Source organism: Sporocytophaga sp. (assembly GCF_017745095.1).
In the GTDB taxonomy this organism is placed as follows: Bacteria; Bacteroidota; Bacteroidia; order Cytophagales; family Cytophagaceae; genus Sporocytophaga.
Genome location: NZ_JAGHZZ010000018.1, coordinates 115,343 through 158,274 on the forward strand (window position 1 = coordinate 115,343; position 42,932 = coordinate 158,274).

A 42,932-nucleotide genomic window follows, 5' to 3' on the forward strand; every position below is an offset into this window, starting at 1 on the left:
AAGCCTTTATTAGGCGGATGGATCCAGAATGGAAAATTAGACCCTGAATTCTACCTGGCACTTGTTACAATGCACGGAACTATCATGGTTTTCTTTGTATTGACTGCTGGTTTGAGTGGTACTTTCAGTAACTTCCTTATTCCTTTACAAATTGGAGCAAGAGATATGGCTTCAGGATTCCTGAACATGTTATCCTACTGGTTCTTCTTTGTATCTGGTGTTATAATGTTGTGTAGTTTATTTATAGAAACGGGTCCTGCTGGTGGGGGATGGACTGTATATCCACCTTTGAGTGCATTACCTCAGGCAATTTCTGGTTCTGGACTTGGTATGACATTGTGGTTGATCAGTATGGCATTGTTTATAGTTTCAACTTTACTAGGTGGTTTGAACTATATTACAACTGTCATCAACTTAAGAACTAATGGTATGTCATTTTTAAGAATGCCACTTACAATCTGGGCATTTTTCATTACTGCGATCATTGGTCTATTGTCATTCCCTGTATTATTTTCTGCAGCTTTATTATTAATTTTTGATAGAACTTTCGGTACCAGCTTCTTCCTTTCTGATATTTATATTGCTGGTCAGGCTTTATCATTTGAAGGTGGTAGCCCTGTATTGTTCCAGCATTTATTTTGGTTTTTAGGACACCCTGAAGTTTATATCGTATTGCTTCCTGCACTTGGTATCACTTCTGAAATCGTAGCTACAAATTCTAGAAAACCGATTTTCGGATATAAAGCTATGATTGGTTCTATGTTAGCTATCGCTTTCTTATCATTCATCGTTTGGGCACACCATATGTTTATTTCAGGTATGAATCCATTCCTGGGATCTATATTCATGTTCCTTACTTTGATTATTGCAGTTCCTTCCGCAGTAAAAGCGTTTAACTACATTACAACACTTTGGAGAGGTAATATCATTTTCACTCCTGCAATGTTGTTCTCAATTGGTCTAGTATCATTCTTCATTTCTGGAGGTTTGACTGGTATTGTTCTTGGTAACTCTGCAGCAGATATTCAGTTGCATGATACTTATTTCGTAGTAGCCCACTTCCACATTGTAATGGGTAGCGCTTCTTTCTTTGGTATGCTAGCAGGCGTTTATCACTGGTTCCCTAAAATGTTCGGAAGAATGATGGATGAGAAATTAGGATATGTCCACTTCTGGATTACATTCATTGGTGTTTACATGGTGTTTTTCCCAATGCACTATATCGGTATTGCAGGTTTCCCAAGAAGATACTACTCATTCACTGGATTTGATTTTACTCAGAGCTTTACTGATTTGACTCAGATTATTACTATAGCTGCAATTGTAACTTTTGCTGCTCAGTTTATATTCTTATTCAATTTCTTCTTCAGCATATTTAAAGGTAGAAGAGCTACTGAAAATCCTTGGAGATCTAACACACTTGAGTGGACTACACCAGTTGAGCCAGGTCACGGTAACTGGCCAGGTGCTATTCCAACAGTCTACAGATGGGCATATGATTATAGCAAGCCTGGAGCTGAAGATGATTTCATACCTCAGAATGTTCCTTTCTCAGAAACAAAGGGATCTAATTTCCCTCACGAGAATGAGCAAATGGTAGCTGAGGCTGAGAGTATTCATGGAAAATAATTCAGACTATAAAAGATTCGGTAAGGTAACTTTTGTTACTTTAATTGCAGTCTATTTATTGATATTGGCTGGAGGAATTGTAAGAAGTACAGGTTCAGGAATGGGATGTCCCGACTGGCCCAAATGTTTCGGGAATTATGTTCCTCCAACCCATATCAGTGAACTTCCTTTGGATTATAAGGAGCGTTATAAAGTTCACGGTTTTGAAGCAGAATTTAATCCGGTAAAAACCTGGATTGAATATGTAAATAGGCTAATGGGTGCAGTAGTTGGTTTTTTAATGCTGTTGGTTGTTAGCTTTTCTGTTCCATTGATAAAAAGGGATTGGAGCTTGTTTGCATTAAGTTTGTTGACCCTTTTCTTGATAGGTTTTGAAGCTTGGTTGGGAAAAATGGTAGTTTCATCAAATTTAGCCCCGATAATGATTACAATACATATGGGTGGTTCTCTTGTAATTGTAGGTTTGCTGATCTGGATTTTATTAAAAACATTTCCACAACGCTTTACTTACTTTAAAGGTCCTGCTCATTCAAAGTTCAATTTTCTGGTTGTATTTCTATTGATTTTAACATTCCTTCAGATTTCCGTAGGAACTCAGGTAAGAGAAGAAATAGATTTAATCATTGTCGAAAACAACAACTCAAATAGAGAACTTTGGATAGATAGTTTAGGGAAGGTGTTTTTGTTCCATAGAATTATCGGATATGCATTGTTGGTCTTGTCAGCCTATTTGTTCTTTGGATTTAAAAAGATTATTGAGAATAAAATAATTATTAAGTCTGTCTCTGTTGTTTTCTACTGTTTATTAGTAGAGACACTTGCAGGTATAGCATTAGCTGTTTTCAGCTTACCACCATACCTTCAACCATTACATTTATTGCTGGCGACGATAGTTTTCGGTATACTGTTTTTCGTTTTTACAATAATAAATGTCAACCTAGAAGGTTTTAAGATGAAAGCAAAATTGAATTATTAAAATGCAGTCAGTAAGTAGATTAAATATTCTTCATCTGGTGGGATTTAAGTCTAAAGAATATTTTAGATTATTAAAATTCCGTCTTTCCCTTACAGTAGTTTTTTCTGCTGGTATGGGGTACATATTGGGTGGAGGAAAATCGATTGATTGGACATTATTTGGGATATTTGCTCTTGCCGGAATGTGTCTCACAGGAGCGAGTAATATCCTCAATCAGGTTTATGAGAAAGATTCTGACAAATTAATGGATCGAACCAAAAGTCGTCCAGTGCCTACTGGTAATGTAAGTGTTCCTGAAGCAATATTTCTTGCATCAGTTTTGGGAGCCTTATCAATTTTCCTCTTTAACGAATTCTTCAATTTCAAAACCGCTGTTTTAGGTTTTTCTTCATTAGTATTATATGCTTTTGCTTATACTCCTTTAAAAACTAAAACTCCTCTTGCTGTTTTTGTTGGCGCCATCCCTGGAGCATTGCCTCCAATGATTGGTTGGATAGCGGCAACGAATAAATTTGGTTGGGAGCCAGGCATTTTATTTGGAATTCAATTTTTCTGGCAGCTTCCACATTACTGGGCGATAGCTTGGGTTTTAGATGAAGATTATCAGAAAGCAGGTATCAGATTATTACCAAATGCAGGAGGCAGAACATCCGAGACTGCATTTCAAATAATGATTTATACTTTATTCTTAATCCCATTAGGGTTTATGCCTTATTTTTTAGGTATGACCGGAATAACTTCAGCAATTGTAACTTTAATTGCGGGAATCTTATTTCTGGCTCAAACCTTTTATTTAATGAAGGAGTGTACCAAAAAAGCAGCATTGCTGATTATGTTTGGCTCTTTCCTTTATTTGCCAATAGTACAAATTGCTTTTGTTTTGGATAAGGTATAGTTAAAAATATGAGTCAACACGAATTAAATTTACAATCAAGCGAGCCTCAGAAGCCGCTGTCAATGAATCCGAAAAAGTTCGCTTTTTGGCTTTTTCTTGTGACGGTATTGATGATTTTCGCTGCATTAACAAGCGCGTACATCGTGAGAAGAGCAGATGGAGGTTGGCTGGAGTTTCAACTCCCTTCAATTTTCTGGCTTAACTCTGTTATTATAGTTGTTAGTTCAATAACAATGCAGCTTGCATATTTTGCAGCTAAAAAAGATAGCCTTGAGAAAACTAAATTATACTTATTAATTACCAGTCTTTTAGGTTTGGCCTTTTTAGTAGGTCAGTTTTATGCCTGGGGAGATCTTGTAGAAATTAAAGTTTTCTTCGGAGGAAAGGGCAGTAATCCTTCAGGTTCATTTCTGTATGTATTGACAGGTTTGCATGGTTTGCACCTGATTTCTGCAGTAATTTTCCTTTGGGTGGTGTTTGCTCAAAGTTTCAAATATAAAGTTCATTCAAAGAGCATGCTTGTAATAGAATGCTGTACAACGTATTGGCATTTCCTTGGTGGACTTTGGATATATTTGTTTGGATTTTTATTACTTAACCATTAATTTTTCATAAAAATAACAACATGGCAACAACAGCAGTCATTGACGAAAAAGAAAAAAGAAATTTGTGGGGTGGAGGTGCTGAACCCCTTAGAGCAAGTTACGGAAAGCTGATGATGTGGTTTTTCCTGCTTTCTGATGCTTTAAGCTTTTCCGGATTACTAATTACTTACGGTTTAAGCAGATTTGCACATAACGCTTACACAGGGAAAATAGCTGATTTCGTACCATCAGGAAATTATTGGCCGGTACCCGAAAAAGTATTTACTCACATTCCTTTTACTCATAATCCATATCCTCTTGTATTTGTAGGAATTATGACATTTATCCTTATCATGAGCAGCGTTACAATGGTTCTTGCTGTTGAAGCTGGTCATAGAATGGATAAAGAAGAAGTATTAAAATGGATGCTTTGGACAATTATTGGTGGTGCTGCCTTTTTAGGTTGCCAGGCTTGGGAGTGGACAATCTTCATCGTAGGTGACAAAGGTAGAATGATAGCAGATGGAACCACGTTCTTTGGAGCGAATCTTCACCATAATGAATACGGTCCTACTTTATTTGCAGACCTGTTCTTTTTCATCACAGGTTTCCATGGTACTCACGTATTGAGCGGTGTTATCATTAATATGATAGTATTCTATAATGTTGCTATTGGAACTTATGAAAGAGTTGGTCACTATGAAATGGTTGAGAAAGTAGGTCTTTACTGGCACTTTGTAGATCTTGTTTGGGTATTTGTATTTACTTTCTTCTATCTGGTTTAATTTAAATATTTAAGTTGATATAAAATTATGGGACACGGTCATCATACTACAGCGCATGCTCCTCAGGTTCTTCCAAAAGATAAAGAGAAAATCAAGAAAATCTGGATGACAGCTCTTATCCTTGCGGTTGTAACTGCTATAGAATTCTTGTTAGCTTTTACAATGGAAAGAGGATCTTTGCTTACTTCAATATTCGTTCTTCTAACATTTGTAAAATCTTTCTACATCGTGGGAGAATTTATGCACCTTAAATATGAAGCGAAAACTTTAATCTGGTCAATTGTAATACCAACGCTTTTTATCGTTTGGTTAGTAGTAGCTCTATTAGTTGAAGGAAATGCAATATTGTATTTCAGAAATCTTTGGCAATGGTACGCTGGTTTAGCTAAATAATCAGATAATGAATAAAATTATTAAAACCGGTATACTAGTTTTACTTCTGGTAATACCGGTTTTTCTTTTTCAGTATTTTAAGTTCTTTGGAAAAAATCATTATAAACTTCCAGTCTTTTTTGCAACAGACTCGGTTTTAAATGATAAAGGACAATATACTATAACAGAAGCGCACGAAATTCCTGATTTTTCATTTAGAAATCAGGATGGATTGGAAATAAAAGGAGAGAAATTCAAAGGGAAAATTCTTGTCGTGGATTTTTTCTTCTCTCGTTGTCCTGGAATTTGCCCTCAAATGACCAATCAATTGGTCAGGGTTCAGGAAAAGTTTAAACAAGATCCTCAATTTCAGATTCTATCCCTTACAGTAGATCCTGAATATGATACAGTGTCTGTTTTGAAGTCTTATGCACAGAAATATGGAGCAATTCCGGAAAAATGGAATTTCCTAACTGGAAGTAAAGACTCTATCTACACACTAGCTCAGAAAGGTTTTTTTATTACGGCAATGGAGGATAGGGATAGGCCTCTTGAATTTATCCATAGTGAGAAACTCGTTCTGGTAGATAAAGATGGAAGGATCAGAGGTTATTATGATGGAACAAATTCTGAAGAAGTAGACCGCTTAATTACTGAAATACAAGTTCTTCAATATGAATACGCAAATTAACCCAGTTATTGAAAAAAAAGATAATCTTTACTTGATTATCATAGGCATACTGTCAGTTGCTGTACCTGTATTGGTTTCTGTACTTTTTTACCTTCCTCAAACAGGTAAGCTAGGAGATTTGGATGTTTCTTTTTTACCACACCTTAATGCGGTTTTAAACACTTGTACAACTATTGCTCTTTTAGCAGGGTTTTACTTTATCAAATTTAAAAAAGATGCAAGACTACACAGAACGGTGATGATGGTCGCTTTTTGTCTTTCAAGTCTTTTTCTTATTTCATATGTTATTTATCATTATCAGGGGCCTCATACTATTTTTGGAGATATGAACCATGATGGTGTTTTAGATTTAGCTGAAAAGTCGTCAGTAGGTATTTGGAGAACTATTTACATATTAATTCTTGTTCCTCATATTATATTGGCAGCAGTAGTTGTGCCCTTTGTTTTATTTGCTATTTACTTCGGAATCTCAAATCAGTTCGCTAAACACGTAAAAGTTGTAAAATGGACTTTTCCGATCTGGTTGTATGTAGCTGTTTCAGGGGTTTTAGTTTATTTAATGATTAGTCCTTATTATGGAGCTTAATAATTCTGCCAATATGAAAAAGGTGATCTTTGCTTTGATGATTGTTTTTATAGTAATGATGGCCGGATCAACTGATCTAATGGCTCAATGTGCTATGTGTAAAGCTACAATTAAAGATAATGTAGAATCCGGACAAGGGATAGGACAGGGCTTGAATAAGGGGATTTTATATCTGATGAGTATACCATACATTATCGGAAGTTTTATCGCTTTTTTCTGGTATAAAAGCAGCAAAAAAAATAGCGAAAAACAACAGTTACTTGACAAAATCAAATCAAAATTTGCCAAATAAATCTTCGTTAATTTAATGTATACCTCTTACGATTGATACCTTGAAAAATCTTTTAAGAAAGAACATATTTCTATTTTTATCCCTCCTGTTTTTTCTATTATCATTAGTAACCTGGAATTTTTTTAATAATAGCAGTGAAACAATCAATAAAAAGAAGATTGTAAAAACTATTTCCGGACAAATTGATCTCTTCCTACAGAAGAACCAAAAATCATCAGAACTTCTATTTAAAACCCTTGAGAATAAGTCGAGGTATTCGTTTTCGAGCTTAAATATACCATCTGATTATCCTTATTATATTTTCAAAAATAAGCAGCTTATTTATTGGTCAGACTTTAGGTTTGTTCCTGAATATGATCATGTGAAAGGGGAATATTCTGAAAAAGTTCTGTTTCAAAAGACAGGTAAATACCTTGTATCCCAGAAAAAAATAGTGACAGAAAAGGATGTTTTCGAGATTTATTTCTTAACTCCTGTAAGGACATACATCAACCAACCTGCGACATTTAATGATATGGTTGCATTTAAGCCTATCATTAATGATAATAATGTCCGTGTTCTTGCAAATCCGGCCAGCGACCCTGATCTGAATATACATTCTCCTCAAAAGGAGTTCTTGTTTTCTATTGAGTTTTTTGAAATCAATAAGATCAAGAGTAGCTCGCTTTTATTTACTTATATAGTCCTTAGCTTTCTGGCTTTGGCTTCGCTTGTTACTGCTATCTACAGAGTGGCATTAAAAATTTCTGAGAAGAATTTTGATCTTGCTACTGTAATTCTTGTATTCAACCTTCTGGTGATAAGAATTGCAATGCTATTCTTAAACTATCCTGCATTTTTGTCGGATTTTGGCCTGTTCAATCCTAAATACTTTGCTTCATCTATTTTATCTCCATCTTTAGGGGACTTATTGCTAAACTTTATTTTCCTTTTTCTGACAGGGCTTTTTGTGTTTATGAACTACCACCGTTCAAGATTATTACAAAAGGCGAATAACCTTTCCGGTATTTTCAGAAAAGGATTTTCAATAATATTAATCTTTATAGCATTACTGATTCAGCATCAGTTTTTCTTCATTTTAAGAGCAATATCACTTAACTCAACATGGTCAATTGATATTACAACAGATATTAGTTTTGGCTTTTTCCGAATATCATCGATTGTTGCTTTCGTTTTTGCTTCAATAAACCTGTTTTTGTTGCTGCATTTGATTGTAAGGATATTACAGTTCTTCTGCGATAACCAGCTTTTAAAAATTATTTGGGCTAGTATCATTGCCTGGTCTCTATTTTCAATCTTTTCTTATTTTATTCTTGGTGGGGTTTCTTTATCTGTAAGTCTTGCTTGTCTTGTCTATATAGTCGTTATTTCATTTCTTAAATTACCAAGACAATTTATCAGGTTCCGTTATGGAACTTATATTTATCTGATATTTTCTGGATTGCTGTCAGCCTTTACTGCTGCTGTTTCCATCTATGTGACTCAGGAGGAAAAAGAGGTAATAAGAAAACAGAAATTTGCCTCTCAGTTAGTAATAGACAATGACGTATTAGGTGAATACCTTTTGTCGGATGCATCTAAGAAGATTAAAGAAGATATCTTTATTAAAAGCAGGCTTGTAACTCCTTTTTCTTCGAAAGAAATTATAGAGCAAAAGATCAAGAAGATCTACCTTTCCAATTATTTTGATAAATATGATGTGTCGGTCTCCGTATTCGATGCATCTGGTGATGTGTTTGAAAAGAAATCATATTATGCCAACTACTTTGAAGTATTGTCCGAGTTGAAAAAAGGTCAGCACAGAACGGAGTATAAGAATATTTATTTTCAAAAGGAAAATTTAAAGGATGGATTCAGAAGGTATATATGCTTTAATGAAATAGAGAAAAATGATGTCATCATTGGGTATATTATTATTGAATTAAAGCACAGAAGGATCATTCCAAACAGCGTGTATCCTGAACTTTTCCTTGATAAAAAAGTCTTTGAAAACTTTGATAACAAGAATTACCACTATGCTGTATTTTCTGACAGTGCCTTGTTGTATAGCTCGGGTAATTTCAATTACGATAAAAATCTTTCTGTTATTAACCTTTCCAATAAAAGGATTTATAACGAAGGTGTAAAGTTAAAAGGCTTTCACCATCTTGCATTCAGACCGGGTAACGGAAAGATCATAGTGGTCTCTTCTCCGGAATATGCATACGCTGATATATTCTCCAATTTTTCATTTCTGTTTCTTACACTTATAGTAAGTATACTTCTATTTATAATTGGGTATGCAGTTCTGTTCAGGTTTAAGAAAGACACCATGAGTTTATCGGCAAAGATTCAGATATACCTGAATATTGCCTTTTTCCTGCCTTTGTTCATTGTGAGTGTCATTACACTAAGTATTATCAGTAATACCTACCGGGAAAATCTTAATAAAGCTTTTATCAAAAAAGCGGAGAGTATAAGCGGTAATATCTCAGTTTACCTGGAGGGCTATAAAAAGGATATTTCCAAAAAGGAAAAATTGGAGAGTACTGTGTTGCAGGTAGGGCAGTTTACTGAGTCTGATATCAATATTTTTAATAACGGGGGAAAATTATTGATATCCAGTCAGCCCGCTATTTACAATGCCGGAATTGTTTCTGAAATGATGAACCCTAAAGCGTATTCAGGTATCATCGAAACCAGAAAAAACGTGGTAATGCTTACTGAATCTGTCGGAAAACTTAACTATAAAAATGTATATGTAGCTATTCGTTCCTTTGAAACTGGAAATTTATTAGGAATTCTTAGTATACCTTTCTTTGAATCAAAGGCAGAGCTCGAAAAGCAAGTAATCGAGGTATTAACAACCATCATCAATATATTTGTTACGATATTTATTGTCTTTATTGCATTATCCTATTTTGTAAGCCACATATTGACTACTCCTTTGAAAATTATTACTCATAGGATTCGTCGTACTTCTTTTGGTGAGGAAAATGAACCTCTTGAGTGGAAGTCCAAGGATGAAATTGGTTTGCTTGTGGGGGAATACAACGAAATGCTTGTAAAGCTGGAAGACAGTAAACGGGCACTTTCTCAAAGTGAAAAAGAGTCGGCCTGGAGGGAAATGGCAAAGCAGGTTGCACATGAAATTAAAAATCCTCTAACTCCAATGAAGCTTACCATTCAACATCTTCAACGGATGCTGAAGGATGAAGCGGATAATGGGAAGGCTGTTACCCAGAGAAGTCTGGACACTCTTTTGGATCAGATAAACAATTTGAATGAAATAGCTACTTCATTTTCTTCATTTGCAAAAATGCCTAATCCTAAATCGGAGAGGATTGAAGTGTCAGGCATTGCAGAAAGTGTAGTGAACTTATACAACAATAGCAAAGATGCTGTCGTTGAAATTTTTAAGGAAGCAGGGGAGTACTATGTCATAGGTGATGAACAGGCTATGAATAGTATCTTTACTAACTTGATTCTGAATGGAATCCAGTCTGTGCCTTATGAGCGTAAGCCACATATCCAAGTCATTTTCAGTCAGAAAGACGGTAAAAATCTTTTGATTGAAATCTGTGACAACGGATCCGGAATTCCTGAATCTGTGAGAAGTAAAGTATTTATACCTAACTTCAGTACTAAATTCAGTGGATCGGGTATCGGTCTTGCGGTAGCCAAAAAAGGGGTAGAGCATGCAGGAGGCAAGATCTGGTTTACAACTGAGGACGGAATTGGGACTTCATTTTTTATTGAATTACCATTAATTCATTGATCTGAAATTTTCAAGAACATAGGTCGCATGTTAATCAGTTTGATTGGTTTGGTTAACTTTACATTTGGTTATTCATTTGTCTCAAACATCATTTGAATAGCCAGGTGGAATGAATTATCAATACAGGATTCTGGTACTTTATTTTTTTTTACTGTCAACTTCTGCTTTTAGTCAAATAGATAACAAAAGGTGCAAGTGGGTTAAGTTCACGCCTGACTCTTTTGTTCTGGATTCATCGGCAATTTTTCCTGGATCGTTAAGAGTCGTTTATCCGGCTACTGGAACTGTTATAAGTATGGAAGGGGAGTCAGTAAAACTGAGATCGGACAATGCTCCGGACTCTGTATACATATGTTATCAGATTTTTCCTTTCAGTATTAATAAACCTGCATTTAAAAGGGATCGAAAATCCTACGACTCAGGATCATATTACCGCGAAGATTTTACTTATAAATACGGCGTTCCTCAAGCCAAGGAAGAGCTGTTCTCATCGCCAGGTCTGAATAAATCGGGTAATATCAGCAGGGGTATATCTTTCGGAAACAATCAGAGTGTATTTGTAAATTCTGTTTTGAACCTTCAGCTTGAAGGAAAACTTTCTGAAGATGTGTCTATCACAGCTGTGATTTCGGATCAGAATATACCATTTCAGCCTGATGGTAATACTCAGCAGATTCAGGAGTTCGACAAGGTATATGTTCAACTTCAAAGTAAGAATACCTCTCTCATTGCCGGTGATGTGGTGATGAAAAATAAGAATTCAAATTTCTTGCGTTACTACAGAAACGTGCAGGGTGTACAGGGGGATCTGTTTTATAAAAAGGATTCCACAAGTTCTTCCGTCACTTCTGTTGGTGCTGCCCTTTCCAAAGGAAAATTTGCTAGTATGCAGTTTGGATATGGCTTGCCCAACGAACTTCTGGAAGGTGTTCAGGGACCTTATAGGTTAAGAGGTCCAAATGGAGAAAGGTTCATTGTAATTATGGCCAACTCTGAACGGATTTATCTGGATGGTAAATTACTTACAAGAGGATTTGATTTCGATTATATCATAGATTATAATCAGGCTGAAATCACTTTTACCAATAATATCCTTATTACAAAGTTTTCGCGCATCAGGGTTGACTTTGAATATTCGGATAAAAATTATTCGAGGAGTATTATTAATGCCAGCCACCATCAGACTTACAAGAAGGCAGATGTTTACTTTAATTTTTATCAGGAAAAAGATAATCCTCAAAAGCCTATCAATTATGAACTTTCCAATCAGGATAAATACTTTCTAAGTCTGATTGGAGATTCAATCAATAAATCCTTTATTCCCGGAGTTGATACTGTCTCTGAGTTCAGCACTACCAAAGTACTCTATAAAAATATAGGCACTCCGACTAATCCTATATATGCATATAGTACGAATCCAGACAGTGCATTGTATCAGTTAAGCTTTACTCAGTTGAATGCTGGCTCAGGAAGTTATGTGCAGGACATCAACACAGTAAATGGAAGAGTCTATAAGTATGTAGGAGCAGGCAATGGTAGTTATGAACCTGTTTTGTTGGTTGTAACTCCCAAATTGAAGAATATGGCTACTATTGGCGGCGGTTATGCTATAACCAAAACAGACTATGTCTTCGGCGAGGTTGGGTTTTCCAAGAGTGATCTGAATTTGTATTCCGATTTAAATAATGAAGATGATAAAGGAAAAGCATACAAGATTGGTTATATCAATAAAGGCAGAGCTTTTTCAGGATTACCTTCTTACAAGCTTTCCGGAACAATAGATTACGAATATGATGAACAGGACTTTGCTTTCATAGATAGAGTCAGAACAACAGATTTTGACAGAGACTGGAATGCCAATTCAGATATGAAATCTTCAGATCATATATTCAATACTTTTTGGTCTTTTGCAAAAGATCCTGCCAATGCATTTACTTATAAATTCAGTCATAGAGACAGAGGCAGTGATGTCAAGGGAAGTCAGCATACAGCTTCGGCAAACAAATCTTTTGGCAAATTGCAGCTGATGTCTAATGTCTTTTATATGAATAACAATACGGCTTCTAAAGAAGCTAATTGGAGAAGATTTAATCTGAATACTTTCTATAAAACCAAATATTTTGTTCCTGGTATTTCCTATACGGAAGACAAGAACATCATTAAAGATACAACAGGGAGGATCATTGCTTCCAATATGTATTATGATGAATTGAAGATGTATGTCAAAAGCAGTGATACAACAAGGGTTACCTACTATATTGATTACAGCGTTCGTAATAATGAAAGAAACTCAGACGGGCAGCTATATAGGGATAGTAAGTCTCAGACCACCAATGCTGGCCTTTCAGCAAGAATCAATGATAATAATCAGGTAAACCTTGTTTCTACATATAGGTATCTTAACAATTACATGGTAAGTGGTGTAAGACTTCCCAATGAAGAAACTGTAATGGGAAGGCTGGACTGGAACTCTGATATATTGCAAAGACATATCCGTTCCGAGCTGACTATTACCACAGGTACAGGACGTGAATTAAAAAGAGAGATTACCTTTATACCAGTTGTTACAGGTCAAGGAACGCATGTCTGGGTAGATTTGAATGGTGATAAAATCCAGGACCTGAATGAGTTTTTTGATAAAAAGTTTGATGATCCAAACGGAGAATTTATCAAGACTTTTGTGCCTACAGATGAATATATAAAAGCTTATACCAATACATTCAACTATCGCATTGATGCCAGTGCTCCAAGGAGATGGGCATCTAATCCCAAAAAAGTAAAACAGTTTTTCTCAAGGTTCTCAAGCTTTTCATCCTGGACTGTCAATAAAAAAATAACTGACGGTGATTTGATGAGAAGATTCATTCCTGTAAGCAATAACATAGAGGATCAGAACATATTGAGTATCCAGGAAGCTATTCGCTCTACTTTGTTTTATAACAGATCGAATCCAAAATACGGTTTGGATCTTAGTTACCTGGTTAATGATAATAAACAGTTTTTAGTACAAGGTTTTGAACGTAAACAGAACTATGAGTTGAAACTAGGCTCCAGAGTAAATATCAATAGCTTTTCAAGCTTTAAAATGCAGGCTGGCTATGGTTTAAAGAAAAACAATTCAGATTTTCTGGTCAATAGAAATTATGAAATTCAGTCTTACAAAATCAATCCTGAAGCTGCATATCAGCCTAAAAATAACCTCAGAATGACTGCACTTTTGGGATTTACAAATAAAGCAAATGTCTTCTCAGGATCGGAAGGAGAAAAGGTATTGATTTATGAAGCAGGCCTGGATGTCAGATTTAACAAGGTCTCTAAAAGAACTATCAACGCAGTGGTTAAATATTTGAATATAAAGAGCGATTTTAAATCCACAACATTGAATTCTCCCTTGGGATATGAGATGCTGGAAGCACTGCAGCCCGGAAATAACTTTACCTGGACATTTAACTGGCAGGAGCGTCTTGCCAATGGATTGCAACTATCCTTTAACTATGAGGGAAGAAAGGCAGGGGAAAACAAAATGGTACATATAGGCAGAATGCAGATTTCTGCCTTATTCTAATATTGAAGAAAGACTATCTGTCTTTCTTCGCTTTCATATCTCTGATCAGTTTATTGGCAAAAATAAAATCCTGAAGTTCTGTTACTTCAGTATCCAGAATATCTTTATTGCTTCCTTCCCATATTTTCCGACCTTTGTAAATGAACATGATGTGTTCACCTATTTCAAGTACAGAATTCATGTCATGGGTAACAACAACGGTAGTAGTGTTATATTCCTCGGTGATATCTTTAATCAGATTGTCAATCTTAATGCTTGTTTGAGGGTCAAGACCGGAATTTGGTTCATCGCAGAATAGGTATCTAGAGTTCATAACAATAGCTCTGGCGATTCCCACTCTTTTTTGCATTCCTCCACTGATTTCTGATGGGAACAGTTTGTTTGCATTTTCAAGCCCAACTCTTTTAAGACATTCATTTGCTCTGTCCAGTTTTTCTTCCCGCCTCATGGTAGTGAGCATGTCGAGGGGAAACATGACATTTTCCTCTACTGTTTTAGAGTCAAACAGAGCGCTACCTTGAAATAGCATACCTATTTCTCTTCGTATAGATTGTTTTAATTCAGAATCTGCTTGGGTAAAATCACGCCCGTCAAAAGAGATACTTCCTTCATCAGGTTTTACCAGCCCCACTATACATTTAAGCAAAACGCTTTTACCCGTACCACTGGCCCCGATAATAAGATTGGTCTTACCCTTTACAAATTGACCGTTGACGTCAAGAAGAACCTGTTTGTTATTAAAGGACTTGGATATATTTTTTATTTCAATCATGACTTAAAGTAAAAGTTGAGCAAGAAGATAATCAGCACAAAGCACGGCAATACAGCTGTTTGTTACAGCTTCCGTGCTGGATTGTCCTACTTCCAGAGCGCCACCTTTGGTAAAGAATCCCTGATAAGATGAAATTGAGGAGATTAGAAATGCAAAAACCAGTGATTTGATTATTGCAAAAGTGATATTGTATCCTTGAAATTGGTATCGAATACCGTAGATGTATTCTTTTTCTGTAATCACGCCTGTTAATACCCCCGCCAGATAACCGCCATACATTGAAAGGAATCCTGCTATGATCACCAGTAAAGGAAATGTTAATATTGCCGCAATGATTTTAGGAAGAATCAGGTAAGAAGCTGAATTAATGCCCATTACTTCCAAAGCATCCACTTGCTCTGTGATTCTCATTGTTCCCAGTCCGCCTGCAATATTGGATCCCACTTTTCCGGCCAGAACCACGCATGTGATAGTTGGTGCCAGTTCAAGAACTGTCATATCTCTGACAATAGTTCCAATAATATAAAGTGGAATAAGTGGACTAACGAGATTGTAAGCTGTCTGAACCGCGGTAACTGCACCTATGAAAGTAGAGACAATTACGACTATAAATACAGAGTCAATACCGATGAGAATAGACTCATCTACAATTCTTTTAACATAAACATTAAAGCGCTCCCGGTTAATAAAAAGAGTGCTCAATAAAATTAGGTATTTGCCGAAGCTTTTCATTAGAAGCTTAATTTAGCCACGAAATTAATTATATTTCAAAAAAATAGTATAAAAAGCATAATTATAATATAAGTAGGATTATATGAAAAAGGTTATTGTGGTCTCTGGTGGGACCCGAGGAATAGGAAAAGCAATCGTTTTCAAGTTTGCGGAAGAGGGGTTTGATGTCATTACATGTTCGCGTAAAGCAGATCAGCTTCAAGCTCTTGAGGAAGAGTTTGTAAGAAAATTTCCAGATAGAAAATTGACGGGCTTTCAAGCTGATTTATCCAAAAAGGAGGATGTTACTTCTTTTGTCAAAAAGATAAACGAAGTAACTAAAAGAATTGATGTACTGGTCAATAATACCGGTGTATTTCTTCCTGGACAAATTCATAAGGAAGAAGAAGGAGCCCTTGAATATCAGATTGAAACAAACCTATATAGTGCTTATAACCTAACTCGTGGTCTGGTTCATGGAATGATTAATGAAAAAAGCGGGTATATTTTTAATATTTGTTCTACTGCAAGTATTACTGCTTATACAAATGGAGGTTCTTATTGCATTTCAAAATTTGCGATGTATGGAATGACAAAAGTGTTGAGGGAGGAAATGAAACCGTATGGAATTAAAGTTACAGCTGTGTTACCTGGAGCAACGTTAACTTCAAGTTGGGAAGGGGCAGGATTGCCTGACGAACGTTTTATGAAGCCAGAAGATGTTGCAGATGCAATTTTTGGTACTTATAGTTTATCCAAAAACACAGTTGTGGAAGAAATTCTTTTACGCCCTCAGGAAGGGGATATTGCATAGTAATTTACGATTGTAAATCTTTCTTTAGTTTTATTTAGGGGAATAATAATCTGAAGTCAGATAATTATTCCCCTTTATTTTTTACCTGTTTAAAATTGTAAATTCATTAAAGTAGATGAAGGATGGATTGTTTTTAATGATTTAATTACCAGTGTATAAATTCAATGCTTAGGACTTACCCTAAATGAGAATTTACATTTATAAATTGGTGACATTTGTAAATCTTTACAATTGTAAATCGTGGTGGTATTTAAATTGTCCAATTAATCGGATTTATGAGATTCGGAGATTAATGGGATTATTTTAAATCTGCTGACTATATTTAAGTTAGTTATTTCAAAACTATAATCCACTTGTAGTACTGGTTTAGTAAAAAATCCCGTTAATCCTTTAATCCCCAAAATCCCGATTCAAACTATTTCTATGAAGGATTATCCCTAAGGTTAGGTAACTATTTTTTATATTTGTCTTAAGCTGAAAGCTGAATGCGAAAAGCTTAAAGTAAAAGGGATAAAGAAGAGAGCTTCTTGAGCAATTAGACTGAGATTATTTTCCTGAGCTTGCGAAGGAAAAATTGGAGGTCTGAGCTCGAAAATTGGAGGTCTGAGCTCGAAAATTGGAGGTCTGAGCTCGAAAATATGAGCTCAAAGCTGGAAGTTTATATTAAATCCTCGAAGGTTTGAGCTAAAGAGCTCGAAAGTTTGAGTTAAGAGCTCGGAGATTTAAGTCAAAACCTCGGAAGGTTGAGCTAAAAAGCTCTGGAGCTAGAGTTGAAAGCTTCAAAAATGAGCTAAAAACTCCAAAATTGGAGGTCCTAAGCTCGAAAAGCTATTATAAAGTTCTTCTCTTTCAGGAGATGGATTTAGGATAAAGATAAAATCATAAAAAATAAACATACATTCTCTCAATGGGATCAATTGCTCCTTTAATTAAAGCCGGTTCTTACAAATACAATGACAATCTGACCCAATATGCGCGTCGAAAAACCATCGAGGTAAATATTGGCGATGTCCCAATGGGGGGAAACAACCCTATCCGAATCCAATCCATGACTACAGTCGATACGATGGATACCATGGGATCAGTAGAGCAGGCCATCCGAATGATCAATTCAGGATGCGAATACATCCGGATTACCGCTCCAAGTGTTAAGGAAGCCCAGAATCTGGAAAACATTAAAAAGGAACTTAACCGCAGAGGATTTTTTGCGCCCATCGTTGCCGACATCCACTTTACTCCAAATGCTGCAGAATTGGCCGCCCGCCTTGTAGAAAAGGTAAGGATCAATCCGGGAAATTATGCTGATAAAAAGAAGTTTGAAACTATCGAATACAGTGAATCTTCTTATCAGGCAGAATTGGAGAGAATCAGAGAAAAATTCATTCCGCTTATAAATATCTGCAAAGAATATGGTACCGCTATGAGAATCGGTACCAACCATGGTTCTCTATCAGATAGAATACTTAGCCGTTACGGAGATACTCCTCTGGGAATGGTGGAATCTGCTCTAGAGTTTGTGAGAATTTGCGAGGAACTGAACTATTATAATATCGTCCTATCCATGAAGGCCAGCAATACTCAGGTAATGGTGCAGGCTTATCGTCTTCTTGTGCAGAAGCTGAATGAGGAAGGTCTGAAACCTTATCCACTTCATCTTGGAGTAACAGAAGCAGGTGAAGGAGAAGACGGAAGAATAAAATCTGCAGTAGGAATCGGTACTTTGCTGGAAGATGGACTAGGAGATACTGTCAGAGTTTCACTTACTGAAGATCCTGAATTTGAAGCTCCGGTAGCTAAAATCCTTGTTGACAGATACAACATCAGAGCAGGACACAATTCAATTAAACCACTTCCGCATGATGAAAGTCCTGTTAATCCATACATCTATCAGAGAAGAGACACAAGAGAAGTGATGAACATTGGTGGCGGCAACGTCCCAAGAGTGATTATTGACTTCAGTAAAGTCTCTGATAAGAAAATGGATGACCTGAAATCCATAGGTCATTTTTATATGCCTCTATTAGATAAATGGAATATGAATGACCAGGGCGCTGATTTCATTTATACAGGAAATAATAAAGTGCCATTCATGCTACCTAACGGTCTGAAGGAAATTCTGAACCACTCTGTGTGGTTAAGAATGGACGACAGAACGAATATCTTCCCATTGATCACGCTGAAGGATTACTTTTCAGCAAAACCAAAACATAAGACGCTTAATTTTATCCAGCTTACCATAGAAGACCTTGACGAAGAGGTGATGGATAAATTGAAAGATGATCTTACTGCTGTCCTGATCATTGATACATTTAATTTACATGCCCTTCCGGAACAAAGAAGAGCGATATTCGAACTGATGATCAATGAGGTGCCTGTGCCTGTAATCATTATGAGAAAATATCCATCTATGGAAGATGAGCAGTTGCAATTGTATGCAGCAACAGATTGCGGTGGATTATTGATAGACGGCCTGGGAGACGGAATTTTATTGAGCACAGAACTTGTTAATGTTAAGAGCAAGGACCTGCATCTGAAGCTTATTAAAACCCTTAATACAACTTCTTTCGGAATTCTTCAGGCGGCCAGAACCAGAATGTCGAAGACTGAATACATTTCTTGTCCATCTTGTGGAAGAACGCTTTTTGACCTTCAGGAGACAACAGCAATGATCCGTAAAAGAACTGACCACCTTAAGGGAATCAAGATTGGAATCATGGGCTGTATTGTAAATGGTCCGGGAGAAATGGCGGATGCAGATTACGGTTATGTAGGAGTAGGGAAAGGCAAGATAGCCTTATACAGAGGACAAAATGTAATCAAGAAATCTGTTCCTTCAGAAAATGCAGTAGACGAGCTCATTGAATTGATCAGAGAAGATGGAAAATGGCTTGAGCCAAACGCAACAATATTAGAGTAGAATCATGAAATTAAAAGACTATTTTGCTTTGGGGGCAGTGTTTGGATATTTCTTCAGAAAGAAAGATCCGAACCGTCCGAAGAACTTCAACATAAAAGCAATGCATGCCGTCAACAGACTGGCCATGCTGATGTTCCTCATTTGTGTGATTGTAATTATCTGGAGAGCTTTATTCAGACAATAAGTTGAATATAGAAGATTTCAGATCGTATTGCCTTGCCAAGAAAGGCGTCACAGAAGAGTTTCCTTTTGGGGAAGAGACGTTGGTATTTAAGGTAATGGGCAAAATGTTTGCTTTGACAGACGTAGATCTTTTTGCAAGCGTTAATCTGAAATGCGATCCTGAAGAGGCAGAGCAATTGAGAGAATCTTATCCTGCCATTCAGCCCGGTTATCATATGAATAAAAAACACTGGAACACAGTAGACATGGATGGATCACTGGATGATAAATTCATATGCGGACTGATAGACCAATCTTACGACCTGGTGGTAAAAGGCCTTACCAAAACTCAGAAAGAATTATTAACTAAGCTTTGATAAATTTTAAGAAATGAAGAGAAGTACTCTTTTTTTAGCTGTTGGACTGCTTTTTTCACTTGCTGGCAACGCTCAACCGATTCCATTTAAACAAGGAGATAAATACGGATTCAAAAATAAGGCAACCGGTCAGGTTGTGATCAATCCTATTTACGACAGGGTAGTGCCATTTTCAGAAGACAGAGCTTTGGTAAGAAGACAAAGCAAAAACTACTTCATAGATCAGGACGGGAAAATTAAGATTGTATTGGAATATGATTCTGTACTTTCATTTTCAGAAGGCTTTGCAGCTGTAAAGAAAAACGGTACCTGGGGATATATAGATAAACTAGGTTTGGTGAAAATCAAACTGGAGTTTCCTGAAGCATCTTCCTTCAGTCAAGGAATGGCTGTTGTGAAAAAGGAGGGCAGATACGGATTCATTGACAAAACCGGAAAAGTTGTAATCGCTCCGGAATATGGCAATGCGTTTGAATTCTCAAATGATCTTGCAGCAGTAAGCAAAGATGGGAAGTTCGGCTACATCAATCAGAAAGGAAAAGTGGTAATACCATTTGCATATCAGGAAGCAGGTAACTTCATGGAAGGTGCTGCTATTGTAAAGAAAGGCGATGCTTACGGAATGATTGATAAGACTGGCAAAGTTATATTACCAGTAGAGTATGAATGGGCTTCCGTATTCTCAGACGGACTTGTAAGAGTTCAGAAAAACAAGAAATGGGGCTTTGCAGATAAGACTGGCTCAGTAGTAATACCTTTGAACTTTGACTGGGCATCAGACTTCACTGATGGATTAGCCAAAGTAAAAGTTGGTAACAAATATGGCTTCATTAACAAAAGCGGAGCAGAAGTAATCAAACCAATCTATGATTGGGCGGAAGACTTTGATGGTAATGTAGTGATGGTGGTAAAGAACGGAACCTGGGGTGCATTAAACAAAACAGGCGAGACCGTAACTCCATTCAAATACAAAATCGTAAGACCATTCTCTGAAGAAAGAGCTATCGTTAATGAAGGTGGTAAATATGGTTATATAGACAACAAGGGAAAGCTTGTTATCCCTGCTGAGTATGACTATGCATATGACTTCGTAAACGGTTGGGCAGAGGTAGTAAAGGATGGTAAGTCGACCTTTATAGATTTGAGGGGGACTTGCGTGAAGTATTGTAAGTAGGTTTAAGTTGAAAGTTAAAAGTAGAAAGCTCAAAGTTTTTTTAAAGATAGAAAGGCTTTGGGCTTTTTTATTTATGACGAAAAAAGTAATAAATCATGAAAAATAAGTTGGCATTATATGCCTTTTTATTTTTAGTATTTGCTGTATTATGGAACATTGGGGCAGATTATTATGCTCGTAAATTTCATGAAAATATTCAACAGCATAAAACTGTGTATGTATACGATCAGGAATATAATGTTATTAATCCTGTATTGATAATAACAGATATAGATGATAAAGATTCTTTAATATCTTACTACCAAAAGCAAGAGAATGGAGTTAAAAATCCTGGTTTTAATTTCGCTTTGCAAACGGTTCCATTTAATATGCCTTGTTACTTATTGGGATACAATGATTCTTTGTTGGCTGAAATTGTATATTATGAAAATAATGATTTGAAATCTCGAAATTATGTTAAGGGATATGTTTTTTCGAAAAAGCTCCATAACTCTCCTCCGCCTGATAGTTTATTGAAGAATAGATTGAAGAAGTAAAATATTAAAAACACCTGGTAAGTCTCTGTTCCCTGTCCTGTGAGATTAGTGAGAGAAGATATAAAATTCAATTAATTATTGCTTAGCTTAAAATGATTATATGCTTGTTTTAATATTTTATACCTTATTTAACTTATTGGTTTTCGGGTTCTTGCCGTTGAAATTTTTAAACAGGTATAAATGGACTTTTTATTTTATATATCCAATTATATTGATCTATCCGTTCATTCGAGATCTAACAATGATGACTTTTGAATGCATTCGTGACGATTATGCGCAGGTAAGTTGTGGGTGCGCCTGGGATGTAACTTATTTTATTTATGATATTTACATATTAGCTATTGTATTAATCATTCAGGTATTATTCAATAACTTTTTGGGTAGGATGATAAATGGTATAATCAGGAGATTCCGTTACATAGCTTATTCGAAAGTAGGTAGAAATTTGTAAAAATAGTTTACTCTCTGTCCAGGAAGGAGATCTTTCCCGTGGTGTCAGGTCTTTCGACCTGACACTCTATCTCCCATGTTATCATTTTTAATATTCAAGAAGATAAATTCCCGGTTCATTTACTAAATTTGGTAAATCATTTTTTCCCGTGGTGTCAGGTCTTTCGACCTGACACTCTATCTCCTATGTTATCATTTTTAATATTCAAGAAGATAAATTCCCGGTTCATTTACTAAATTTGGTAAATCATTTTTTAAAACGACCAAAGCTATGGGATTGCGAAACCGCTATTCCCGTGGTGTCAGGTCTTTCGACCTGACACTCTATCTCTTATGTTACCATTTTTGATATACAAGAACATAATTTTCCAATTCATTTAGTAAATTTAGCAAATCAAATCATTTTTTACGACCAAAGCTATGGGATTGCGAAACCGCTATTTATATAAAGAACACAATTGCTTCTTTGTCACAACAACATGTGTTAATTGGTATCATTTGATCAAGTTTTCAAACAGCTATGCTCTGATTGAGGATAGTATGACCTTTGTGTGCAATAAATACAAGTGTTCAATATTGGGATATGTAATTATGCCAAATCATGTTCATTTTATTATATATTTTAATGAAAGCAATAATCAGCTGTCCCGCATTGTCCTCCTCGTGGGCTATCGCGCGATTGTATCCATAGCCGTCAGGTTAAGGATTTGCCCCCTTTTTCAGGGAGAAGTCTCATATTTTTATATTGCCCATTGATTAGTTATTAACAAGCTGGGCTCCACTTGCTAATGACACAAAATTAGCAGGTTTTCGCTTTACATCTTTCATTAACATTGATTTATTTTGCTTATCTAAAATATTAATAAAGTCATCTACAGCGTGAGGCATTTGCCGCACCATATTATGCACTCCTTTGTCTAATATTATTATCAATTTGACAAACTTCATAAAGCTAATATCTGAATTTTGATTCATCTTGTCTTTGATAACTGGACTACATGCATTCATGACATTTCTATGCAAAAGAGTCTTTAGAATTAAGGAGTATAGGTAGCATTCCATACGTTCTGTTTTCATAGACTTCATTTTTTCAAGATGATAATTGCTTTTCCATGTTTTAAATACTAATTCAATTTGCCAACGATATCTATATATTTCTGGAATGATAGAAGCAGGAATTCTTATACTGTCAGCGTTTGTTATGTAAGCATTGAACCAAGTCCAAACATCATATTCCTTGGAAGGTTTCCAGCCTCTGCCTTTATTAGTCTTCTCTCTATCTCTCAATCTTTGCTCTCTTACCGATTTAGGAACAAGAGAAAAACAGACTCTTACTGGAAGCTTATACTCATGGCTTAGATACAAATACTCTTCGATATATTGAAGTTTATACTTCTTCATTCTTCTCAATAATTTATCCATATCAAACCTTATATAACTTTCGTCTTTGCATTCAAATAAAGCAGAACGAGGTTGTAATCTGGATAAGAAAAATGACTTACTATCTTCTACTGCTTTAAAACCATCCAGTGAAAAATAACCTAAATCTCTTATAACAAGGGAGCCAGGAGATATCCATTTAATATTGTTTGCTTCTCTTACATCATTATAGGTTTGTGGATGAATGCTGAGGTGACTAAACTTATTGTGTTTAATATCCAATACTAGTTGAATGCTAGCTCCTGACTGATGATAGCCTGGATATATATCTTTAAAAGAATGAGGTAATTTAAATTTAGTTGAATCTTGAATATAAACATGATTAAAAGAATCCAGAAAAGGTAGTTTTTGAAGTTTGCTATTTGAATGAAGTTGATCAATTAAGACCTGCTTAACAAATTCTACAGACGATTTGGTAAATCTTTCATCCAGACTTTGTTTTCTAATAATAGTATTATCTTCCGAAGTCAGCTGTACCACATGATCATTCAAGCTCTGTTTACTTCCGTCAAAATTCTTAAATAATAACGTTTGGATAAATTGAACCGGGGAAAGCTTTCTCTTCCGCTTACAGAAGCCTGTTTCACGTGCTATTGTTTCTATACGGCTTGGGGAAAACCTTTCGGAAAAATAACTAGTAAGAGTTTTTTTAAGTTCGGATTTCTTCCTCTAATTCAATAACTTGCATCCTTAACCTGACGGCTATGGTTTGCAACGAGGATTTCCGAGAATGGCGATTGTATCGCCATCTCAAATAACACTCACCTTTACCAGCCCCTTTCTTCCTGCATAATCCCTGGCGCTGCTGTGTAAATAATATTCCGGATTCTCCACCAATCCAGCTCGAACTGGATTATTATGTATGTAATTTATCTTTTCCATTATATCAATACTGGCTAGTTCAATAGCATGATTGCTATCCATCCATATTTTATAATTTTCAGCTCGTCTAGTTCTCTTTGCTTCAAAAGAAAACTTATCTTTCAACCATTCAGATCTGCTCTCATTAATAGAATCCATAGTTGTAATAAACTTCTTTGATGTATATTTCTTAAAATCTCTGAGAAACGAAGACATATCCCCTGGTGGCGAAGCTTTTAATGCCAAATGTATATGATTACTCATTATCACCCAAGCATAAATTGTAACATGCTTTTCCCTGGAACAATAATTTAAAGAATCAACAATGATATCACGGTAGTCTTTTCTGGTAAATAAATCTATCCATTTTATTACTGTACAGGTAATAAAATAAGGAACATGTTGATCAGAAATGAAGTATCTGTCTCCTGCCATAGCTGTAAAAAATTATTTGGTTGAATTGCAAAAGTAATAAAATAAATAGCGATACAATCGCTATTCTCGGAAATCCTCGTTGCAAACGAGGACTATTGGGGTTTTCTCTGCAAAAAAAGGAGCTCTTCCTCCGTCTTCGTCAGTAGTATAGGAGCCTGCATGCATATAAAATCCAAGTGAGATCTTTGAAATTAATTCGCTCTTTTTAGTGAATGTACAGAAATACATTTCTGATCCTTCTTCTTCTTCTCTGCCCCAAACGACTCCTACATATTTCTGAGCTTTAACAACCACATTGCTTATATAGATTATATTAGACTCCAGAAAATTATCTATTGACTCTACCTCAATAGTATCACCGTCCCAAATATTCGTAACATATACGTCTTTCTTTCCTCCTAAAAAAAACTTCCTGACAAGTAAGTTACTTACTGTTTCATCACCAGGGTATCCATCCCGACTTTGATTAACATCAAAACTATAGCTTTCAATATTTGATTTAGCTTCTTCCGAATACTTTGTGCAAAAAGGTAAACTATCAACTTCATAACTTTTAATAAGACTTAAAAAATCATTATCACTCTGAGCCTGGGCATTTGTAGTGGTGATTATTATAAATAAGATTCCGATAAGGATTAATGTGTGTTTCATATTAATTACTGTTATCACTCAAATACAGACTATAATAAAACTCTTTTTAGTATTGGATCATAACACCAATTTTTGCTTTTTCCATTTTATTATCATGAGTTTTTAAAACTACATAATACCATTTTTCATCATCCACATCCACGGTAAACAAATCTCCTTGTTTTCTTTTCCGAACTGCCGAATCAAATTCGTCAACAAATATCCCTTTATAAAACCAATCCAGCTCCCCCGTCTGATTGCTGTCCATATTATAGTCTTTAACCAGTGTTCCAAAATAGTCACCGTTGTTGTATCGATCTATTATTACTGTTCTTAGTGAATCTATCTTTTCTTTGGAAAGCGTTCCTCTGCCATCGAGGAAAACGTATTTCACTTTACAAAGCTCTTCTTCCCGTTCTTCCAGGATCTTAATCAGGTAAGTTGGTCCTTGTGGTATATATTGTTTTTTAAGGATATCCCCTACATTAGCTTTAACGATATCCGGAAACTCACTGCTATCAGATTCCAATGTAAGGTCAGTAGAAATAGTCCATTTCGGATGCTGAGCACGTAATTGATCTATTTGATCTAAACTATTTATTTTCGTTAAAGCTTTCTTAGCTTCATTAAAGGATTGTCCATTCAAATTGAGTGTAATAAAAATTGATACTACCAGAATTGCAAAAGTTTTCATTAGTTGTGATAAGCTTGTTTGTTTGAAGACTGTCCTCCAAATGACTTTTACTTATACATACTAATTTACAATATTTTCCAAAGCTATAGAAACTCCGGCTACCTCATAGCTTGGTATTTCAAGCTTCAACTTTGACCTTTAAGCTTTTAACTTTAAACTTTTTTTCTATCTTTGCGATTCATATAAAACAAAACAATATAGACCAGACACCAGACTAAAAACTTTTACATATAAAAATATTGCGTTAGCCTATTCTTTCTCCTAAAACCGGCGAAAAATTTAAGAATAAAAGAATAGCTAGTGTTCCGCTATTGCGTGGACTTAGCTATTTTATTCGGGTTTCCTTCGCCGGTACCTAGGAGTTGTAGCTAATGTTCCACGCAATATTTTTTTGTTTAAACTAAACCGCTTTTGGAACGAAGCACTAAAACAACCAAAACAACTATGGGGAAAAATCAGGAAAACCAACAGACAATTGTCCTGAAAGAAGACACTGTTCTCAACCAGCAAATCATCGACCAGCTCGACGAACTACTTCAGCTAGTTCCTCCGCAGGAATTGATGCAAACAGTGATCTATGTCTTTTTTATGTACATCTATTATGCTGAAAACGACGTCTACGACTCTGATCTCAAAGTAACATCAGAGAACTTTTATCTGCTGTATGATTTTTTAACACATGCAGATAATGAAATGAGGAAAGCAGGGTAATTTGAATGTAGTGCATCTGGCGATGCGAATGAGGATTTGAATTATTTGAAAGTGGTCTCTGACCTGCGAATAAGTATGGTGCAGGTCAGAGATTTTTTTTATTTGTAAAGGAAAATTTATAGTTTATAATAAACACCAAAACTTAATCCGGGATTATATAGATATGATTTTATCGGACCATCATATTTGCTTATTCGTGTTAGACTCCTTCTGAATATTGGCTCTACACGAACAAACATTCTGGATGTAACAGGCAGATCCAAGCCTAAGGAACCCAATACGCTTACCCCAATTTTTTGAGTATTATCTATATAAATTAGATTTGGAATATTGGTTTGAAGTTTAGTATGATGCTTTAATAAAAAATTAGCAGCAAGTCCTCCCGCTAAAAATATCTGTATTTTCCTTTTTCTAAGAACATAAAAGTTAGCCTTTATTGGGAGATCAATATAATGAAGTACTGAAGTTGATTTTATATATCCTCCTGCAAAAACAGAGTCAAAGCTTTGTATATTAATTTCAGATTTGCTCCCTTTATTTGAATAAAAAACTCCTGTTTCGATAGCTATTTTATCATTAAAACGATATATTAAATCTACCCCTAAAGTGTACCCCAATTTTGGCTTACCCTCCTTTTCCAATGACTTTCTTAAATCTTTTCTTCCTCCGGTTACGTCTAGATCGGACCTGTCGAGCGAACCATTTAAACCTAGATAGAACCCTTTATTTTGTGATTGAGCTTCAGATATTGAAACAAATGAAAGAATGAATAACAGGGAACAGATAATTGATTTTTTCATATTTTAATTAAAAAGTTAATTTTATTCGGATTGGGCAAAATAATAATTTGTATAAAAACTAATATTTGTCCTGTGACCAAATTATTAGTACAAATTAATAAACTTATTTGACACAATAGCCTTCTTGTAAAGAAAAGGCATTAAAACGATTAAAAAATAAACATTCTCCTTTTGGCTTTTATTTTAAGGTATCTAGTTATCAGATAAATTTCACCCTGAATTTCCCTTCTATCACAAATTAACTCATTACAATTCGCACCAGTTAATATTTAACCATAAGCTTTTATAGGTCCTTTGCGAGTCAAAATTTTCACCAAAAATATTTCCCACACTTGTCCAAATCGTACTGCGGCAGTACGATTTCGTAGCTCCGAGGTACTTCGTCGGACCCCTGAGCTTCGACGACGTAGTTCCGAGGTACTAAAGAGCACTTCCGAGGTTCAACGACGTAGTTCCAAGGTCCTCAGTCGGACCTCTGAGGTTCAACGACGGACTTCAGAGGTGCTATATCGGACTTCCAAGGTTCGACGATGAAGTTCCGAAGTACTAAAGAGTAGATCCGAACTACAAAATAGTAGTTACGAACTGCTAAAGAGTAGATCCGAAGTGCTAAAAATCTTTCTTTAATTGTCTGCCAAAAGATGCCGCTGCTTGATGAAAGATATCTGGGAAACTAATCCTAAATTTGGATAAAGAATTAGTTAAATATATGATACAATATTCCGGTTGGGCCATAATAAGAGAATCTTATAATGAAGAAGGCGAAGACGAAAACAAACTAAGAGAGCTTGTCCAGGAAATCAGGAAAAAGATGATAGAAATCAAAACTTGCAATGAGTTTTTGGACCAGAGATATATGAATGGCGCCATTCACTTAACAATCCAGGGAAATCATAACCATAGAAACAACCAACTAATTGATTTTTTTATATGGGTTGCCAGCATTGCCATTGGTTCTTATGGACTCTTATATGTACACGACGATGAGGACGACCGGGGAAATCACAACAAATTTATGGTATTCAGGATGGCAAAAGGAAAAGTTAACGAACTTGAAGACATCTTTTTGTCTCCTTATTATCCAACAGTTGAAGATGAAAAACGTTCATAATTAAAATCTAATTTTCAGCATAACCCATGACAACCAAACAAGCCAGACAACTCATTCAACTTTTAACAGGTAAAGGAGTGCATTTCATAACCGGACTGGAAGATGATGAAGTCTTACAAATAGAAATAAAATTCAGTTTAGAATTTCCACCTGACTTAAGACTGTTTTTACAAACCGCCTTACCCATTTCCGACAAATTTTTAAACTGGAGACTTGGACTAACGTCGAAGGAAGAAGCAGACAAAATTTCTGACCGACTTGATTGGCCATTAAATGGAATGCTGTTCGATTTGAAAGAAAATGATTTTTGGTTTGACAGTTGGGGTACAAAGCCCAAAAATTTTGAGGAGCAGGTTGCAATTGCCAATCAGCATTATTTGACTTATCCTAAATTAATACCAATTTATTCGCATCGTTACATTCCTGCGCATCCAAAAGAAAATGGAAACCCTGTGTTTTCTGTTTATCAAATGGATATCATCTATTATGGTTATGATCTGGCAACTTATTTTGCCCATGAATTTAACTTTAGTTTATCAGAAGACTTTGAACCGTTAACAGAACCGAAGAAAATAATTGATTTCTGGAGTGAATGTAATTAACAATCACTCCTGCTCCACTACAGGCCACGGAATAGGATCCGAACTACTGAAGAAACTTTCAAAGGTCTTCAAGATAACCTTCACCATTCTTAAATGAAATCTGTTCTATAGTAATGGGCTTGGAACAACTAAAAAAATAAAGATGCTAAAAGGCCTGATAACATTTTATTCATGATCGTATTTATAAAAACCAAATCCACTTAATTATCATTTTAAAACCTTGCATCGCCTTCAGCCGCTACCAAAGAAGGCTTTCCACCTTCCTCTCACAGCTTAAATCTTACACAAGAATAGTTCCACAAATCAACTAACCCAATCAATCCCGATTCAAACAATTTAGCAGCAATTAAATTGAGGTTTTCAGATCTACCTGAGAGTAGATATACAACATTGGCATTTTTATTGATTCACCCCTAAGCGTGTTTTTTTATTCTAGAGACTATGTGATATTTTAATCGAATCATTTCAACTGCTAACTATGAAAAAAGACTTTATCTTTATCCTTTTTTTATTTTTCATTCCTGCTCTATCTTTTGCTCAGGAAAACACTATAAACAGGGCATTCCTGGGAGTAAATGGAAACTACTTTGTTCCTATCTTCGGATTTCAAAGAGAAAATTATAAAGCAGGCCCGGGCATTTCCTTTTCTTATCTTTCAAAAAAACTTCCTGTATTTAAACAGCTCCCCTACTCTTTGAGAATTGGAGCTAATGCAGGAGTATCAGGACTGGGTTCTCGAGATTTTAACCTTACGGCTCACGATAGTCTGCGAAGTGTTCAGCGTTTCTATAATACTTTTTCCTACTTCACGCTCCTTGGGAAATTTACTTTTGAAAAAAAACAAATATTCAAACCATACCTGGAACTTAGCTTCGGACTGGGCAACTTCTCATCACATGAAAGCATATCTAGAAACTTGATTCCTTCTTTCTATAGTAAGTCCAGAGGTAATTATCAGGAGAACATGTCTATTTTCGGAATATCGGCCGGATATCTGATTCAAGTTACCGAATGGTTTATGGTTGATGCAAAAATAACTTTCTACCAGGGCACGAAAAAAACTGCTTTCACCGATCTTGATCATTTTTCATATTCAACGCCCTATTATTATCACACCAAAAGAGAAGCTGTACCTTCTTTAATTTCTGCACAGCTGGGGCTTTTATTCAGACTGCCAAGGGTAAGTATATCTATGAGTCCGCCAGAACCAACTGAGCGACCTTCCAAATCAACGCCTAAAATAAGACTTATAAAACCTCAAGAAAATAAAAACGGCGAGCTGGTACCTGGAAAGGAATCCACTCCCCAAAAGCCAAAGGAATCAAAGTCTTTTTATGGCCCGAAAAAGAGACAATGAAAACTAAATTGGGATTTATAGGATGAGGGGACAGACAGGAATATTTCTTCAGTAGAAAGAAAGATTTATCCAGTTACATCAGTTAAGTTTCTAACATAACTGATGTAACCACTTTTCATCAAACTTCTTTCTTAATCAAAGGTAATCCTGTTTATCCTGTTACCCATAAATCCCAGTTCAGACAATTGACAGACACAGGACTATTTTTCATATCTCATAATCCCTATTAATCCCAATCTAAAACGATCAGTTTATACCTTCTTTACCGGAGGTATCGTCCACTTGTTATTAATGATTGATTTATCCGGCCAGTAAAATCTGAACATAAGTATAAAATCTCCTTTGGGAGCAGGAAGCCAATTGTTTTCTTTTTCCTTTCCAGGATACTCCTGCTGTATGTATAAATCCAGAGATCCATCTTTATTGTAAATGAAATCAAATCTTGAGCTTAGTGTATAACGGTTTATTTCATTGTCAACAAAAAAGTAGCTGGAATCATACATTGTAAGCGACCAAAATCCTTTTACAGGAGGGAACTGATCTTTCTCAAAATGGATGACATATTTATTGCTACCATTGAATATGTCTCCATTCGCATCTCCCTTTCCTACGGGATAAATAGCATCCTCCGGTCTGTTTGCTCCTAATCCGATTGCCGTCACTAAAGCACGTAGCAGATATTGAGTTCCATATTCTCCAGTCTGTTTTGTTACAGACCAACCATCAATTAACTGAGTTGCATCTTTGAGATAACCTATTATCTCCTTCTGAGCTATAGAAGGAATCTCTTTCAGCTCCTGAGTTGTTATATCTGTGAGATTATTTATATCAAATTCACCTCCGGGAACTATTCCCAGTTTGGTTAATATCTTTGTGGCCGAAGTATCATCCTTTGAAGGCGGATTATTTTCCAGCATCTTAGTAAAGATGTTAAAGTAATCCTGAACAGAGAGCGCATCCACCTGATCTCTTACAGCTTTTTCCATGTTTACCGAAGGATCAACTTTGCCTGATGGAGCTTTATATTGTTTCCCATAAAAACTTAAAGGTGTCAATATTAACTGATCCTGAAGTTCGTGTACCTCATTGATGTCTTCCTCGGTGCCACTGCAATATATCCTTCCTAATATCCATACAATATTGGTAGGAGCCTTTATTTCTTTTACATTATCCGGTAATGTTCCACTCCATCCCGGACCAGTTAAGGCATAAGTATGTGCATCAGTACCGGTAGTTCTGGTACCAGGAACTGCAAATACATTTGTCCATGCGCTTAACATTGGCAACATAAAATAACGGCCATTAAAATCGGGAACTTGCAAAATATAAGGTTCATTAGAAAGATCTAACCAGGCTAAAGTATAAAGTGTATCGGCATTGGGAGCTGTTACTTCTTTATCTTCTGAAGTCGGATATTCTCTAAGTTTTGCAAATTGCCCCATAGGAGCAAATTTTCCGTTTGATGTTTCTGTATTGGTCATTATTCTCCTTGTCATTTCCATAGTGACAAGTGGGTAAGCATATATGTATAAATCTTTGATTATATCCTTACTCGTCTCAGCAAGCCTTGCTTTTTCTGCCTGAGCTACTTCATTCCTATTCCCTTCCATCTTAGCTTGTAAGTTTCTTTATAAGGTCATAACATAAGGACAAAAACTGTTGTTCCAACACAATTCTGAACAGAGATTTATGAGATAAGGAGATAGACAGGATTATCAATACAGCAAGTGGAAAGATTTAAAGATTACAGGAATTTATAATTGAAGCCTAATTGACAGTATATATGCAGCTAACTTTCATAAAACTTTTTTCTAAATTAAAGATAATCCTGTCTATACTTTAATCCCATGAATCCCAGTTCAGAATATCCTTTAGATTAATGGTACAGGTCACCCTGGAAATGATCAATCCTGATATTCCGTAAACACACCTCTTTCCATTTTCACCCCAAGTTGTTGCATAAATTCTGCAGGATTGAAATTTTTCCTTTTATACTCCTCCTGAACGGCACTTTTGGCGCTGATTAAATAATTTTGATTTTCCCAGGTTGCAATTGTTATAAGAATCAAATTGCCATTCTCATCCCTTTGCGTGTACATTTCGTCTTTGATGAAACCTGGAAGATTTTTTATGAAGCTTCGGTTATAGCTCGTCTTTTTAATAAACTGTTCAACTGAGCTTTCCGGAATAAAGAATTTATCAATAAATATCTGCTTTGTCATGTTACTGTTCTGTTTTTGTGTCTGATTTTTAGTTGTTTCTTTTGCCTGTCCATTACAAAAGGTGGACATCATTAATGCAAGAGATAAAACATGGAATACCTTTTTCATTCGCCTTATATTTTAATTACTTAAACAAAGGTACTCTGATGACACTAGCAGAAATTGTAAAAAATCATTGATTTACCATAATGGTGTAGATTTAAAAAAAACAGAAGGTGTTTGCCCGGTAAACAATTTAAATTCTTTATTAAAATGCGCTTGATCGAAATATCCTGATTCATAAGCGAGATCAGTGAGACTGTTAAACTCTTTACCTTTTTCAATCACTGATTTCATTCGGACAATATTGGAAAATTGTTTTGGTGTAGTTCCGATAGTGCGTCGAAATCTTTTTTCAAACGCATCACGACTGATATTTAAAGTTTCAAGAAGCTCCTTTATTCTCATGTTACAAGGATCTTTTCTAATCTTCTCTACTGCGTGAAAAACCAACGCGTCAAACTTTTGATTTCTTATTTTTAAAATCAACATTCGTTCAACAATGGATATTCTTTCTGCATTATCCGATGCATAATGCAACTGTTCACAAACCTCATTGGAGTTTATATAATTCTTTAAACTGTCGAGAGGTACACTTATCTCTACTAATTCATGCAAAGGCTCTTCAAAAAAGGCAGCAACGCCACCAGGTTCAAATGCAATAAGAACATTTCCCGAATCCGAACTATACCTTACATTTCTATGGGTATGCCTTAATCCGGAAAGGATAGCTCCGGGCAATTTATTGTCATTGATAGAAACGCTTCCTTTATATCTTATTGACATAACCATGGAAGTATCTGGAAGAATTAAGTTCTCAGTTTCTTCTTTACTTTCAATGATTATATAACCTTTTATAAAAGGCTTCAGACTTTCGGTGGGGCTATAGCGCTGAATATTCATCAATGCTGTGATTCACTATTAGAATTTTATATACTACTTTTGCTTAACTATAATCAAATTAACAATTTTATCTGAGAATAGAAATCAAATCTGATATATTAATTCACACTAACAGAACTGGGATTTATGGCATGAGGAGATATACAGGATTAGCTACTAATAGTCGGAACTGGGATTTGTAGGATTATGAGATACACTGGATAATTTTTGTATAGATGGAAAGATTTATTGAATTACAAAACTTTATAATTGAAGCCTAATTGGCAGTATCTGTTGTCTCTTTTCACAAAACTTACTTCTTAATCAATGATAATCCTGCCTATCCTATTAGCCAATAAATCCCAGATCAGGCAATTAGTGGATAGACCAGATTATCTTTGATTAGGTCATTAATCTCCTCGCTTGTTTCTATGAAAAAAAGAAAAGATGATATTCAACCTAACTCATTTTTTTAGATAGGTTTTAAAGTTGCTGTCCATTAGTGGCCTGTCGGGGGACAGGCCATAGAAAGGGCTTCATCTCACCAAGAAGATTCTTCAAAAGCTTATCTAGTCAAAACTATCTTTCGGGTAATTGACTGTGAACCGCAAGAATACTTGAATAAATACATACCCTGCTGATGAGCATTACCATTCCATGAGAAGTATACGGATTGACCTTCTGTTACATTGTCATCCAGTATAGTTTGTATCAATGAGCCATCCATCTTATAGATTTCTGCTTTAGCTATTCCATTATCTTTACTTAAAATAGAGAAGTTGAAATAATCAGGCGATGGATTAGGGTAAGCTTCTATATTTGTAGATTCTGAATTATCAAGAATTTCACCCTTTCTTGCAGAATAAGAGAAAACAGAAGAATCTTTAACTGTAATATGAATAGTTAGTGGAGTACCAGCTGTCCCTCCTCCTCCTGCGGAAGAGTAAGGTATAGCTGTTAACTCATATACACCGGTACTTAGAGGCCATATATTATAATCGCCATCTGTATCACCTGCCAATGAATAAGGTGGCTGATTCTCTGTTCTGTATATACCTCCATTCAATTTAAACACAACGCTTCCAGGCATGCTTATGGAATTGTAACGTATATTTATTTGTGGAGTTTCAGAAGTGAAAATATAGTCACCGTCTTTTAACCATGCAATATCAGTATCTGAGTTTGCATTAACCAAAGTAAAATAAGGAACGTTACCTAAAGGCTTATTTGGATTGTAACTCCATAACTTCAGATCCCGGACACCAGGATATATATATGGGTTTGTCGTGAAATAAATATTTTCGCCTGCAGGAGTTATGTTTCCTGAATATTCAAATGAGGTACCAAAAAGAGATCTTAAGGATTTTGTATTCTCTGGTGTCAGATCACTTTGAAAAAGTTCATCTTCTAAATCGCCACCCGGAAGCGGTATCAGATCATTAAAGAAAAGGAACTTCCCTGTTGTTGCAGGCTTTGCTAAGCTTGAATAAGGTCCGAAATTATGAAAGTAAATTGTGCCTTCTTCTGTTCCATCTGTTTTAATAAATGGATTCTGAAAGTTATTGTTATTTATGGAAGTAATGGCTAGTTTATCTTTCACCTGAAAAAACGGTGAAATCGCATCATCAAAAAAAAGTGCAGTAATTTCAACGGTGCCATTTATAGTACCATCACTTGTCCATAAGGTTACATACTCATTGTTCCAGGTATTCAAGAAAATTAATTTTCCATTCAAGGAAGTGAATTGTCCTATTGAATAAGAAGTATATTCATCTTCATACGTATAAAGTAAGTTCGTTCCTGCAGTAGTACCATTACTTATCCATAACTCTACACCGGTATCACTAATGCTTTGTTCTAGTTTATAATGCCTTGCAAAATAAATGGAACCATTGACATCTTTGAGTCCAAGTCCGTTATAATAAACATCAGTGAAAGGTAAATCCACAGCAAGGACAGTCCCTGATTCTGTTCCATTGGTTTTCCATATATTAATCCCCCCAGGTCCTGCAAAAGCTGTAAAATATAAAATATTAGAAGATACAATAATATCATAATAAGCTATACCATTTCCTGATCCTGGTACAATATCTTTCACCATAGAAAGGCTATTGGAAAGATTGAGTTTCCAAAGTTCATATCCGTGAATACCATCATCGATGCCCAGATACAAATTATTGTTATATACAACAAATGGGTTAATTTGTGCATAAGCTGCAACTTTTGTAGTATTTGCACCAGTTCCATTAGTTCTCCACAAAGCTGTTTTCCCATCAGCCTGTTGTGTTGTAAAATAGATAAAAGTGCCTAGCCTGAAATTGGTAAGTCTTACAAATGGTTCTCCGGTCTTTTTAATGAAATAAGTTCCGGATGTAGACCCATCGGAAGTCCAAAGGGAATCTCCACTGGTAAAAAAGAGTCTCCCTTCTGAACTAACAAAATTGATACTACCTGATGGGATAGATTTTAATAAAGTAGGCTGAGCAAGTGCGATTCCGAAAAAAGAACAACTAAAAAGAATTACTAACTGAGTGATTTTTAAAGTCTTTTTCATAATAAAAGTAGTTAGGTTAAAATTGATTTTATTATATCCACAAATTCCTACTTCACTAAGATAATTTTCTTGATCATCTGCTGTGTCCCACAAGAAAACTTGCACAGATACATCCCTTGTTGCTGTGTACCTCCATTCCATATGAAGTTTAAAGATTGGCCTTTGGAAACATTGCCTTCCAGTATAGTTTGTACCAATGAGCCATCCATCTTATAGATTTCGGCTTTAGCTATTCCATTTTCTTTACTTAGAAGCGAAAAGGTAAAGTAATCAGTAGAAGGATTAGGATAGGCTTCCAGGCTCACAGGTTCTGGATTATCAGATATTGCACTCATTCTTGCAGGAGGCGTATAAACAGAAGAATCTCTAACAGTAAAATGAATAGACAGCGGAGTACCTGCAATCCCTCCTCCGCCTGAAGAAGAATAAGGTGTGGCAGTTAATTCATATACTCCGGAACTTAGAGACAACACATTATAATCGCCATCTGTATCACCAGCTAATGCATAAGGAGATTGATTCTCTGTTCTATAGATACCACCATTCAGTTTAAATACAACGCTTCCTGGAGTCGAAACGGGGTTGTAGCGGATGTTCACATCGGGAGTTTCAGATTTAATTACATAATCACCATCCTTAAGCCAGGCAATATCTGTGTCATTACCTGCGTCTACCAAGGTAAAGTAAGGAACATTGTTTGATGGTCTGGTAGGATTGTAAAACCACAATTTTACATCCAAAACTCGGAACGGACTATTCGAATGAGTTTCAGTAGTGAAATAAATATTTTCACCTGAAGGAGTTGCATTACCTGCATTTTTATATGAAATACCAAAAATATCTCTTAACATTCTGCTATTCTCAGGAGTGAGATCACTTTGAGAAAGCTCATCTATAGAAAATGGTGATTCACTAGCGTCATTATAAAAGAGTAGTTTTCCTGTTGAAGCTAGAGATGTTTGATGTGCAAGTAGATCAAAAGCGTGGAAATCAACAACGGTATTATTTAAACCATCTACCTTTTTTAAAGGGGTTTGAGCTCCATTATTATTTCTAGATGTGAAAGTAAGGTTTTCTTTGACTTGGTATAAAGCTGTATAGTCCTCGTCCTGAAAATAGTGTACACCTTTCGTACCACTAACTGTTCCATCACTATACATTACTGATGCCCAATTAAGATCTCTCTCAAACGAAAAATATAATTTATTATTAAAAGAGGTCATGTAACGAATATCATATTGATAATAGTCGCTGGAATCTTTCAATAGTCTATAGGTTCCTGCGTTAGTTCCATTGCTAACCCACAATTCCGCTACATTATAATTTGTATTGGTATTAAAATATTCTCTGGAAAAAAATATTTTTCCGTTGACATCTTCAAGCTGAAGATAATTATTATAAAGGTCTGTAAATGTCAGGTCCACAGCAAGGAGTGTTCCTGGTTCTGTTCCATTGCTTTTCCAAATATTTATACCTCCAGGCCCTGCTAAGGCAGCAAAATAAAGAGTATTAGATGAGATGATTATATTTCCGGTTAGTCCATTTCCCGATCCTGGTACAATATCCTTCACCATTGTCAATGTATTTGAAAGATTGATTTTCCATAATTCATACCCATGAATACCATCGTTTATTCCCAGATATAAATAGTTGTCATAAACAATATATGGGTCAATTTTAGAGTAGGCAGCAATTTTCGTAGTATTTGCGCCAGTTCCATTAGTTCTCCATAAGGCTGTTTTTCCATCTGACTGAAGAGTTGTAAAGTATATAAAAGTGCCAAGCCTGAAATTGGTAAGCCTTACAAATGATTCTCCAGTCTTTTTAATAAAATAAGTGCTGGCTGGAGTTCCATTGGATGTCCAGAGAGAGTCTGCCGTTGTAAAAAACAACCTTCCCTCTGTGCTTACAAAATTTGTACTGCCCACAGGAATGGACTTCATTAAGGTTGGTTGTGCAAAAGTAATTCCGAACAATGAACAACTTAAAATGAATAATAGCTGAATTTTTTTTTCAATTTTTCTCATAATTATAAGTAGTTACGTTAAATTATTTTGCTATAATTATACAAAATAAAGTTTCATTGCAAAATATTCCCGATAAAAAAATTCCATTCAACACTCACAAAATCAATAAAATATCTACAAAACTTCCTATACAATGATTTTACATGTAAATAATTGACCCTAATTTTAAATTAAAATTTAAATCTAATTCAATAGGTAATAAAAATCATCTTTGAGTTCAGAAAGCAAATTTTCTAGTCTCAGTGTAATAAGACTGAATGGCAGGATTCGAATTAAAGTCCTTTCTAACCACGGAGGAGAATTAAAAGAAGGAAGTATATTTCGATAATTATTTTATAATCCTTAAAGGATGGAATATTTATAGAAGGTAGGCTAGTATTGATGCGTATCATATGTTACTTGCCGGTTTTCATCTATAAACATAAGACCATTTCGAAGGCCATTTTGCACTGTATGGTGACAGGAAAAGAGGGGAATTATAAGAATTTATAGAGCATCCAACTAGCAATATTGTTGCCCAAACGACAAACAGATTCCGTCAGATTTAACCCGGGTTTAAGAAAATTGCAGCAGTAAACAACCATTGTCTTGCAATAAAGTCAGATAGTACAGTTGTAGCCTGGGGAAGAAATACAGAGAACCAATGCAACGTTCCGACAGGACTATCAAAGGTCATAGCCATTTCAGCAGGGGCATATCATTCGGTAGCATTAACAAGTGATGGTACTGTTATTTCTTGGGGAAGCAATAATAATGGACAACAAAATGTTCCGGTAGGCTTGGACAGTGTCATTGCAATTTTCTGCGCAGACTATGCCACCTTTGTACTTAAGAGCAACGGAAGACTGGAAGCCTGGGTAGGTTGGGAAAAAAATACAGGCGGCCAGTTAATGTGGAATATGTTCCGGAGGAAACACCGGTATTTTAGCATGTGATATTACTTCTATAGAGGAAACATCAAACACATCAATTAAATATTTCCCAAATCCATTCTCTTCAAACATCAGATTGGAAGCAACAGAATCGTTCACATATTTAGTTTATAACTCTTTGGGACAATTGCAGGAAACAGCAGTTTGTACAGGCGAATGTGAAGCTGGGAAAACCCTCTCTTCAGATATTTATACAATGGAAATTAAAACGAAAGATGGAAGCGAGATAAGGCAGATCATCAAACAATAAAAATCTAAATTGTAAAATAAGAAGAGGCGGTCTCAAAAGGGCCCGCTTCATTTTTTTCAATATAAACAGACTTCTCAATTATATTAAGGGACTGTTGAAAATCGGGACTTACTAAAGCTAAGAGAATACATTGTTTATTTGTGATCATTGAATTATGACTATGAGATATAGCCTATAATTTTTCCTGAATAGACCTAAGTATAATTTTTAATCCTTAAAGCCTCATTTGTCAATACACCTCAAAATGACTACATTAGTAAATATTTTATAAACAAAATAATACATACCCGCCAAGTATAAAAACAATTTACCAGCAAGTATTATATCATTACAAACAGATGAATTATAAAGAAATTTTTGATAGTGCACCTACTCCACTCATAGTTTTAAATGATAATGGAACCATTTGGTTAATGAATGAAAGAGCTCAGACATTTCTGGGAATAACCAACAACACCTTACAAGGAACAGATTTTATCAAATTAATTGATCAATCAAATGATTCATTTGAAAATTTCTATAAAGGACTGGAGACAAAAAGTATTCATTTGATCAAATCAGAAAATGGTTCCAGAATTTATACTCACCTAACTTCCACGGTGATCACATTTGAAAACAAAGAAAAGTATATACTTTGTCTTCATTCCGCAAAAAGTAATGAACAATTTGTCCATGATTTAAAAGAGCGTGTTAAGGAACAATTGGCTATCTTAAATGTAATACATGTACTTTTTCGGTATTCAGATATTGATGAAGCATTGGCGAATTGTTTACCTGCTATATGTGATGGCTGGAGGTTTCCTGAATCAACTGTTGCTCGAATTGAATTATCAGACGGGAAAATTTTTGCAACCAAAAACTTTGTCACTACTGAATGGATGATGCAAGAATCCATTGATAGTACAGAAGAAAAAATAGGAATACTTAAAGTCGGATATCTTCATGAAGTTCCTCTTTATGGAGATTCGTTTTTTTTATTTGAAGAATCAAGACTTATTACAATCCTTTCCCGAATCATTGGTCTGTTTATAAAACAGTGGAGAGTTAGTAACGCTATCAAAGAAAATGAAGAACTCATCAAAAAAATTACAAACCAATCTCCTGGTAATACTTACATGTTTGAAATAGACGAAAACGGAAACTCAAACATACTTTTTGTAAACCGGGGAACAGATGAATATAACCATTCATATGATTTGGAATATCTTGTTGAACATTCTGAACAATTAAGAGAGGTTTTATACGAAGGAGATAAAATCCGTTTTAATGATGCTATGAAGGCCGCATATCATTCGAATACTTTTTTAAGTATTCAATATAGGATATACGTTAACAATGTAATACGCTGGAGATGGCTAAAGGCCATTCCGGAAAAGACCAAAGACGGTAAAGTGATATGGTACGGCGCTAGTCATGACATTACGACTATGGCTAACTATATCAATACCACCGAACAAATATTATTTGACATCTCACACGTCATTCGCAGACCAATCGCCTCCATTTTAGGGCTTACTAATCTTGTAGAGAACACTTATTTTTCCGAAGATGAATTGCGTGAAATATCAGGAAAGCTACATATTGTTGCAAATGAATTGGATAAATTTTTACATGAATTAAATCATATTTATTATAATAAAAGAGAAGCAAGCGCTGCATTAAATTTTGATTTCAGTCCAATGATTGATAAAAGGAGTTATTTATTCCGTCAATCGTATAAATCACCATCAGATAATCAAATAGATTTTGGTGAGTTATAAGAGTCTTCCTGATCTGTCAAAGAAAAGGCCACGAAGGAGAAGATAGATAAGAATATTTCTTCTAATAGTCCTAGATTCTAGAATGGAAATTGTATCACTATTGCTACTATACCTGTCTTTTAAGGCAACTAAGACCTCATCAAGGTTTACCCCTAAAGTGCGTATTTAATTTGATTTGGAAGCTTTTATAACCAAATGAATTAATAGAAAAACAACTTTTCAGGGAAAGCCCATGAATAATTGCATGTCAATTAAAATTTCACATTGTATTATATCCAGCAGCGATCATGTAATATTCTACTCACAATCATGCTTTTCTTATTTCTTAAAATTACCTAATTTGAATGCTTAAAATCTTTTCTATGCGAGTCATTATTACCATTTTTTTATTTTTAGTAATACTACAAGGTTATTGTCAAAATATAGATTCATTACTTTATAATTCTAAATATGAAAAAAATATATTCACTTCATATTCAGCCGGCAAAGTAGACACTTTGGGTATTTTCTTAGCACCTTCTCAAGACCTTAGATCTGTAGATGTTACTAATCAAAAAATTACATCTTTATATAAGAAACTGGATGCTTTAGGTATCTCAGGTTTACATGAGGCAAAAAAAGTAAAGTTAATATTCAAAACAGTTCATACAGACTTCCTGAAAAACTACCAGATATCAACCACTCTGAGTGAAATATTTGATAACGGAACATATAATTGTGTTTCGGCATCTGCTTTATATGCTCTGGTTTTTTCTCATTACCATATTCCGTTTCAGATAAAAGAAAAACCTACTCATGTTTATCTTGTGGCTTATCCTGATAATCTTAACATTTTAGTTGAGTCCACACTTCCTGGAATTGGTTATGTTCTTCCTACAACCGAAGAGAAAAAAAATTATGTAAATCAATTGGTAACATTAAAATTTCTCAGCAGGGATTATGTAAATCAAGTCGGCATAGACAAAGCGTACAATGAGTTTTTTTATAAAGAAGATGAATCTATCTCTATTCAAAACCTGGCTGGCATTCAATACTACAATGAAGCCGTTGAAACGATTGATAATAAAGAATATGAAAAGGCATATTTGAATACCTATAAAGCGGATATACTTTATCCTTCTAAAAAAAACAAATTTCTTAAGATTAGTCTTTTAGGGGAAATATTGAACAATGTAAACTTTACTCAAACCATTCATTTTTATTATCTAGCTGAGTATACCAACCATGCCAAAACGGAAGGAGCCAACAGGGATAGTAAAGGAATATTTGGTTCGAACATGTACAAATACCTTGTGGAACGACAAGACACTACTTTTTTAAGAAAGTCATTTGAAGTTTTCTCGCAAAGCATTACTGATACTATATTCAAAAGTGAAGTCACTCAGTTTTACTATGCAGAACTTGGCAAATATTTCTATAACCATGGGTATACTGACGAAGCAATAGGATGTGCCAAAAAAGTATATAGATTAAACGCTGGAAATGCAGATGCTCAGATGTTAATATCCAGTAGCCTTTTAAGGAGTTCTACAAATGGAACGGGTGGAATAAAAGAAATAAATATACTCGACGAATATTCA

At 35.3% G+C, this 42,932-nt stretch carries 39 protein-coding genes and 1 pseudogene (1 of these 40 cut by a window edge); 27 read left to right on the forward strand and 13 right to left on the reverse strand.

Features of this window, described 5'->3' with window-relative positions:
• The 11 genes from J7604_RS20925 to J7604_RS20975 all read left to right on the forward strand — a co-directional run.
• A protein-coding gene (locus tag J7604_RS20925; RefSeq protein ID WP_293900308.1) for a cbb3-type cytochrome c oxidase subunit I crosses the window boundary here: on the forward strand, positions 1 to 1,629 show its 3' portion. Its footprint begins 219 nt before the window's first position; 1,629 of the gene's 1,848 nt are visible here — the last part of the coding sequence; its start codon lies beyond the left edge, outside the window; its stop codon occupies positions 1,627 to 1,629.
• On the forward strand, positions 1,619 to 2,605 hold the full coding sequence (locus J7604_RS20930) for a heme A synthase (protein ID WP_293900311.1): 987 nt from the start codon (positions 1,619 to 1,621) through the stop codon (positions 2,603 to 2,605). Before J7604_RS20925 ends, J7604_RS20930 begins: the two co-directional genes overlap by 11 nt.
• 1 nt (position 2,606) lies before the next feature.
• Complete coding sequence (gene cyoE / locus J7604_RS20935) at positions 2,607 to 3,500, forward strand: heme o synthase (RefSeq protein WP_293900313.1); 894 nt, start codon at positions 2,607 to 2,609, stop codon at positions 3,498 to 3,500.
• 8 nt (positions 3,501 to 3,508) lie between these two features.
• Positions 3,509 to 4,105, forward strand: coding sequence for a cytochrome c oxidase subunit 3 (locus J7604_RS20940; protein WP_293900316.1), 597 nt, complete (start codon positions 3,509 to 3,511; stop codon positions 4,103 to 4,105).
• A 20-nt stretch (positions 4,106 to 4,125) separates the two neighbouring features.
• Entirely contained in the window at positions 4,126 to 4,869 is a 744-nt protein-coding gene (locus J7604_RS20945) for a cytochrome c oxidase subunit 3 (protein ID WP_293900319.1), read from the forward strand.
• Between the two features lie 27 nt (positions 4,870 to 4,896).
• A complete protein-coding gene (locus tag J7604_RS20950; RefSeq protein ID WP_028980934.1) occupies positions 4,897 to 5,262 on the forward strand; it encodes a cytochrome C oxidase subunit IV family protein in 366 nt (121 codons plus the stop codon).
• A gap of 7 nt (positions 5,263 to 5,269) precedes the next feature.
• Positions 5,270 to 5,932, forward strand: a complete 663-nt coding sequence (locus J7604_RS20955; protein WP_293900325.1) for an SCO family protein — start codon at positions 5,270 to 5,272, stop codon at positions 5,930 to 5,932.
• Positions 5,916 to 6,518, forward strand: coding sequence for a DUF420 domain-containing protein (locus tag J7604_RS20960; RefSeq protein ID WP_293900328.1), 603 nt, complete (start codon positions 5,916 to 5,918; stop codon positions 6,516 to 6,518). The genes J7604_RS20955 and J7604_RS20960 overlap by 17 nt, the downstream gene beginning before the upstream one ends.
• A gap of 13 nt (positions 6,519 to 6,531) precedes the next feature.
• Positions 6,532 to 6,810: a hypothetical protein gene (locus tag J7604_RS20965; RefSeq protein ID WP_293900331.1), complete on the forward strand. Its 279-nt coding sequence runs from the start codon at positions 6,532 to 6,534 to the stop codon at positions 6,808 to 6,810.
• Positions 6,811 to 6,850: 40 nt separating this feature from the next.
• The gene (locus J7604_RS20970) at positions 6,851 to 10,567 is read left to right on the forward strand and encodes a HAMP domain-containing sensor histidine kinase (protein WP_293900334.1); all 3,717 of its coding nucleotides are present in this window, start codon (positions 6,851 to 6,853) and stop codon (positions 10,565 to 10,567) included.
• A 109-nt stretch (positions 10,568 to 10,676) separates the two neighbouring features.
• Positions 10,677 to 14,132 carry a hypothetical protein gene (locus J7604_RS20975; RefSeq protein ID WP_293900337.1) on the forward strand — a complete coding sequence of 1,152 codons (3,456 nt, stop codon included), beginning with the start codon at positions 10,677 to 10,679 and terminating at the stop codon, positions 14,130 to 14,132.
• A 13-nt stretch (positions 14,133 to 14,145) separates the two neighbouring features.
• Here the strand turns inward: J7604_RS20975 and J7604_RS20980 are convergent, their stop codons facing one another.
• Together J7604_RS20980 and J7604_RS20985 are read right to left on the reverse strand one after the other, a co-directional pair.
• Positions 14,146 to 14,904 carry an ABC transporter ATP-binding protein gene (locus J7604_RS20980; RefSeq protein ID WP_293900340.1) on the reverse strand — a complete coding sequence of 253 codons (759 nt, stop codon included), beginning with the start codon at positions 14,902 to 14,904 and terminating at the stop codon, positions 14,146 to 14,148.
• Positions 14,905 to 14,907: 3 nt separating this feature from the next.
• Entirely contained in the window at positions 14,908 to 15,636 is a 729-nt protein-coding gene (locus J7604_RS20985) for an ABC transporter permease (protein WP_293900343.1), read from the reverse strand.
• A gap of 82 nt (positions 15,637 to 15,718) precedes the next feature.
• On the opposite strand from J7604_RS20985, the gene J7604_RS20990 reads away from it, so the two are divergent.
• From J7604_RS20990 to J7604_RS27080, 8 genes are all read left to right on the forward strand, one after another.
• Positions 15,719 to 16,429: an SDR family oxidoreductase gene (locus J7604_RS20990; protein ID WP_293900346.1), complete on the forward strand. Its 711-nt coding sequence runs from the start codon at positions 15,719 to 15,721 to the stop codon at positions 16,427 to 16,429.
• A gap of 907 nt (positions 16,430 to 17,336) precedes the next feature.
• Entirely contained in the window at positions 17,337 to 19,346 is a 2,010-nt protein-coding gene (ispG, locus tag J7604_RS20995; RefSeq protein ID WP_293900349.1) for a (E)-4-hydroxy-3-methylbut-2-enyl-diphosphate synthase, read from the forward strand.
• A gap of 4 nt (positions 19,347 to 19,350) precedes the next feature.
• Entirely contained in the window at positions 19,351 to 19,530 is a 180-nt protein-coding gene (locus J7604_RS21000) for a DUF6728 family protein (RefSeq protein ID WP_037576191.1), read from the forward strand.
• Position 19,531: 1 nt separating this feature from the next.
• Entirely contained in the window at positions 19,532 to 19,885 is a 354-nt protein-coding gene (locus tag J7604_RS21005) for an MmcQ/YjbR family DNA-binding protein (RefSeq protein ID WP_293900358.1), read from the forward strand.
• A gap of 13 nt (positions 19,886 to 19,898) precedes the next feature.
• Positions 19,899 to 21,059 (forward strand): WG repeat-containing protein, encoded by a 1,161-nt coding sequence (locus J7604_RS21010; RefSeq protein WP_293900360.1) that lies wholly within the window; start codon positions 19,899 to 19,901, stop codon positions 21,057 to 21,059.
• A gap of 95 nt (positions 21,060 to 21,154) precedes the next feature.
• Positions 21,155 to 21,595, forward strand: coding sequence for a hypothetical protein (locus J7604_RS21015; RefSeq protein WP_293900363.1), 441 nt, complete (start codon positions 21,155 to 21,157; stop codon positions 21,593 to 21,595).
• 241 nt (positions 21,596 to 21,836) lie between these two features.
• Positions 21,837 to 22,046 (forward strand): hypothetical protein, encoded by a 210-nt coding sequence (locus tag J7604_RS21020; RefSeq protein ID WP_293900366.1) that lies wholly within the window; start codon positions 21,837 to 21,839, stop codon positions 22,044 to 22,046.
• 539 nt (positions 22,047 to 22,585) lie between these two features.
• On the forward strand, positions 22,586 to 22,801 hold the full coding sequence (locus tag J7604_RS27080; protein ID WP_367113598.1) for a transposase: 216 nt from the start codon (positions 22,586 to 22,588) through the stop codon (positions 22,799 to 22,801).
• Here the strand turns inward: J7604_RS27080 and J7604_RS21025 are convergent.
• From J7604_RS21025 to J7604_RS21040, 4 genes and pseudogenes are all read right to left on the reverse strand, one after another.
• Positions 22,802 to 24,097: pseudogene (locus tag J7604_RS21025) on the reverse strand (IS4 family transposase); the annotation flags it as partial.
• 138 nt (positions 24,098 to 24,235) lie between these two features.
• A complete protein-coding gene (locus tag J7604_RS21030; RefSeq protein ID WP_293900369.1) occupies positions 24,236 to 24,781 on the reverse strand; it encodes a transposase in 546 nt (181 codons plus the stop codon).
• Positions 24,782 to 24,841: 60 nt separating this feature from the next.
• Positions 24,842 to 25,432, reverse strand: a complete 591-nt coding sequence (locus tag J7604_RS21035) for a hypothetical protein (protein WP_293900372.1) — start codon at positions 25,430 to 25,432, stop codon at positions 24,842 to 24,844.
• Positions 25,433 to 25,478: 46 nt separating this feature from the next.
• Positions 25,479 to 26,105, reverse strand: a complete 627-nt coding sequence (locus tag J7604_RS21040) for a peptidylprolyl isomerase (RefSeq protein ID WP_293900375.1) — start codon at positions 26,103 to 26,105, stop codon at positions 25,479 to 25,481.
• Positions 26,106 to 26,516: 411 nt separating this feature from the next.
• On the opposite strand from J7604_RS21040, the gene J7604_RS21045 reads away from it, so the two are divergent.
• Positions 26,517 to 26,816 carry a hypothetical protein gene (locus tag J7604_RS21045; protein ID WP_293900378.1) on the forward strand — a complete coding sequence of 100 codons (300 nt, stop codon included), beginning with the start codon at positions 26,517 to 26,519 and terminating at the stop codon, positions 26,814 to 26,816.
• A gap of 116 nt (positions 26,817 to 26,932) precedes the next feature.
• Here the strand turns inward: J7604_RS21045 and J7604_RS21050 are convergent, their stop codons facing one another.
• Positions 26,933 to 27,616, reverse strand: coding sequence for a porin family protein (locus J7604_RS21050; RefSeq protein WP_293900381.1), 684 nt, complete (start codon positions 27,614 to 27,616; stop codon positions 26,933 to 26,935).
• 709 nt (positions 27,617 to 28,325) lie between these two features.
• Between J7604_RS21050 and J7604_RS21055 the strand changes: the two genes are divergently transcribed.
• From J7604_RS21055 to J7604_RS21065, 3 genes are all read left to right on the forward strand, one after another.
• A complete protein-coding gene (locus tag J7604_RS21055) occupies positions 28,326 to 28,727 on the forward strand; it encodes an Imm7 family immunity protein (protein ID WP_293900384.1) in 402 nt (133 codons plus the stop codon).
• 26 nt (positions 28,728 to 28,753) lie between these two features.
• On the forward strand, positions 28,754 to 29,329 hold the full coding sequence (locus J7604_RS21060; RefSeq protein ID WP_293900387.1) for a hypothetical protein: 576 nt from the start codon (positions 28,754 to 28,756) through the stop codon (positions 29,327 to 29,329).
• A 478-nt stretch (positions 29,330 to 29,807) separates the two neighbouring features.
• Positions 29,808 to 30,686, forward strand: a complete 879-nt coding sequence (locus J7604_RS21065; RefSeq protein ID WP_293900390.1) for a hypothetical protein — start codon at positions 29,808 to 29,810, stop codon at positions 30,684 to 30,686.
• Positions 30,687 to 30,937: 251 nt separating this feature from the next.
• Here J7604_RS21065 and J7604_RS21070 read toward each other — a convergent pair whose 3' ends face one another.
• The 5 genes from J7604_RS21070 to J7604_RS21090 form a co-directional block, all read right to left on the reverse strand.
• The gene (locus tag J7604_RS21070; protein WP_293900393.1) at positions 30,938 to 32,296 is read right to left on the reverse strand and encodes a DUF1254 domain-containing protein; all 1,359 of its coding nucleotides are present in this window, start codon (positions 32,294 to 32,296) and stop codon (positions 30,938 to 30,940) included.
• Positions 32,297 to 32,590: 294 nt separating this feature from the next.
• Positions 32,591 to 33,016, reverse strand: a complete 426-nt coding sequence (locus J7604_RS21075) for a hypothetical protein (RefSeq protein ID WP_293900396.1) — start codon at positions 33,014 to 33,016, stop codon at positions 32,591 to 32,593.
• A 72-nt stretch (positions 33,017 to 33,088) separates the two neighbouring features.
• Entirely contained in the window at positions 33,089 to 33,850 is a 762-nt protein-coding gene (locus J7604_RS21080; RefSeq protein WP_293900398.1) for a helix-turn-helix transcriptional regulator, read from the reverse strand.
• A 544-nt stretch (positions 33,851 to 34,394) separates the two neighbouring features.
• Positions 34,395 to 36,383 (reverse strand): T9SS type A sorting domain-containing protein, encoded by a 1,989-nt coding sequence (locus J7604_RS21085; protein WP_293900401.1) that lies wholly within the window; start codon positions 36,381 to 36,383, stop codon positions 34,395 to 34,397.
• 47 nt (positions 36,384 to 36,430) lie between these two features.
• A complete protein-coding gene (locus tag J7604_RS21090) occupies positions 36,431 to 38,410 on the reverse strand; it encodes a T9SS type A sorting domain-containing protein (RefSeq protein ID WP_293900404.1) in 1,980 nt (659 codons plus the stop codon).
• A 593-nt stretch (positions 38,411 to 39,003) separates the two neighbouring features.
• Between J7604_RS21090 and J7604_RS27085 the strand changes: the two genes are divergently transcribed.
• Positions 39,004 to 39,345 (forward strand): hypothetical protein, encoded by a 342-nt coding sequence (locus J7604_RS27085; protein WP_367113599.1) that lies wholly within the window; start codon positions 39,004 to 39,006, stop codon positions 39,343 to 39,345.
• Here the strand turns inward: J7604_RS27085 and J7604_RS21100 are convergent.
• Positions 39,298 to 39,441 carry a hypothetical protein gene (locus J7604_RS21100; protein WP_293900425.1) on the reverse strand — a complete coding sequence of 48 codons (144 nt, stop codon included), beginning with the start codon at positions 39,439 to 39,441 and terminating at the stop codon, positions 39,298 to 39,300. The two genes, J7604_RS27085 and J7604_RS21100, sit on opposite strands and share 48 nt — an antisense overlap.
• Here J7604_RS21100 and J7604_RS21105 point away from each other — a divergent pair.
• From J7604_RS21105 to J7604_RS21115, 3 genes are all read left to right on the forward strand, one after another.
• Positions 39,419 to 39,592 (forward strand): T9SS type A sorting domain-containing protein, encoded by a 174-nt coding sequence (locus tag J7604_RS21105; RefSeq protein ID WP_293900409.1) that lies wholly within the window; start codon positions 39,419 to 39,421, stop codon positions 39,590 to 39,592. The genes J7604_RS21100 and J7604_RS21105 overlap by 23 nt on opposite strands.
• A 338-nt stretch (positions 39,593 to 39,930) precedes the next feature.
• A complete protein-coding gene (locus tag J7604_RS21110; RefSeq protein ID WP_293900412.1) occupies positions 39,931 to 41,352 on the forward strand; it encodes a PAS domain-containing protein in 1,422 nt (473 codons plus the stop codon).
• 362 nt (positions 41,353 to 41,714) lie between these two features.
• The coding region (locus J7604_RS21115; RefSeq protein WP_293900416.1) for a hypothetical protein at positions 41,715 to 42,932 on the forward strand (1,218 nt) is incomplete at its 3' end.

Excerpts from the sequence above, each read along its gene's own strand:
- J7604_RS20930 (WP_293900311.1), top strand. The coding sequence starts at position 1,619 with ATGGAAAATAATTCAGACTATAAAAGATTCGGTAAGGTAACTTTTGTT.
- cyoE (WP_293900313.1), top strand. The coding sequence starts at position 2,607 with ATGCAGTCAGTAAGTAGATTAAATATTCTTCATCTGGTGGGATTTAAG.
- J7604_RS20940 (WP_293900316.1), top strand. The coding sequence starts at position 3,509 with ATGAGTCAACACGAATTAAATTTACAATCAAGCGAGCCTCAGAAGCCG.
- J7604_RS20945 (WP_293900319.1), top strand. The coding sequence starts at position 4,126 with ATGGCAACAACAGCAGTCATTGACGAAAAAGAAAAAAGAAATTTGTGG.
- J7604_RS20950 (WP_028980934.1), top strand. The coding sequence starts at position 4,897 with ATGGGACACGGTCATCATACTACAGCGCATGCTCCTCAGGTTCTTCCA.
- J7604_RS20955 (WP_293900325.1), top strand. The coding sequence starts at position 5,270 with ATGAATAAAATTATTAAAACCGGTATACTAGTTTTACTTCTGGTAATA.
- J7604_RS20960 (WP_293900328.1), top strand. The coding sequence starts at position 5,916 with ATGAATACGCAAATTAACCCAGTTATTGAAAAAAAAGATAATCTTTAC.
- J7604_RS20965 (WP_293900331.1), top strand. The coding sequence starts at position 6,532 with ATGAAAAAGGTGATCTTTGCTTTGATGATTGTTTTTATAGTAATGATG.
- J7604_RS20975 (WP_293900337.1), top strand. The coding sequence starts at position 10,677 with ATGAATTATCAATACAGGATTCTGGTACTTTATTTTTTTTTACTGTCA.
- J7604_RS20980 (WP_293900340.1), bottom strand. The coding sequence starts at position 14,904 with ATGATTGAAATAAAAAATATATCCAAGTCCTTTAATAACAAACAGGTT.
- J7604_RS20985 (WP_293900343.1), bottom strand. The coding sequence starts at position 15,636 with ATGAAAAGCTTCGGCAAATACCTAATTTTATTGAGCACTCTTTTTATT.
- J7604_RS20990 (WP_293900346.1), top strand. The coding sequence starts at position 15,719 with ATGAAAAAGGTTATTGTGGTCTCTGGTGGGACCCGAGGAATAGGAAAA.
- ispG (WP_293900349.1), top strand. The coding sequence starts at position 17,337 with ATGGGATCAATTGCTCCTTTAATTAAAGCCGGTTCTTACAAATACAAT.
- J7604_RS21000 (WP_037576191.1), top strand. The coding sequence starts at position 19,351 with ATGAAATTAAAAGACTATTTTGCTTTGGGGGCAGTGTTTGGATATTTC.
- J7604_RS21010 (WP_293900360.1), top strand. The coding sequence starts at position 19,899 with ATGAAGAGAAGTACTCTTTTTTTAGCTGTTGGACTGCTTTTTTCACTT.
- J7604_RS21015 (WP_293900363.1), top strand. The coding sequence starts at position 21,155 with ATGAAAAATAAGTTGGCATTATATGCCTTTTTATTTTTAGTATTTGCT.
- J7604_RS21020 (WP_293900366.1), top strand. The coding sequence starts at position 21,837 with ATGATGACTTTTGAATGCATTCGTGACGATTATGCGCAGGTAAGTTGT.
- J7604_RS27080 (WP_367113598.1), top strand. The coding sequence starts at position 22,586 with ATGACCTTTGTGTGCAATAAATACAAGTGTTCAATATTGGGATATGTA.
- J7604_RS21030 (WP_293900369.1), bottom strand. The coding sequence starts at position 24,781 with ATGGCAGGAGACAGATACTTCATTTCTGATCAACATGTTCCTTATTTT.
- J7604_RS21035 (WP_293900372.1), bottom strand. The coding sequence starts at position 25,432 with ATGAAACACACATTAATCCTTATCGGAATCTTATTTATAATAATCACC.
- J7604_RS21040 (WP_293900375.1), bottom strand. The coding sequence starts at position 26,105 with ATGAAAACTTTTGCAATTCTGGTAGTATCAATTTTTATTACACTCAAT.
- J7604_RS21050 (WP_293900381.1), bottom strand. The coding sequence starts at position 27,616 with ATGAAAAAATCAATTATCTGTTCCCTGTTATTCATTCTTTCATTTGTT.
- J7604_RS21055 (WP_293900384.1), top strand. The coding sequence starts at position 28,326 with ATGATACAATATTCCGGTTGGGCCATAATAAGAGAATCTTATAATGAA.
- J7604_RS21060 (WP_293900387.1), top strand. The coding sequence starts at position 28,754 with ATGACAACCAAACAAGCCAGACAACTCATTCAACTTTTAACAGGTAAA.
- J7604_RS21065 (WP_293900390.1), top strand. The coding sequence starts at position 29,808 with ATGAAAAAAGACTTTATCTTTATCCTTTTTTTATTTTTCATTCCTGCT.
- J7604_RS21070 (WP_293900393.1), bottom strand. The coding sequence starts at position 32,296 with ATGGAAGGGAATAGGAATGAAGTAGCTCAGGCAGAAAAAGCAAGGCTT.
- J7604_RS21075 (WP_293900396.1), bottom strand. The coding sequence starts at position 33,016 with ATGAAAAAGGTATTCCATGTTTTATCTCTTGCATTAATGATGTCCACC.
- J7604_RS21080 (WP_293900398.1), bottom strand. The coding sequence starts at position 33,850 with ATGAATATTCAGCGCTATAGCCCCACCGAAAGTCTGAAGCCTTTTATA.
- J7604_RS21085 (WP_293900401.1), bottom strand. The coding sequence starts at position 36,383 with ATGAAAAAGACTTTAAAAATCACTCAGTTAGTAATTCTTTTTAGTTGT.
- J7604_RS21090 (WP_293900404.1), bottom strand. The coding sequence starts at position 38,410 with ATGAGAAAAATTGAAAAAAAAATTCAGCTATTATTCATTTTAAGTTGT.
- J7604_RS21110 (WP_293900412.1), top strand. The coding sequence starts at position 39,931 with ATGAATTATAAAGAAATTTTTGATAGTGCACCTACTCCACTCATAGTT.